The sequence below is a fragment of the Pseudomonas ceruminis genome (genome assembly GCF_021602025.1).
Classification (GTDB): Bacteria; Pseudomonadota; Gammaproteobacteria; order Pseudomonadales; family Pseudomonadaceae; genus Aquipseudomonas; species Aquipseudomonas ceruminis.
The window spans coordinates 1-48150 of record NZ_BQHW01000033.1 but is presented as its reverse complement, the minus strand read 5'-3'; the positions used below and the strand labels follow the sequence as shown (position 1 = coordinate 48150).

46 protein-coding genes and 1 pseudogene are annotated in these 48150 nt (G+C 62.0%); 26 read left to right on the top strand and 21 right to left on the bottom strand.

Annotation, left to right across the window (positions count from 1 at the left end; translation table 11 throughout):
* Positions 1-364: 364 nt before the first annotated feature.
* The 3 genes from L6D80_RS26550 (at position 365) to L6D80_RS26540 (ending at position 1966) form a co-directional block, all read left to right on the top strand.
* Positions 365-610 (top strand): hypothetical protein, encoded by a 246-nt coding sequence (locus L6D80_RS26550; protein WP_182387239.1) that lies wholly within the window; start codon positions 365-367, stop codon positions 608-610.
* Positions 607-1494, top strand: a complete 888-nt coding sequence (gene rhtA, locus L6D80_RS26545; RefSeq protein ID WP_176515329.1) for a threonine/homoserine exporter RhtA — start codon at positions 607-609, stop codon at positions 1492-1494. Before L6D80_RS26550 ends, rhtA begins: the two co-directional genes overlap by 4 nt.
* 190 nt (positions 1495-1684) lie before the next feature.
* A complete protein-coding gene (locus L6D80_RS26540) occupies positions 1685-1966 on the top strand; it encodes a hypothetical protein (protein WP_176515331.1) in 282 nt (93 codons plus the stop codon).
* A 54-nt stretch (positions 1967-2020) separates the two neighbouring features.
* On the opposite strand, the gene L6D80_RS26535 is transcribed toward L6D80_RS26540, so the two are convergent.
* Positions 2021-3829 (bottom strand): aminopeptidase P family protein, encoded by a 1809-nt coding sequence (locus L6D80_RS26535; protein ID WP_176515332.1) that lies wholly within the window; start codon positions 3827-3829, stop codon positions 2021-2023.
* Positions 3830-3996: 167 nt separating this feature from the next.
* Between L6D80_RS26535 and L6D80_RS26530 the strand changes: the two genes are divergently transcribed.
* Both L6D80_RS26530 and L6D80_RS26525 read left to right on the top strand, forming a co-directional pair.
* Positions 3997-5115, top strand: a complete 1119-nt coding sequence (locus tag L6D80_RS26530; protein ID WP_176515363.1) for a DUF3182 family protein — start codon at positions 3997-3999, stop codon at positions 5113-5115.
* Complete coding sequence (locus L6D80_RS26525) at positions 5099-5869, top strand: alpha/beta hydrolase family protein (protein ID WP_176515334.1); 771 nt, start codon at positions 5099-5101, stop codon at positions 5867-5869. The genes L6D80_RS26530 and L6D80_RS26525 overlap by 17 nt, the downstream gene beginning before the upstream one ends.
* On the opposite strand, the gene L6D80_RS26520 is transcribed toward L6D80_RS26525, so the two are convergent.
* On the bottom strand, positions 5848-6228 hold the full coding sequence (locus L6D80_RS26520; protein ID WP_054899856.1) for an antibiotic biosynthesis monooxygenase: 381 nt from the start codon (positions 6226-6228) through the stop codon (positions 5848-5850). The genes L6D80_RS26525 and L6D80_RS26520 overlap by 22 nt on opposite strands.
* Before the next feature lie 85 nt (positions 6229-6313).
* Here L6D80_RS26520 and soxR point away from each other — a divergent pair, with 85 nt between their 5' ends.
* Positions 6314-6766 carry a redox-sensitive transcriptional activator SoxR gene (gene soxR, locus L6D80_RS26515; protein WP_176515336.1) on the top strand — a complete coding sequence of 151 codons (453 nt, stop codon included), beginning with the start codon at positions 6314-6316 and terminating at the stop codon, positions 6764-6766.
* A gap of 8 nt (positions 6767-6774) precedes the next feature.
* Here soxR and L6D80_RS26510 read toward each other — a convergent pair whose 3' ends face one another.
* On the bottom strand, positions 6775-7758 hold the full coding sequence (locus L6D80_RS26510; protein WP_176515338.1) for a GlxA family transcriptional regulator: 984 nt from the start codon (positions 7756-7758) through the stop codon (positions 6775-6777).
* Between the two features lie 82 nt (positions 7759-7840).
* On the opposite strand from L6D80_RS26510, the gene L6D80_RS26505 reads away from it, so the two are divergent.
* The gene (locus L6D80_RS26505; RefSeq protein WP_054899859.1) at positions 7841-8389 is read left to right on the top strand and encodes a cysteine hydrolase family protein; all 549 of its coding nucleotides are present in this window, start codon (positions 7841-7843) and stop codon (positions 8387-8389) included.
* Positions 8390-8393: 4 nt separating this feature from the next.
* On the opposite strand, the gene L6D80_RS26500 is transcribed toward L6D80_RS26505, so the two are convergent.
* On the bottom strand, positions 8394-8957 hold the full coding sequence (locus L6D80_RS26500; protein WP_054899860.1) for a helix-turn-helix domain-containing protein: 564 nt from the start codon (positions 8955-8957) through the stop codon (positions 8394-8396).
* Between the two features lie 83 nt (positions 8958-9040).
* Between L6D80_RS26500 and L6D80_RS26495 the strand changes: the two genes are divergently transcribed.
* The 7 genes from L6D80_RS26495 (at position 9041) to L6D80_RS26465 (ending at position 16198) form a co-directional block, all read left to right on the top strand.
* Complete coding sequence (locus L6D80_RS26495; RefSeq protein ID WP_176515340.1) at positions 9041-9991, top strand: DMT family transporter; 951 nt, start codon at positions 9041-9043, stop codon at positions 9989-9991.
* A gap of 149 nt (positions 9992-10140) precedes the next feature.
* Positions 10141-13056, top strand: coding sequence for a monovalent cation/H+ antiporter subunit A (locus L6D80_RS26490; RefSeq protein ID WP_054899862.1), 2916 nt, complete (start codon positions 10141-10143; stop codon positions 13054-13056).
* Positions 13056-13400, top strand: coding sequence for a Na+/H+ antiporter subunit C (locus tag L6D80_RS26485; RefSeq protein ID WP_012315281.1), 345 nt, complete (start codon positions 13056-13058; stop codon positions 13398-13400). Before L6D80_RS26490 ends, L6D80_RS26485 begins: the two co-directional genes overlap by 1 nt.
* Complete coding sequence (locus L6D80_RS26480) at positions 13397-15076, top strand: monovalent cation/H+ antiporter subunit D (RefSeq protein WP_176515342.1); 1680 nt, start codon at positions 13397-13399, stop codon at positions 15074-15076. Before L6D80_RS26485 ends, L6D80_RS26480 begins: the two co-directional genes overlap by 4 nt.
* Positions 15073-15561: a Na+/H+ antiporter subunit E gene (locus L6D80_RS26475; RefSeq protein WP_054899864.1), complete on the top strand. Its 489-nt coding sequence runs from the start codon at positions 15073-15075 to the stop codon at positions 15559-15561. Before L6D80_RS26480 ends, L6D80_RS26475 begins: the two co-directional genes overlap by 4 nt.
* The gene (locus L6D80_RS26470) at positions 15558-15836 is read left to right on the top strand and encodes a K+/H+ antiporter subunit F (protein ID WP_054899865.1); all 279 of its coding nucleotides are present in this window, start codon (positions 15558-15560) and stop codon (positions 15834-15836) included. Before L6D80_RS26475 ends, L6D80_RS26470 begins: the two co-directional genes overlap by 4 nt.
* Positions 15833-16198: a Na+/H+ antiporter subunit G gene (locus L6D80_RS26465; protein WP_054899866.1), complete on the top strand. Its 366-nt coding sequence runs from the start codon at positions 15833-15835 to the stop codon at positions 16196-16198. Before L6D80_RS26470 ends, L6D80_RS26465 begins: the two co-directional genes overlap by 4 nt.
* A gap of 11 nt (positions 16199-16209) precedes the next feature.
* Here L6D80_RS26465 and L6D80_RS26460 read toward each other — a convergent pair whose 3' ends face one another.
* Together L6D80_RS26460 and L6D80_RS26455 are read right to left on the bottom strand one after the other, a co-directional pair.
* Positions 16210-16422 (bottom strand): hypothetical protein, encoded by a 213-nt coding sequence (locus L6D80_RS26460; protein ID WP_054899867.1) that lies wholly within the window; start codon positions 16420-16422, stop codon positions 16210-16212.
* Entirely contained in the window at positions 16419-16889 is a 471-nt protein-coding gene (locus L6D80_RS26455) for a hypothetical protein (protein ID WP_039602828.1), read from the bottom strand. The genes L6D80_RS26460 and L6D80_RS26455 overlap by 4 nt, the downstream gene beginning before the upstream one ends.
* A gap of 339 nt (positions 16890-17228) precedes the next feature.
* Between L6D80_RS26455 and L6D80_RS26450 the strand changes: the two genes are divergently transcribed.
* On the top strand, positions 17229-17381 hold the full coding sequence (locus L6D80_RS26450; protein ID WP_156358061.1) for a hypothetical protein: 153 nt from the start codon (positions 17229-17231) through the stop codon (positions 17379-17381).
* 7 nt (positions 17382-17388) lie between these two features.
* Here the strand turns inward: L6D80_RS26450 and L6D80_RS26445 are convergent, their stop codons facing one another.
* The 10 genes from L6D80_RS26445 to L6D80_RS26400 form a co-directional block, all read right to left on the bottom strand.
* Positions 17389-17583: a hypothetical protein gene (locus tag L6D80_RS26445; protein ID WP_054899868.1), complete on the bottom strand. Its 195-nt coding sequence runs from the start codon at positions 17581-17583 to the stop codon at positions 17389-17391.
* Between the two features lie 183 nt (positions 17584-17766).
* Positions 17767-18171, bottom strand: coding sequence for a TraR/DksA family transcriptional regulator (locus L6D80_RS26440; RefSeq protein WP_012315289.1), 405 nt, complete (start codon positions 18169-18171; stop codon positions 17767-17769).
* 308 nt (positions 18172-18479) lie between these two features.
* Positions 18480-19253, bottom strand: coding sequence for an enoyl-CoA hydratase (locus tag L6D80_RS26435; RefSeq protein WP_176515345.1), 774 nt, complete (start codon positions 19251-19253; stop codon positions 18480-18482).
* 13 nt (positions 19254-19266) lie between these two features.
* Positions 19267-20394: an acyl-CoA dehydrogenase gene (locus L6D80_RS26430; protein WP_054899870.1), complete on the bottom strand. Its 1128-nt coding sequence runs from the start codon at positions 20392-20394 to the stop codon at positions 19267-19269.
* 8 nt (positions 20395-20402) lie between these two features.
* Positions 20403-21596 (bottom strand): acetyl-CoA C-acyltransferase, encoded by a 1194-nt coding sequence (locus tag L6D80_RS26425; protein WP_176515347.1) that lies wholly within the window; start codon positions 21594-21596, stop codon positions 20403-20405.
* A gap of 12 nt (positions 21597-21608) precedes the next feature.
* On the bottom strand, positions 21609-22376 hold the full coding sequence (locus L6D80_RS26420; RefSeq protein ID WP_054899872.1) for a 3-hydroxyacyl-CoA dehydrogenase: 768 nt from the start codon (positions 22374-22376) through the stop codon (positions 21609-21611).
* Positions 22377-22389: 13 nt separating this feature from the next.
* Entirely contained in the window at positions 22390-24036 is a 1647-nt protein-coding gene (locus L6D80_RS26415) for an AMP-binding protein (protein ID WP_176515349.1), read from the bottom strand.
* Between the two features lie 121 nt (positions 24037-24157).
* Positions 24158-28672, bottom strand: a complete 4515-nt coding sequence (locus tag L6D80_RS26410) for an NEL-type E3 ubiquitin ligase domain-containing protein (RefSeq protein WP_176515351.1) — start codon at positions 28670-28672, stop codon at positions 24158-24160.
* Between the two features lie 93 nt (positions 28673-28765).
* Positions 28766-29788 (bottom strand): AraC family transcriptional regulator, encoded by a 1023-nt coding sequence (locus L6D80_RS26405; protein ID WP_054899875.1) that lies wholly within the window; start codon positions 29786-29788, stop codon positions 28766-28768.
* Between the two features lie 67 nt (positions 29789-29855).
* Positions 29856-30716: a LysR substrate-binding domain-containing protein gene (locus L6D80_RS26400; RefSeq protein ID WP_054899876.1), complete on the bottom strand. Its 861-nt coding sequence runs from the start codon at positions 30714-30716 to the stop codon at positions 29856-29858.
* Positions 30717-30850: 134 nt separating this feature from the next.
* On the opposite strand from L6D80_RS26400, the gene L6D80_RS26395 reads away from it, so the two are divergent.
* Positions 30851-31957: a 2-aminoethylphosphonate--pyruvate transaminase gene (locus L6D80_RS26395; protein WP_054899877.1), complete on the top strand. Its 1107-nt coding sequence runs from the start codon at positions 30851-30853 to the stop codon at positions 31955-31957.
* A gap of 34 nt (positions 31958-31991) precedes the next feature.
* Positions 31992-32819 (top strand): phosphonoacetaldehyde hydrolase, encoded by an 828-nt coding sequence (phnX, locus tag L6D80_RS26390; RefSeq protein WP_054899878.1) that lies wholly within the window; start codon positions 31992-31994, stop codon positions 32817-32819.
* Between the two features lie 47 nt (positions 32820-32866).
* Here the strand turns inward: phnX and L6D80_RS26385 are convergent, their stop codons facing one another.
* Entirely contained in the window at positions 32867-33427 is a 561-nt protein-coding gene (locus tag L6D80_RS26385; protein WP_054899879.1) for an NADPH-dependent FMN reductase, read from the bottom strand.
* Positions 33428-33584: 157 nt separating this feature from the next.
* Between L6D80_RS26385 and L6D80_RS26380 the strand changes: the two genes are divergently transcribed.
* Entirely contained in the window at positions 33585-33803 is a 219-nt protein-coding gene (locus L6D80_RS26380) for a hypothetical protein (protein WP_054899880.1), read from the top strand.
* Here L6D80_RS26380 and L6D80_RS26375 read toward each other — a convergent pair.
* The 4 genes from L6D80_RS26375 to L6D80_RS26360 all read right to left on the bottom strand — a co-directional run bounded on the left by L6D80_RS26375 (position 33787) and on the right by L6D80_RS26360 (position 38172).
* The gene (locus L6D80_RS26375) at positions 33787-36036 is read right to left on the bottom strand and encodes an Orn/Lys/Arg family decarboxylase (protein ID WP_176515353.1); all 2250 of its coding nucleotides are present in this window, start codon (positions 36034-36036) and stop codon (positions 33787-33789) included. The genes L6D80_RS26380 and L6D80_RS26375 overlap by 17 nt on opposite strands.
* Positions 36037-36109: 73 nt before the next feature.
* Entirely contained in the window at positions 36110-36868 is a 759-nt protein-coding gene (gene dnaQ, locus L6D80_RS26370; RefSeq protein ID WP_176515355.1) for a DNA polymerase III subunit epsilon, read from the bottom strand.
* A gap of 71 nt (positions 36869-36939) precedes the next feature.
* On the bottom strand, positions 36940-37386 hold the full coding sequence (gene rnhA / locus L6D80_RS26365) for a ribonuclease HI (RefSeq protein WP_054899883.1): 447 nt from the start codon (positions 37384-37386) through the stop codon (positions 36940-36942).
* Between the two features lie 12 nt (positions 37387-37398).
* Positions 37399-38172: a class I SAM-dependent methyltransferase gene (locus tag L6D80_RS26360; RefSeq protein WP_176515357.1), complete on the bottom strand. Its 774-nt coding sequence runs from the start codon at positions 38170-38172 to the stop codon at positions 37399-37401.
* A gap of 85 nt (positions 38173-38257) precedes the next feature.
* Here L6D80_RS26360 and gloB point away from each other — a divergent pair, with 85 nt between their 5' ends.
* From gloB to L6D80_RS30180, 8 genes and pseudogenes are all read left to right on the top strand, one after another.
* Positions 38258-39037 carry a hydroxyacylglutathione hydrolase gene (gloB, locus tag L6D80_RS26355; RefSeq protein WP_054899885.1) on the top strand — a complete coding sequence of 260 codons (780 nt, stop codon included), beginning with the start codon at positions 38258-38260 and terminating at the stop codon, positions 39035-39037.
* Positions 39038-39137: 100 nt separating this feature from the next.
* Positions 39138-40568 (top strand): lytic transglycosylase domain-containing protein, encoded by a 1431-nt coding sequence (locus L6D80_RS26350; protein ID WP_054899886.1) that lies wholly within the window; start codon positions 39138-39140, stop codon positions 40566-40568.
* Positions 40569-40688: 120 nt separating this feature from the next.
* Positions 40689-42518: an extracellular solute-binding protein gene (locus L6D80_RS26345; protein WP_218187067.1), complete on the top strand. Its 1830-nt coding sequence runs from the start codon at positions 40689-40691 to the stop codon at positions 42516-42518.
* Positions 42515-44350: an extracellular solute-binding protein gene (locus tag L6D80_RS26340; RefSeq protein WP_176515359.1), complete on the top strand. Its 1836-nt coding sequence runs from the start codon at positions 42515-42517 to the stop codon at positions 44348-44350. Before L6D80_RS26345 ends, L6D80_RS26340 begins: the two co-directional genes overlap by 4 nt.
* 1 nt (position 44351) lies before the next feature.
* Entirely contained in the window at positions 44352-45425 is a 1074-nt protein-coding gene (locus L6D80_RS26335; protein WP_054899889.1) for a microcin C ABC transporter permease YejB, read from the top strand.
* 1 nt (position 45426) lies between these two features.
* The gene (locus L6D80_RS26330; RefSeq protein WP_054899890.1) at positions 45427-46446 is read left to right on the top strand and encodes an ABC transporter permease; all 1020 of its coding nucleotides are present in this window, start codon (positions 45427-45429) and stop codon (positions 46444-46446) included.
* 1 nt (position 46447) lies between these two features.
* Entirely contained in the window at positions 46448-48058 is a 1611-nt protein-coding gene (locus L6D80_RS26325) for an ABC transporter ATP-binding protein (RefSeq protein WP_054899891.1), read from the top strand.
* A gap of 23 nt (positions 48059-48081) precedes the next feature.
* Positions 48082-48150: pseudogene (locus tag L6D80_RS30180) on the top strand (DUF6708 domain-containing protein); the annotation flags it as partial.

The following is a 48150-nucleotide window of genomic DNA, read 5'->3' as shown; positions in this document are numbered from 1 at the left end:
GCAATCTCAAATGACTATGTGATTTCTCGCATGGCCACTTGTGATGCTGATAATCTTTGTGACTATCAGTCCGTACTCACAAGCACCCACACGAATTGCTTGATTCAATTTGTTAAAGAGCGTTTGGTTAAGAGCGCTTCGTCTCAACCGAGGCGCGCATTCTACGCTTTCCTCATTCGCTGTCAAGCGTTTATTTTGAAGTTTTTACCGAGAAACTCGTTTAGCTTCAAACACTTGACTCGCTGCGATCTCTCGTAGCGGGAGGCGAATCATACAGCGTTTAGTAGCGCTGTCAACCACCGTTTCAACCGCTATCGATCAGACGACCGAAGCACTTCCAGTACTACCTGGATCGATTAACTCATTGAATCTCAAGGAGTTTCTCGTTCCGACTACGCTGGAAGTGGGGCGCATTATAAGGGGATTCGAAACCCCGTCAACCTTTAATTTCATGAATCTGGAATATCACGCCTCTGCAACGCAGCAGGCCGACGCCACTCGTGCCCAGAATAAAGAAGGTGTGATCAGAGCCTTGCGCCTGCGCACAGCAATTGCGCACTATATTGCCCAACCGCCTTTCTCTATTCCAAGGATTGCCGCCCACCCATGAACACCCAGCCCCGCAGCCTGGCCGCTACTCTCTTCCCGATCGGCCTGCTGCTTATCGCCATGGCATCGATACAGTCCGGCGCCTCCTTGGCTAAAAGCATGTTCCCCATCATTGGCGCACAAGGCACCACAACGCTGCGCCTGATATTCGCCAGCATCATCATGCTGCTTATTCTTCGCCCATGGCGTGTCCGCATGACTGTCAGCACCCTGCGCAACGTAGTGATCTACGGCATGGCGCTGGGCGGCATGAACTTCCTCTTCTATATGGCCCTGCAAACGACTCCGCTGGGTATTGCCGTCGCCCTTGAATTTACCGGTCCCTTGGCCGTGGCACTTTTTGCCTCACGCCGAGCGCTTGATTTTCTGTGGGTTGCGGTGGCGGTAGTCGGCTTGCTGTTGCTGATTCCGGTCGGCGACGGCGGCCAGGCTCTCGATCCGATAGGGGTGGCCTACGCACTCGGCGCAGGTGTCTGCTGGGCGTTGTATATTCTCTTTGGCCAGCGTGCTGGCGCAGAGCACGGCATCCAGAGCGCCGCGCTGGGTGTTGTGGTAGCCGCCTTGTTCGTTGCCCCCATTGGTATCGTCCATGCGGGCAGTGCCTTGCTCACGCCAGCCGTCATCCCGCTGGCCCTCGGCGTTGCGGTACTTTCGACCGCCCTGCCGTATAGCCTGGAAATGGTGGCCCTGACCCGTATGCCTGCACGCACATTCGGGACGTTGATGAGTATCGAACCAGCCATCGGCGCGCTTTCCGGTTTGCTGTTTCTCGGCGAGGTACTGAGTACGAGCCAATGGTTAGCCATCCTGGCAATCATTACTGCATCGGTAGGCGCCACACTGTCCATGCGCCGGGAAGCGGCACCCGTGGTCGCCGCCGACTGATTTGAGAAATATTTTCATTTGAGACAGGATTAACCATTGTGGCACCCCGCTCTGCTGATTAAGCTGTCACAAAATCATAATCTTTTAGCTATCTACTTGAATGAATACGGGCGCTGGGGAAAACTCAGGAAGAACCGAAGCGATAACGACAGGGTCAGACAGCTGATCAGCCCTGCATTTAAGGACAGGAATGAAACGTATTTTGCTCATCCTGGCCGTCCTGGCCATGGCTGGATGTGCCGCAACGGCCAAGACCGAGGTCAAAAAAGGAAAAAAGGGCCTGCATATCAATTGCTCCGGCCTCTCTTCGTCCTGGGACAAGTGCTACAGCAAGGCCGCCATCTCGTGCAGCACACGCGGTTACAAAGTCATCGCGCGCTCTGGCGATACCGACGAGGAACCAGGTGATTATGTGTTCGGCATCAATCCGGCCGGGTACACCAGCCGCAGCATGATCGTCATCTGTAAATAACGAAAGGGCAGCCTTTGAGCTGCCCTCCGTCCATCTACCCATCTGCAGCGCCGCTCATAACGGCGCTGTACGCGCTTCAAGCCAAGCCAACGCCTCTCCCGCCAACAGTGGCGTCAAGCGCTCACGCACTGTCGAGTGATAGGCGTTCAACCATCCGAGCTCTTCCTTGGTCAGCAATTGCACAAGCAGGCAACGGGTATCGATTGGGCATAGCGTCAGCGTTTCGAAAGCAAGGAAGTCACCAAAGGCGCTCTTGCCCGAATCCCGATTCACCACCAGGTTCTCGATACGCACCCCCCACGCGCCGGGTCGGTAGGTGCCTGGCTCGATCGAGCTGATCATGCCCGCCTGCATGGCCGTCTGCGGCGTCGCGGCGGCCTGGTAGGCAATTACTTGGGGCCCTTCGTGTACATTCAGGAAATAGCCCACGCCGTGCCCGGTGCCATGGCCATAGTCAACCTGGTCCGCCCAGATGGGCGCGCGCGCGATGGCATCGAGCAGCGGCGACGGAATGCCGCGCGGAAAAGTAGCCCGCGACAGTGCAATCATGCCCTTGAGCACCCGCGTGCAATCCTGCTTCTGCTCAAGGCTCGGCGCGCCTACCGGAACCATGCGAGTAATATCGGTGGTCCCCCCCAGGTACTGGCCACCCGAATCGATCAACAGCAAGCCATCCCCCTCGATGACCGCATGGGACTGTTCGGTCGCACGGTAATGCGGCATCGCGCCATTGCCATTGAATGCGGCGATGGTGGAGAAGCTCAGCGAAACGAAACCAGGACGCCGAGCGCGCGCCGCGCTCAGTTGTGCATCGATGTCCAGCTCGGTGATTGCCTGCTTGCCGTGTTGCGCTTCAAACCAGGCGAAGAATTCGCACAACGCCGCGCCATCCTGCTCCATCACCCGCCGGATGTGCACCAGCTCCTCTTCACCCTTGCATGATTTGCTCAGGGTGGTCGGGTTCAATCCTTCGATCAGTTGCACCTGTTCGTCCAGGTGCTTGAGCAGGCCACAGGTGACCCGTGCCGGGTCGACCAACAACGTGCTGCCTGGCGGCAACGCTGCAAGCCCCTGGTGCACCTGCGTGTAATCGCGCACCTCGATGCCATCAACTGAAAGCACATGACACAGGTGTTCATCGACCTTCCCTGCGCCCACGAACAACAGCGCCTGCGCCTGGCCAATCAGCGCAAAGGAGACGAACACCGGGTTGTAGGACACATCGCTACCACGCAGGTTGAACAACCAGGCGATATCATCCAAGGTCGCAATGAAGTGCCACTCTGCGCCTTTCTGTGCCATCGCACGACGCAGCAAGGCAAGCTTTTCTGCTCGACTGACCGTGGCATGGGGCGGCAAGTGCTGGTAAACCGGATTGTCAGGCAGTGCCGGGCGGCCCTCCCACACCTCAGCCAGAAAATCTCGATCGGTAATCAGGCGCACCGCTTTAACCCGTAGCCGCTCCTCGAGCTGACGCGCCGACGCCAGGGCCATTACTGCGCCATCAACCGCCACGACACCCTCTGCCGCAACGTTGTCACCCAGCCACTCCAGTGCACCGGGCTTACCGGGTAGCAGCTTCATCAGTTCGATACCGCTGCCCGCCAGCTCTTTCTCGGCCTGTTCCCAGTAACGGCTATCGACCCACACACCGGCAAAACTCGCAGTGACTACCAGGGTACCCACCGAGCCATCGAACCCAGACAGCCAGCGGCGTCCTTGCCAATAACCCGGCAAGTACTCGGAAAGGTGAGGGTCGGCGGAAGGCACCAGCAAGGCATCGACACCCGCCCTGGCCAAAACTTCGCGCACGCGCGCCAGGCGCTCCGGCACTCGATGCTCAATGGTGGTCTGAACGTTCATGCGCACTCCTGCGGCGACATCTTGGTTGATCCAGAGACGATAATGGAGCAGCCACCACGGCCCTGCAATCATGGCGATCGCGTCACAGCACCAACCATCGATCGCCTTGTGCTGAACTTCCCACACGCAAGGGCTTCACACACAATACATTCATAGCAGACAGGCCGATCCTCATGTCCAGTGCCTGCGAACCGAAGACCGCTGTGGTACTCCTTGATACCCGCGAGCACACGCCAGAACACGAGCACGCGGTGCATCTCAAGCTTGCCGATGGCCTCGCCCATCTGCTGGGCTGCACCCGCGCACAGCCTGATCAGCCGCACACCGCCGCGGACAACGTCTACTACCTGCCCACCGAAACCCTGATCGACCCGCAACGCTACGTGGCAATGGGTATCTGCTCTGAGCAGGACCTGTTCGGCGGCCTGGTCAGCCATCCCTACATGGCTACCAAGGCAATCTCCCACCCACTGCCGGCCAACGCCAGCTTCCCGCCAGGCTGGACCGACGCCTTCGCGTGCCAGGCGAGCGATGCACTGCTGTGCGGCTATACCGTGTTCAGCAAAGCCGATGCCCGACGCGCCGCGCAACTGCTGCTACAAGACGGGCCTCTACGGATCAAACCCGTGCTGGCGTGTGCCGGACGTGGCCAGGAGGTTATCACTCAGTTGCATGAGCTGGAGCCGTTACTGGCCAATATGGAAGATCAGGACCTTGCGCTGTGGGGACTGGTGCTGGAGGAAGACCTGAGCAATGTGCAGACCTTCAGCGTCGGCCAGGTGCGTGTTGCCGGGCTGACCTGCAGCTACTACGGCACCCAGCAACTGACCCGTGACCACCAGGGGGTTGAGGTCTACGGCGGCTCCGACCTGGTGCTGGTGCGCGGGGACTATAACGCCCTGCTGCAATTGCCCCTGGAAGACCCTCTGCGCCTGGCGATCAACCAGGCAATGTTGTACGAGCACGCCGCCGAGCAGCACTTCCCCGGTTTCATCGCCTCGCGGCGTAACTATGACATAGCCCGCGGCAACAACGCCCACGGCCATTTACGCAGTGGTGTGCTGGAGCAATCGTGGCGCCTGGGCGGGGCCAGCAGCGCAGAGCTGCTGGCATTGCAGGCGTTTGCCGACGACCCCGCGCTGCAGCGGGTGCGCGCCTCCACCCATGAAGTGTTCGGTGCGCTTGATCTCCCCGCTGACGCCACCCTCTTCTATCAAGGAAACGACAGTGAACTCGGACAATTCAGCAAATTCGCGCGGATTCGCGACCATGACCATTCAGAGTGAAACCGTTGAGCTGCACGTCGAGAATGACAGCATCGTCGGCACCCTGGTCAGCCCAGGGAGCAAGATGCCCGGCATTCTCTTTGTCCACGGCTGGGGCGGCAGCCAGCAGCGTGACCTGGCACGCGCCCGGCACATCACCGGCCTGGGCTGCGTGTGCATGACGTTCGACCTGCGCGGTCACGAAAAGACCGAAAGCCAGCGCCTTACGGTAACCCGCGAACAAAACCTCAAGGATTTGCTGGCCGCCTACGACCGCCTCCTCAGTCACCCCGCAGTAGACAGCAGTGCCATTGCCGTCATCGGCAGCAGTTATGGTGGCTACCTAGCCACTTTGCTGACCCTGCAGCGGCCAGTGAAGTGGCTGGCCCTACGCGTCCCGGCCATGTACTGGGACGACGACTGGGATGCGCCCAAGCAAACCCTCGACCGCCAGCGCCTCAACGCCTACCGCCAGCGAGCGCTCGGTCCGGCCGATAACCGCGCGCTTAGCGCCTGTGCAGAATTTGGCGGCGATGTCCTGTTGGTCGAGTCGGAACAGGACGACTACGTACCGCATGCAACGCTGATGAGCTACCGCTCGGCGTTCGTCAGCGCCCATTCGCTCACCCACCGCATGGTCGACGGGGCCGATCATGCGCTCTCCAGCGAGGAGAGCCAGAAAGCCTACAGCTCGATACTGGCGGCGTGGGTCAGCGAGATGGTCATCGGCGCCCGCCTGGACCGTTACCCCCATTACGCGCCTTGGTATGCCTGAGCCCCGCCGAGCGCGCAATGCAGGCCACCACCGGCCCCGCGCATCACACTGTGCAGCGCCTGATAGGCGGCAAAGTTGACACCACGTGCCTGATACCGGCACAGCAGGTCGAGAAACGGCTCCTCGACAAAGCACTGCGCTGACGCTGCCCAGGCCTGGCGCGACTCCCATTGCAGGTACTGCAATACCCGGCTGCCGTCGTCGCTGGCGTGGACGCTAACGCCTTGCAGGCCGTAACACCGTGCAGTCAGCGCCTCGCTGCGCGCGATGAGCGCATGGGCCAGTGCTGCCTGCCGGACGACAGGCACTTCATACTCGATCATCTGGGTAAACCACAGGGGATGCGGCTTGGCCGTCATGGACAGTCTCCTTGCTCCGGACGCTTGCAGCGCAATGGCCAGCAGGGTAAAACCTCCAGTCAACTCAAGGTCAAGAGTTTTTTGCATGCGAGAACATACGCCGGTGGCCCAGGACAAGCTGCTCAGCGTCGGTCAGTTGGCCGCACGCAGTGGCGTGGCCGTCACGGCCCTGCACTTCTATGAAACCAAAGGGTTGATCCAGAGCACCCGCAACTCAGGCAACCAGCGTCGCTATCCACGGGCGATGCTACGGCGTGTGGCGGTAATCAAGATGGCCCAGCGCCTGGGCATCCCCTTGGCCGATATCGCAAGGGCTCTAGCCGCCTTGCCGAACGACCACGTTCCCACGGCCGAAGACTGGCAACGGTTGTCGCAAGGCTGGCGCGAAGACCTCAATCGCCGTATCGACGAGATGCTCCTGCTGCGCGATCAACTGGACGGCTGCATTGGCTGCGGCTGCATGTCATTAAAGGAGTGCCCGTTGCGCAACCGGCAGGATCACCTGGCAGACGCAGGCCCCGGACCGCATTTGCCCTGAGCGGCGCGTCATGCTTGCAGTGCAAGGCGCCGCCGATAATCACTGGGGGTCAGGCCGGTTATTCGCTGGAACACCTTGCGAAACGCACCCGGATCCTGGTACCCAACGCCCCAGGCGATCTGTTCGACATTGCGCCGAGTGAACTCCAGCATCCGACACGCCCGCCCCACCCTCACTTGCTGGCAATACTCCGTTGGCTTCAAGCCCGTAGCGGCTCGGAAACGGCGTAGAAACGTTCGTTCTTCCAGCCCGGCGCAAGCGGCCATGCCCGCCAGGTCAGCGTCCCGCGCGCCAATGGCCTGCAACCAGTGCTGCACCTTGAGCACCGCCCCATCGCCGTGGTCCAGCCGTGGGCTGAACAGCGCCCCGGGCAAAGGTGCCATGACGGGCTCGACGGAAAGGTAACGTGCCGTTTCCCAAGCTACCGTGGCGCCGAGAAAACGATCCAGCAGGCGCAGACCGAGCTCGGTCCATGCCATCAATCCGGCAGAGGTCATGATGTCTCCGTCATCCAGCAACGGCTGGTTGGCCTCAACCCGGACCTTGGGGTAACGCTGTGAGAGTGTTTGGGCGTAGTTCCAGTGTGTACTCGCCGAACGGCCATCCAGCAAGCCGCTGGCAGCGATGAAGAACACGCCAATGCAGACAGAGGCCAGCACTGTACCCTGACCGTGCCATACGCACAGCGCTCCCCGGTGGCGCTCGAGCAGCGCTGATGACGGTGTCGACGCCAGGCTCGGCGGGATGATCAATACGCGCACGTTCTGGATTGCACAGCGCCGGCTAGCTTCGGTGAGCCGCAATTGCCCTGCCTCATCCGCTTGCCAATGGCTGACGCGAATCTGTGGCAGTTCGTTTGCGCCGAGTTCGGCGGCCACCTGGTTGGCTACGCTGAACAGATCGGCAAGGCCAAGCACAGCCGCACGCTGCGCGCCCGGGTAAAGCAGCAGGCCGATCTCCAGGTTGTCGGTGCTGTCAGTTTTTGCCGTCATTGTGTCGATCGCGCCAATCCTCAACTCGGTGCGCACAGCCTATAACTATTGGCATCTAACCACTACTGCCACAGGAGGCAGCATGAGCAAGCAGGCGCTGATCATCATCGACATCCAGAACGATTATTTCCCCAGTGGCAAATGGCCCCTGGACGGCGCTGAACGGGCTGCCGACAACGCCGCCAGGCTGCTGGACGCGGCGCGACAGCGCGGCGACCTGGTGGTGCATGTACGCCATGAATTCAACAGCGCCGACGCGCCGTTCTTCGCACCAGGCTCGCGCGGTGCGGCGATCCACCCAAAAGTCCTGCCTGTGGACGACGAACCGGTAGTACTCAAGCACAAGGTCAATGCGTTTCTCGACACCAACCTCAAGCACCTGCTGGATCAGCAAGGCGTCAAGGCCCTGACCATTGTCGGCAGCATGAGCCACATGTGTGTCGATGCCGCTACTCGAGCCGCTGCCGACTTCGGCTATGACGTAACGGTGGCACACGACGCCTGCGCTACCCTGCCCCTGGACTTCAACGGCAAGCAGGTGCCGGCCGCACAGGTGCATGACGCGACGATGGCGGCATTAGCGTTCGCGTATGCCAGCGTAGTGAAGACCGACGAGCTGCTGAACGGCTGACCCGTCAAATCACCACGTTGCGCACGAAGCGGGTAGGCACATCACCATCGTTGCGGTAGGCATACCTGCAGTTGCTGGCAAACACATGAAACTGCCCGACCTGCAAGCAATGCTCCACACCTTCGATAATCAGCGTAAGTTGCCCTTCGGCCACATAGATCTGCTCGCTCCAGCCCTCGGCATCCGCTTCGCTGGCGTAGCGCTCACCCGGTGCCAGGGTCCACGCCCAGATCTCCACTTCCCGGCAGGCGGTGCTACTGGCCAGCAGCACCGCCTTGCTTTGCGGGTGCTCACCGGCCCAGGCCAGCTCATCGATGCGGCTGGGATCGCGCCGGTCGGGCGCCTGGATCAGCGTGCTGAAGGCAACGCCGAGCGCTTCGGCAATCCGATCGAGGGTTGTCAGGCTGACGTTTTTTTCCCCGGCCTCGATCGCTACCAGCATACGCCGGCTGACACCTGACCGTTCGGCCAGGGCGCTCTGGCTCATACCCGCCGCATTGCGCAAGCTACGGACATTCAGGCTGACATGCTGCAGCACCGACGCTCGGTGGGGGAAATCTTTGTGCACTCTATCGCTCACTTGTACGGACTGCGCAGTATACTGCCCACTTTGCGCAGATTGTGCGCCCCCCCCTTCGAGTGTGCAAGAGCATGACCCTACCGAGCAGTAACCCAAGAACCGCCCTGTCCTTTCGTCTGAGCAAGGCCGAGATCGTGCTGGTGTTCATCACTATGCTGTGGGGCGGCACCTTCCTGCTCGTTCACAACGTGATGACCGTCAGCGGCCCGATGTTCTTCGTCGGCTTGCGCTTCGCAGCGGCAGCCCTGTTCGTCGGCCTGTTTTCTGCGCGTGCGCTATCCGGCCTGACCTTCACCGAACTGAAGGCCGGCGCGCTGATCGGTGTTTCCATCATGCTCGGTTACGGCTTGCAGACCATGGGCCTGCAAACCATCAGCAGCAGCCAGTCGGCGTTCATCACCGCGCTATATGTACCCTTCGTGCCGCTATTGCAGTGGTTGGTACTGGGCCGGCGGCCAGGGCTGATGCCAAGCATCGGCATCTGCCTGGCCTTTGCAGGCCTGATGCTGCTTGCTGGGCCTGAGGGCGGTGCGCTGCATTTCAGCGAAGGCGAAGTGGTGACGCTGGTGAGCGCCGTGGCCATCGCGGGCGAGATCATCCTGATCAGCCGCTATGCCGGGCAGGTGGACGTGCGGCGGGTAACGGTGGTGCAGCTGGCAACCGCATCGCTGCTGTCGTTCCTGATGATCGTCCCTACCCAAGAGCGAATTCCTGACTTTTCCTGGTTGCTGCTGCTCAGCGCCCTGGGCTTGGGCGCCATGAGCGCGGTGATTCAGGTGGCGATGAACTGGGCGCAGAAGTCCGTATCACCGACCCGCGCCACACTGATCTACGCTGGCGAACCGGTGTGGGCGGGGATCGTGGGGCGCATAGCCGGCGAGCGCTTGCCCGGCGTGGCGCTGCTTGGCGGGTTACTGATCGTGGTCGCGGTGGTGGTCAGCGAGCTTAAGGTTCGGCGTACCGCCTTGGTCCCCGAAGAACGCGATGAGCATCACGAATGCGAGCGAGAAACCGGCCGTTGAAGTGGGTAACTGCAGCTATGCTTTGTAAAAAACTGTTATAAAAAAATAGCGTGTCACACCCTGTTTGTATGATTCTGCGACAGCTTGCGTGTTGGTGATCACTTGCTCGGCACGTATGATCCTTGCAAACCTTTCCAGAATAGAACGCTATGTCATTGATAGTGCTACTGCTTCTGCCCTTCGTGGGCAGTTGCCTGGCAGCTGTGCTGCCGCACAACGCACGTAACGCCGAGTCCATTCTCGCCGGGCTCGTGGCCTTGGTCGGCACCGTCCAGGTAGCACTGCTGTACCCACAGGTCGCCCACGGCGGTGTCATTCGCGAGGAATTCCTCTGGCTACCCAGCCTGGGGTTGAACTTCGTGTTGCGCATGGACGGCTTCGCGTGGCTGTTTTCTCTGCTGGTGCTGGGCATCGGCACCCTGGTCTCACTGTATGCGCGCTACTACATGTCGCCACAGGACCCGGTACCGCGCTTCTTTGCCTTCTTCCTGGCATTCATGGGAGCCATGCTTGGCCTGGTCATCTCAGGCAACCTGATCCAGCTGGTGTTCTTCTGGGAACTAACCAGCCTGTTCTCGTTCCTGTTGATCGGCTATTGGCATCATCGCGCCGACGCTCGACGCGGCGCCTACATGGCGTTGATGGTGACCGGTGCCGGCGGCCTGTGCCTGCTGGTCGGTGCCGTGCTGCTGGGGCATGTGGTCGGCAGCTACGACCTGGACAAGGTACTGGCCGCCGGCGATACCATTCGCCAACACGCGCTTTACCCTGTGCTGCTGCCGCTGATCCTGATCGGCGCCTTGAGCAAAAGCGCGCAGTTTCCCTTCCAATTCTGGCTGCCCCATGCCATGGCGGCACCCACACCGGTATCGGCCTACCTGCATTCGGCAACCATGGTCAAGGCCGGGGTATTCCTGCTGGCGCGGCTGTGGCCGGTACTGTCGGGCAGCGAGGAATGGTTCTGGATCGTCGGTGGCGCGGGGGCCATTACGTTGTTGCTTGGCGCCTTCGCGGCCATGTTCCAGAACGACCTCAAGGGCCTGCTGGCCTACTCGACCATCAGTCACCTCGGGCTGATCACCCTGCTGCTGGGCCTGAACAGCCCACTGGCAGCCGTCGCTGCAGTGTTCCACATCCTCAACCATGCCACCTTCAAGGCCTCGCTGTTCATGGCCGCCGGCATCATCGACCATGAAAGCGGCACCCGCGACATCCGTCGCCTCAGCGGCCTGATTCGTCTGGTGCCCTACACCGCGACCCTGGCCATGGTAGCCAGCGCCTCCATGGCCGGCGTGCCCCTGATGAATGGTTTCCTGTCCAAGGAAATGTTCTTTGCCGAAACCGTCTTCATCAGTTCTACCGCCTGGGTCGAAGCCACACTGCCGGTAATCGCCACCCTAGCCGGCACCTTTAGCGTCGCCTATGCCCTGCGTTTTACTGTCGACGTATTCTTCGGCCCGACCGCCCAAGACCTGCCACACACGCCTCACGAACCGCCACGCTGGATGCGCGCCCCGGTCGAACTGCTGGTGCTGACCTGCCTCGTGGTGGGGATTTTCCCCGCCCAGTCGGTCGGCCCGTTGCTGGCGGCGGCCGCCTTGCCTGTAGTGGGGGGCACGCTACCGGAGTACAGCCTGGCCATCTGGCACGGCTGGAATGCGCCCCTGATCATGAGCCTGGTGGCCATGAGCGGTGGCATCGTGCTCTACCTGCTGCTGCGCAACCAGCTGCGCCGTGGGCGCTTCCCTTATCCGCCGCTGATCGAGCGTTTCAACGGCAAGCGCCTGTTCGAGCAGGGTCTGGTACACCTGATGCTGCTAGCCCGACGTATCGAAGCGCTACTGACAACGCGCCGTTTGCAGTCACAGCTGTTCATGCTCGTGCTGGCCGCCTTCCTCGCCGGCATCACACCTATGCTGTACAGCGGCCTGACCTGGGGCGACCGGCCCAAAATCCCCGGCTCCGGCGTGTTCGTCGCCCTCTGGCTGATCGCCATCGCCTGTGCCATCGGCGCTGCCTACCAGGCGAAGTATCACCGTCTTGCCGCGTTGATCATGGTCGGTGTCTGCGGCCTGATGACCTGCATCACCTTCGTCTGGTTCTCCGCACCGGACCTTGCCTTGACCCAACTGGTGGTCGAGGTGGTGACCACGGTGCTCATCCTGCTCGGCCTGCGCTGGCTCCCTCGGCGTATCGAAGGCGTCTCGCCGCTGCCCGGCAGCCTCGACCGTGCCCGCATGCGGCGCTTGCGCGACCTATTGCTGGCGGTGCTGGTCGGTGGTGGCATGGCCGTGCTGTCCTACGCCATGCTGACCCGCCCGACGCCAAATGACATCTCTTCGTTCTACCTGAGCCGGGCACTGCCCCAGGGCGGCGGCACCAATGTGGTGAACGTGATGCTGGTAGACTTCCGCGGTTTCGATACCCTCGGCGAGATCACCGTACTGGTGGCGGTGGCACTCACTGTGTTCGCCCTGCTGCGCCGCTTCCGTCCGCCCAAGGAAAGCATGCAGTTACCGTCCCAGCAGCGGCAACTGGCGCCTGATGTGGTTACCGACCTGATCAACCCGCGCCACGCCACCGACACCGCACTGGGCTTCATGATGGTGCCCGCGGTGCTGGTACGCCTGCTGTTGCCGATCGCCCTATTGGTGTCGATGTACCTGTTCATGCGGGGTCACAATCAACCAGGCGGCGGCTTCGTGGCGGGCCTGGTGATGTCGGTGGCATTCATTCTTCAGTACATGGTGGCCGGCACCCAGTGGGTCGAGGCACAGATGAGCCTGCGGCCGCTGCGCTGGATGGGCACCGGGCTGCTGTGTGCGACCCTGACAGGGGTTGGCGCCATGCTGCTGGGTTATCCGTTCCTGACCACCCATACCGCCCACCTGCACCTGCCATTGCTCGGCGAGGTGCATGTGGCCAGCGCGCTGTTCTTCGACATCGGCGTGTACACCGTGGTGGTCGGCTCGACCCTGCTGATACTCACTGCCCTGGCGCACCAGTCGGTGCGTGCCTACCGCCCGGGCAACCCGTCGAAATCCAGCCAAGCAGGAGCCGCCTGATGGAAGAAGTCATTGCAGTCGCCATCGGTGTACTGGCCGCCTCGGGGGTGTGGCTGATCCTGCGCCCCCGTACCTACCAGGTGATCATGGGCCTGTGCCTGCTGTCATACGGTGTCAACCTGTTCATTTTCAGCATGGGCAGCCTGTTCATCGGCAAGGAGCCGATCATCAAAGAGGGAGTGACCCAGGACCTGTTGCACTACACGGACCCGCTGCCGCAAGCCTTGGTACTCACCGCGATCGTCATCAGTTTCGCCATGACCGCGCTGTTCCTGGTGGTGCTGCTGGCGTCCCGCGGGCTGACTGGTACCGACCACGTAGATGGCCGGGAGCGTGACGAATGAGTGTGATGAGCCAACTAATCGTCGCGCCCATCCTGCTACCGCTGCTGACCGCCGCAGTCATGTTGCTCCTGGGCGAAAAACATCGTCGGCTCAAGGGGCTTCTCAACCTGCTCTCGACGTTCAGCGGCCTGGCGATCGCCGTCTGCCTGTTGCTCTGGGTGCGCGCCCAGGGCCAGGCGGAATCCATCGGTGTCTACCTGCCGGGTAACTGGCCCGCGCCTTTCGGTATCGTGCTGGTGCTCGATCACCTGTCGGCACTGTTGCTGACCCTCACCGGCGTCATCGGCATCAGCGCCCTGCTGTTCGCCCGCGCCCGTTGGGACGGTGCCGGCGCCAGCTTCCATGCGTTGTTCCAGATACAGTTGATGGGCCTGTACGGCGCCTTCCTCACCGCTGACCTGTTCAACCTGTTCGTGTTCTTCGAAGTGCTGCTGGCAGCTTCCTATGGGCTCCTGCTGCATGGCTCCGGGCGTGCGCGGGTTCGCGCCGGCCTGCATTACATCGCCATCAACCTGTTCGCCTCGTCACTGTTCCTGATCGGCGCAGCCATGCTCTACGGCGTCACCGGCACCCTCAACATGGCAGACCTTGCGCTGAAGATCCCGCTGGTACCGGAAGCCGACCGCGGCTTGCTGCATGCCGGCGCGGCCATCCTGGCCACGGCCTTCCTGGTCAAGGCCGGTATCTGGCCGCTGAATTTCTGGCTGGTGCCGGCATATGCTTCGGCCAGCGCACCGGTTGCCGCGCTGTTCGCCATCATGACCAAAGTTGGCCTGTATGCGGTACTGCGCCTGTGGACGCTGCTGTTCTCGGGGCAAGCCGGGGCATCGGCGCATTTCGGTGGCCAGTGGCTGGTCTATGGTGGCCTGGTCACGTTGGCCGTTGCCGCAGTGTCGATTCTGGCCGCCCAACGCCTGGAACGCATGGCCGCGCTCAGCATCCTGGTGTCCGCAGGCACCCTGCTTGGCGCTGTCGGCTTTGCCCAGACGGCACTGACCGGGGCTGCCCTGTTCTACCTGGTGAACTCGACGCTGGCACTGTGTGCCCTGTTCCTTCTGGCCGAGCTCGTCGAACGCTCACGTTCGGCCAACGAAGCCCCCCTGGAGGATGAAGAGGGGGCCATGCCTCCTCCGCTCGAATCGTTGCATCCACCCAAAGGCATCAACCTCGACGATGAGCAAAAGGCAGTCATCGGCCAGATCATCCCCTGGACCATGGCGTTCCTCGGCCTGAGCTTCATCGCCTGCGCGTTGCTGATCATCGGTATGCCACCGCTGTCGGGTTTCGTCGGCAAGCTCAACCTGATCAGCGCGCTGTTCAACCCGCTGGGGCTCGGCGTTCCGTCTCAACAGCCTCTGAGCGTGGCAGGCTGGGCACTGGTTGCCCTGCTGATACTGTCGGGGATGGCCTCGCTGATCGCCTTCGGCCGCGTAGGTATCCAGCGGTTCTGGAAACCCGAGGAGCGCCCATCGCCTTTATTGCGTCGCTACGAATGTCTGCCGATCGTGATTCTACTGAGCCTTTGCATGGTGCTCAGTTTCCGCGCCGAACCGTTGCTGCGCTACACCCAGGACACTGCCGCCAGCCTGCAAGCGCCTGACGCCTACATCAAGGCCGTGATGGCCGCGCAGCCTGTCCCGGGCCCAACCACACCAGACGCACAGGTGCAGCCATGAGCCGACTGTTCCCCGCTCCGCTGCTCTCCGTCGCACTGTTCGTGCTATGGCTGTTGCTTAACCTGTCGGTCAGCCCGGGTAACCTGCTGCTCGCGGCCGTACTCGGCATCTTCGCACCGTTGCTGATGGCACCGCTGCGGCCACAGCACGCCCATGTGCGGCGCCCACTGACGGTGGCAAAACTGATTGGCCGGGTCGGCCTGGATGTCATCCGCTCCAACCTGCAGGTGGCACGCGGCGTGCTGGGTGCCGGGCAACGGCCGCCACGCTCGGCCTTCGTGCACATCCCCCTGGACCTACACGACGCCCACGGCCTGGCCGCGCTATCGATGATCACCACCGTGGTGCCCGGCACGGTCTGGTCAGAGTTGGCCCTGGACCGCAGCGTACTGTTGCTGCACGTGTTCGACCTGGAGGATGAAAGCGCCTTCATCGAGCATTTCAAACAGACCTACGAACGCCCGCTGATGGAGATATTCGAATGACAGGCCTGCTCGCCAATGCAGTCCTCGCCAGCCTGTTCATCTTCGCCCTGGCCATGGGCCTGGCGCTGATCAGGCTGTTTCGCGGCCCCTCCGCCCAGGACCGGGTGCTGGCGCTGGACTACCTGTACATCCTGGCCATGCTGATGATGCTGGTGCTGGGGATTCGCTATGCCAGCGACACCTACTTCGAAGGCGCCTTGCTGATAGCGCTGTTCGGTTTTGTCGGCTCGTTCGCCCTGGCCAAGTTCCTGCTGCGCGGTGAGGTGATCGAATGAACGAAGCCCTTGAACTGCCGTTCTGGCTGGAGCTGGTGACTGCCGCTTTGCTGCTGCTTGGCAGCCTGTTTGCGCTGATCGGAGCCATTGGCCTGCTGCGCCTGAAGGACTATTTCCAGCGTATGCACCCACCCGCCCTGGCCTCGACCATCGGCGCCTGGTGCGTTTCACTGGCTTCGATCATCTACTTCTCGTGGCTCAAGGAAAGCCCGGTACTTCACGCCTGGCTGATCCCCATCCTGCTGTCGATCACGGTGCCTGTCACCACGTTGCTGCTGGCCAGGGCAGCACTGTTTCGCAAGCGCATGGCCGGGGATCCGGTGCCCGAGGAAGTCAGCAGCGGTCGGGATCGCGGTAACTGATCGCGGCAACCTCACCCCTGGGTGAGGCGTTGCAACTCACGGCGAACCATGGCCACATAGGGTGGCGGGCCAAGCTGGTAGAGCTGGGCTGCCACCCAGTTCACCCAGGCGCTCTGCATCTCGTCGCGTCGAGCCAGCAAGTATTCGGCCTGCGCCAGCGCTTGGGCCTGATGCTGGCGATGGAACGCGGCACGGCTGCCCTGCGGCTCACCAACGTCGCTCATTCACTTGCCTTGAACGTGGTCAGCTCGCCCTTGCGCCATTTTGCGACCTTGCCCGTCACTGCCTTGAGCAACTTGCCCAAGCCTTCCTGCACTTGTTGCTGGGCAGCGAACACCAGCATCACGCCCTGGCCTTCGCGGAACACGATACCTTCACCTTCTGGTACCGAGACAAAGGCATAGTCCCCTACACCGTAGACATTGAGCTTGATCTCGCGAAAGCGCATCTCTAGCTTGCCGCCTTCACGGCTAGGCAATACGGCGGCGCGAAAGTGGTCGCCGACTTTGAGCTCCAGGCGCTGTTTGTCATCGACCACCAATGCACTCTCGGTATCGATCTCGGCCATGTACAGGCCTTCGGGGTTCTGCTCGGTGACGTATACGAAACGGCCTTGAAACAGCTTGGCCAACTTGCCACGCAAATCGCCAAGGGCAAACAACGCGTGGGTATCCAGAGTACTGACTGCCAATGAAGTAATCCTCAAACCGGTGACATCCGCCCCCACACGGAGTCGGTGAGGCACGGCCTTGCTATTCGATGGACGAAAAGAGTAATGAAGCGATGAACGAAACGTCTGTGCCTACTGGCGATACAACATGCAGGAAACTTTACTCTGGCTTGCCAGACGTAGCCTCGACAGAGGCTTTAGGGACATTCCACAACCGGGATGCGTAAAGTCTTACAACTACTCCGCCAGAAAAGATGCGATAGATAACAGCCAGCCCCTCGGCAGAACGGGCTCTGCACACCATCAGCGCACTACTGGGTAAGAAATATGCACGAAAACACTGAAATCCGTCGAGAGGCAATGAGCATTTCTTACCGCTCAAGGCCCCGTTACGTTGTGATACCCGCTGGTATCGAGTTCTTCCATATCACTGAAAGCGCCACTGGCCGCGTCAAGGGCTTTCGCCGCCGTCACCATGACGCCTGTGAGCTGGCCCGAAGCCTGGAGCGCTGAAGTGCGCTCAGGCGGCTTGGCCCTTTTGCACCTGTTGCAACCAGGCCGCCTGACACTCCAACGCCTCTTCTCGGGTGGCAAACGCGGTGCCTCGGCGCTCGCCGTTGACCAATACCACCCAACATACCCGTTTGCCGAGGGCCTGCAAGGTGGCGGGCACGCCCGACCCAATCATCACGGCTACATCGACGCGGCTATTCATCATTCCCTCCGGAATTTAATTAGCAACCTAACGATGTAGCCATGATACGCGCGCCATTGCGCCGGTAAAAGCCAACGTTGGTATAGCAGTGTTGCGTCATCAGCACCAATCGACGCGCCGCCACGTCAAGAAACGCAAAAAGCCCCAGGGACTGCTCCATGGGGCTTGGCACGTAACGCTCAGTCAGATCTGGCGCTGATGACGGTCGAGCTGCTCGTGACGCTCCTGGGCTTCGATGCAGTACTTGGTGGTCGGGCTGATCAGCAAGCGCTGCAAGCCGATCGGCTCACCACTGTCGTCGCACCAGCCGAAGCTTTCATCAGCAATACGGCCCAGCGCCATCTCCAGCTGCGGCAACAGGCGCTGGTCGCGTTCGATCGCGTTCACCAGCCAATGGCGCTCTTCTTCAACCGAGGCCACATCGGCAGGGTCCGAGGGCGTATCCAGGCTTTCGATGGTGGCACGGCTCAGCTCGATGCGTTCATGGGTTTCGACTTTCATCGCTTGCAGCAGCCCAGTGAAGAAGGCCAGCTGGTCAGCGTTCATGTAGTCATCGGCCGACATGGCCAGCAACTGTTCCTTGGTCATCGATTTCTCTATGAAAAAATGTGCATTTGGGCGATTCGGGTGTCGCCGACGCCAGGGCGTGGGCAACGGAATTCTTCAAGCGCCAACCGGCACTCTTTTACAGGGGGCGGCAGTCTAAGGCTCCACGTCGCATGGAGCAACTGCAATAAAGGGGGAATTTGCCGGAAATGACATCGATTCCGCCAGCCGGTGGGCTCTGGCCCTCAGCGTACGCGGCTTTGCAGGCCCGACCCCACATACGATCACTGGCATCCAAGCCGGTGCTCCACGTGCGAGCCTGAGCGCTGCAAGCAGCGCCCAGGGGGCCATCAGCGGTCCTTGAACTGCGCTTCACGCTTGGCGACGAAGGCCGCCATGCCTTCTTTCTGGTCTTCAGTGGCGAAGGCGGCGTGGAACACGCGGCGCTCAAAGCGCACCCCTTCGCTCAAGGTCACTTCAAAGGCGCGGTTGACGCTCTCCTTGACCATCATGCTTACCGGGATCGATTTGCTCGCGATGGTCGCTGCCACCTTCAGCGCTTCATCGACCAACTCGGCCTGGGGCACTACACGCGCAACCAGGCCAGCACGCTCGGCTTCCTCGGCGCCCATCAGACGCCCCGTCAGGCACAGCTCCATGGCCTTGGCCTTGCCCACGGCGCGGGTCAAGCGCTGAGTGCCGCCCATGCCTGGAAGTACCCCAAGGTTGATTTCCGGTTGGCCGAACTTGGCGTTGTCGGCAGCAAGGATGAAATCGCACATCATCGCCAGCTCACACCCTCCGCCCAAGGCAAAGCCGGAGACCGCGGCGATGATCGGCTTGCGCCGGTTGGCAATACGGTCGGCGTCGCTGAAAAGGTCGTCGACGTAGATCTGCGGGTACTTGAGGTCAGCCATTTCCTTGATATCGGCGCCAGCGGCAAAGGCCTTGGCCGAGCCGGTCAGCACCACGCAGCCGATGTTTGGGTCACGCTCGAGCTGGTCCAGGGCCTGGTTGATTTCGCCGACGATCTGCGCATTCAGGGCGTTCAGCGCCTGCGGGCGGTTCAGTGTGATCAGGCCGACCTTGCCGTGGATGTCCAACAGGATGGTTTCGAATGCCATGCAGGCTGCTCCTTCAAAGATTGCGCGCAATAACCATGCGCTGAATATCGCTGGTGCCTTCGTAGATCTGGCAGACCCGAACGTCGCGGTAGATCCGCTCCAGCGGGAAGTCACTCAGATAGCCATATCCCCCCAGGGTCTGCAAGGCATCCGAACAGACCTTTTCGGCCATTTCCGAGGCAAACAGCTTGGCCATCGACGCTTCTACCAGCGCGGGGCGCTCGGCGTCACGCAGCGCGGCGGCATGCAGCACCATCTGCCGGGCCACGGCAATGCGTGTGGCCATGTCGGCCAGGCGAAAGGCCACCGCCTGGTGTTCGATCAAAGGCTTGCCGAAGCTCTGCCGCTCGTTGGCATAATCACGGGCCACCTCAAATGCCGCACGGGCCATGCCGACTGCCTGCGAGGCAATGCCGATACGCCCACCTTCAAGGTTGGCCAAGGCGATCTTGTAGCCCTGCCCTTCTTCGCCCAGGCGGTTGGCGACAGGCACGCGCACGTTGTCGAAGACGATCTGGCAGGTGTCCGAAGCATGCTGGCCGAGCTTGTCTTCCACCCTGGCCACCTGATAACCCGGCGTGTCCGTGGGCACGAGGAATGCCGTGATGCCTCGCTTGCCGGCATCCGGGTCGGTCACGGCGAATACGATCACCACACCCGCGTTCTGCCCGGAGGTGATGAACTGCTTGCTACCGTTGAGCACGTAATGGTCGCCTTCCAGGCGCGCGCGGGTCTTCAGGCTGCTGGCATCAGAACCGGCCTGCGGTTCGGTCAGGGCGAACGCCCCCAACATCGACCCGCTGGCGAGCGGAACAAGAAACTCCTGCTTCTGCTGCTCAGTGCCAAATTTCAGGATCGGTACACAGCCCACCGAGTTGTGCACGCTCATGATGGTCGAGCAGGCCCCGTCGCCCGCGGCGATTTCTTCCAGGGCCATGGCGTAGGCGACATAGCCTGTGTCGCTGCCGCCGTACTGCTCCGGCACCAGCATGCCGAACAGGCCCAGGCCGGCCATTTCGTCGACGGCTTCGCGGGGGAAGCGATGCGCCTTGTCCCACTGTTCGGCAAAGGGCCTGAGGCGCTCCTGGGCAAACTCACGGACGGCGTCGGCAATTTGTTGTTGCTCGTCAGTTACCAGCATGGTTCACCTCAATACAGGCATTCGACGGCCATGGCCGTGGCCTCGCCACCGCCGATGCAGATGGCTGCCACGCCACGGCGCAAGTTGTTCTGACGCAATGCCGACAGCAGGGTCACCAGGATACGGGCGCCCGAAGCGCCGATCGGATGTCCCAGGGCGCAGGCACCCCCGTGGATATTGACCTTGTCGTGGGGCAGATCGAGGTGCTTCATGGCCGCCAGGGTGACCACGGCAAAGGCTTCGTTGATCTCGAACAGGTCGACCTCGCCCAGGTTCCACCCAGTGCGATTCATCAGTTTGTCGATGGCACCAATCGGCGCCGTGGGGAACAGTGCCGGGGCATCGGCGAAGGCAGCGTGCCCATGGATCACTGCAAGCGGCTTGAGGCCACGTTTATCGGCTTCGCAACGGCGCATGAGCACCAGCGCCGCAGCGCCGTCAGAAATCGAACTGGAGTTGGCTGCCGTAACGGTACCGCCCTCACGGAACGCCGGTTTGAGCTGTGGGATCTTGTCCGGCCGCGCCTTGGGTGGCTGTTCATCGTCCTTGACCAGGCGTTTTTCCTTGCCCTCGGTGACTTCCACGGGAACGATCTCGGCGCTGAAACGGCCGCTTCTGATCGCGTCCTGGGCGCGAGTCAGCGAGGCGATGGCAAACTGGTCCTGGGCTTCACGGCTGAACGCCCCCGCCTGGGCGCAGTCCTCGGCGAAGGTGCCCATCAGGCGCCCCTTGTCGTAGGCGTCCTCAAGGCCATCCATGAACATATGGTCGATGATCCTGCCATGGCCCATGCGGTAGCCGCCGCGGGCCTTTTCCAGCAGGTAGGGGGCGTTGGTCATGCTCTCCATGCCACCGGCCACCACCACATCGGCAGTACCTGCCAACAGCAGGTCATGGGCCATGATCGCCGCCTGCATGCCCGAACCACACATCTTGTTCAGGGTCGTGCAGGTGGTGTGCTTGTCCAGGCCGGCACCCAACGCCGCCTGGCGCGCAGGGGCTTGGCCCTGGCCTGCTGGCAGCACGCAGCCGAACAGCACCTGCTCGACACTGGCGGCCTGGATGCCTGCACGTTCGACGGCGGCGCGGATCGCCGCGGCCCCCAGCTGCGCAGCGGTGAGGCTCTTAAGGTCGCCCTGCAAGCCGCCCATGGGCGTGCGCACGGCGCTGACGATGACAATCGGGTCGTTGGCGAGGCTCATGTGCGTATCTCCTTACTTGGCAGCCATGCGCAGTGCGCCGTCGAGGCGGATCACCTCGCCGTTGAGCATGCTGTTCTCGATGATGTGGCGGGCCAGTGCCGCGTACTCGTCAGGACGGCCCAGACGCGGTGGGAACGGTACCCCCGCTGCCAGTGAATCGCGCACCTCCTGGGTCATGCCCGCCATCATCGGCGTCTCGAAAATACCCGGGGCGATGGTCATGACACGGATCCCGAAGCGAGCCAACTCGCGCGCGACGGGCAGTGTCAGGCTGGCAATGGCGCCCTTGGAGGCTGCATAGGCGGCCTGGCCAATCTGCCCGTCATAGGCGGCAATGGAAGCAGTGTTGATGATCACACCGCGCTCGCCCCCCTCGTCCGCCTGCCCCTCGGCCATTGCCACCGCCGCCAGGCGGAGCAGGTTGAAGCTGCCGATCAGGTTGACGTTGATGACCTTGGCGAAGCTGGCCAGGCCATGGGGGCCCTGTTTGCCCAGTACCTTCTCGGCGCCGACGATACCGGCGCAGTTGACCAGGCCGTGAAGGCTGCCAAACGCACTGACTGCAGCGTCAATCGCAGACTGTGCGGCGTGCTCGTCGCTGATGTCGGCGATGGCGAACCGGGCGTTGTCACCCAGCGCCCGAGCCTTGGCCTCGACGGCAGGGGCATTGAGGTCGACCAGCATTACCTTGGCGCCAGCGTCTATCAGCATTTGTGCAGTGGCCGCGCCGAGCCCGGAGGCTGCGCCGCTAACGATGAAGTGCTTGTTGATGATCTGCATGGTGTCTTTCCTTTCAGGCGCTGGCGCGGGTGGCCTGTTGCGCTTGTTGTAGGGCAATTTCCTGGTTGCGCAGGATGAAACGTTGCAGCTTGCCGCTCGGGGTCTTGGGCAATTCGCTGACGAATTCGATTTCACGGGGATAAGCATGGGCGTACAGGCGTTGGCGCACATGCTGACGCAGGGTTTCTTCCAGGTCGGCGCCACCGTGGTATCCGCCGGCCAATACCACAAAGGCCTTGATCAGCTCAGTACGCTCGGGGTCGGGCTTACCGATCACCGCCGCTTCGACCACCGCAGGGTGCTCGATCAATGCGCTTTCCACGTCGAAGGGGCCAACCCGATAACCGGAGGTGGTGATCACATCATCGCTGCGCCCGACAAAACTGATACTGCCATCGGCATTGAGCTCCACGGTGTCGCCACTGAGGTAGTACTTGCCCACGAAAGACTTGGTGGGCACGCCGTGATAACCACCGAACCAGCACAACGGTGACTGTTCCCGGTCTACCGCCAGGATCCCAGGCTGCCCCGCTGGCAACTCCTCACCCTGTTCATCCAGCACGACGATGCGGTGGCCAGGAATGGCAAACCCGGCCGAGCCCAAATGGACCGGGTGGGCAAGGCCGTGGTGGTTGCACAGCACCATGCCCAGCTCGGTCTGGCCATAATGGTCGTGAATGGTCACTCCCAGCTGCTCGGCGAACCAGCGGATCACCTCTGGGTTGAGCGGCTCACCGGCGCTGCTGACTACCCGCAGCTGGCCCTTGATCGGCGTGGAGAACGCGTTGCCTGCGGCAATCAGTAACCGGTAAGCCGTGGGCGAGCCTGCCAGGTTGGTGATGGCCAGCTTGTTGATGACCTGGGCACAGCTCTGGACGCTGAAGGGGCCATCGTAGAAGGTAGTGGCGCACCCGAGCGACAATGGGCCGGTGACAGCGTAGTAAAGGCCGTAGGCCCAGCCCGGGTCGGCCAGGTTCCAGAAGTTGTCCTCTGGACGCAGGTCAATGGCATCGCGCATGTAACCTTGGAAGGCGACGATGGCGCGCAACGGCACTTCCAGAGGTTTGGCCGGGCCGGTAGTGCCAGAGGTGAACATCAGCAGAAACGGGTCGTTGCCGCTAAGCATGACCGGTTCGCATGCCTCGGCAGCCGCCGCCAGGCACTGATGAAAATCCAGCTCACCCGCGCGCGCCTGCACGCCGATGATGGTTGGGCAATCGGTTACCTCGTCCAGCTTGGCGCGGTTGAGGCTATCGGTGACCACTACCCGTGCATGTGACTGCTCGAGGCGGTGCTCGATGGCCTTGGGGCCAAAGGCAGTGAACAGCGGCTGATACACTGCGCCCAGCCGCCAGGTGGCAAGGATGGTCACCAGCAATTCGGGGGTACGTGGAAGCAACCCTGCGACCCGATCGCCAGCGCCTACCCCTTGGGCTTTAAGGACATTGGCAAAGCGTGCAGACGAGGCGCGCAGTTCATCGAACGTGAAATGCTGGCTATTGCCGTCACGGTCTTCGTACCGCAACGCGAGCTTGTCGCTGCCACAATGGCGGTCGCAGCATTCGACACAGGCATTGAGCTCAGCAAGAGTGCCCTGCAGCGCTGCGGCAGCTGCCTGGGCATGGTCGAACGCACCTGCGGCCTGGGCGTAATCGCGCATCGTCAGACTCCTGGTTTCTTATTGTTGGAGTACAGCCTTGTTCTGAACGATGTTGTCCCCCTGCACGCTGCTCGGCAATGGCCAAACCGCTCAATCGAGATGAGCGGTTTGGCCGTACGTGTCAGCCCCGGCGTGCGGCATCGGACCTCAGCTCGTACCGGGTAAGCGCAACCCGATGCTGATTCACTGCCCTGTGGTGCTCGACCTCGTACTCATCCAATACCTGAGCGCGCATTTGCGGGGTAGCGTCAGGGTTTTCGGCATGGAACCTTGCGATACGTTCACGATAGGCATGCTCCATCGCCTGAAAAACGCTGGCGTAGCGGTTGCCCAGGTAACGCTGCCAGAAACTGCGCTGGCTCAGGTCCTCGGCAAAGTCTTCAATACCGCCTACCTGCTCGATGCGTTGCCTGACATCACCTATCAACGCATCATCCACCCCCAGCGCTTCAATACCTCGCAGGGTGCGGGGCTGGCCTGGCAGGCTCAGCGCCTCGCGCAGCCGTACGCGGTACAACAGGTCGATATCCCGAACGTCAACTTCAGCGACCTCTGCCTCGTCCCCAGCAGCCCGACGCGCAACCTCTCGCTCCTCATTCAGTTGCACAGCCGTCTGACGCGCAAGCAATGCCACATAATCGAGGCGGTACAAAGCAAACCCCAACCGGATATGCGCAGACACCTGATCAAGCTGGGTGGCATTGCGCTCAGCCTGCGCCTGCAGCAGGCGCAGTTGCATGCGGCTGAATACATCCACGACCCGGTTCTGGGCCTGGGGCTGTTCAGCGGCCCACTCGAACATTTCGCTGCATAGCGATGGATAGATCTGCATGTCGTGGAGCAATGCCCACACCTGCTCGGCCAGGTGATCACGCGCGTTCTCATAGTCAGCGACATGCTCAAGCTGCCCCAGCAGCTGGATAAAAGCGTCGCTGTCGTTTTGCGCCGCCACGGCATCCCACGTCAGGCCGCGCTCAAAGCGTACCTCTGCGGCACAAGCACCCAGCCACACCTGACGTATGTGCTGCGGCTCGACCGCCAGTTCTGCTACCTCGGGAATACCCTCAAGCGCGTGAAGCGCCATGACCTGCACAGCGCTCAACCGGTTATGATCCACCAGGAACGCCTGACGGAATGATCGTGGCATCTGCAAGGTCTCGGGTGCGATTTGGCTGAGCACGTTGTCACGCAGGTCAGCCACCTGCAGACGCGGGCATAATTCGATGTACTGCGGCCATGTGTTCAGCCGGCAATGGCGCAGGCTCAGATGCTCCAGTTGCTGGAGCCGATGGAATCTCAAGAACACCGCGCCAATGGGGTTGTAGCTCAAATCCAGGCGAGACAGCCGAGGAAGCGCGCTAAGCACTTCGATGGTCAACGGATTCAAGCGGATGAGATTGCGCGCCAGGCGCACCGTACGCAGCTCCTGCATATAGGCGAGCCCGATCGGGATACTCAACAGGCGGTTGCCGTTGAGGTTCAGGGTACGCACGTTGACGAAGCAGTGCAAAAAGTCAGTGGGCACATGGGTGATCGCGGTGTCGTTTATGACCAACGTTCTCACATACCTGAACGTCACGTGCCCAGGCAGCTCAGGCAAGCTGGCCAGCTGCGCGAAACCCAGTGTCATTCGCAGGCCAGCAGGCTGGCCGTCGGCCGCCGGAATAAACTCGCCCTGCCCACGCCAGGCGCGCAGCAGGCTATCTGCCAGACGCTGGCGATTGACACGCCGCGCATCACCCAGCTCTGCCAATACCCAACGGTTCAACGCACGGTTCAATTGTTCGTGGTCATCCTGCAACCTTGCCAGCGCAGCAAAGGGCGTTTCATCGCCGCCCATCAACCCCTCGAGCTCTTCGTTCAGCTGATTGTCACCCAAACCAGGAAAGAGCGCGCGCAAGCCATCGAGCAGGGTCTGCCGAGAAGTGGGCAGGCCTTCCCCGCGCCCACTGAGCGCGTACCCTACCCGGCCATTGGCCATCCGCTGGCCGGGGTTGAACCAAGGCGCCTGCACGGGCCAACCGAGCAGCACTACCTTGCCCTGGTTACCGGCGGGTAGCCGCTCTGCAAGCATCCGGCGCAATTGCCCGGCCGCATCGCCCTGCTCGATACCCAAGGTGTGCAGTTGGGCAGGAGACAGGGCCGCCACCACCGCTTCGAAAACATTCAACGGTGCGGGACCTGCTACCGACAATGCGCGGCCTTGCCCATCGTACAGATGGAAGTGCCTGTCGATGCGCACCAACTGCAAGCGCCCCGCCTGCGGCTCTTCTGGGCCCAACACCGCCACCACACGTCCATCCGAGGCTGCTTCGCGCACCTCCAGCGCAAGCTCTGCGGGCCACCCCGGCAGGTTGGGCAACAGGGCAAACGCCAGTTCGTCGGTTTCGCTGCAGCTCACACCGTCCAGGTAGAAACCTTCGACAGCCCGCGTAAGCCGCGCGGCCCGCAGCAGCGACCGGGCCTTGTTCGCCAGCGCCAGCGGCACGCGTTGCTGCGCCCGGGCAATGTTCAGCGCCGTTGGGCTCAGGCCATCGAGCACTTGCGCAATATAGCTTTTGGGTAACCCGGGGAAATCACGTGCAATCACTGCTGCCACAGGACCGCTGGCGCGCGGTCCGTAAGCAAAATGCTCCAGCGCCCGCCAACGTATCGACGGCATCTGCCCGATCAGCCGCTGGCGCAAGCCCGCCGACGGCCCGGCCACTTCAGGCTGCGCGCTGCACCAGGCAAGCAGATCGCCCTCAGTGTGGGCAAGCGTTCCTTCGCTCAGGTGGCCGATGAATGCCTCAATGCGTGCGTGTGCCTCAAAGCGGCGCAAGGTGTCGGCCAGCGTGATGGGTGCAGGACGGTTTTCCACCAGAATGCCGCGCAATTCATCCTGATCGATGCCGGCAATGCTGAGTATCTGCTGCGCTTGCAGGGCATCGACAGGAGGATGCTGCGGCCACAGGCAATCAAGCATCCGGGCGCTGTCCTGCCACTCCAGAGGCCGCTCCCCCATCAAGCGCCATCCGCGTTCGCCGTTATGCAGCACCCTCGGCCCGTATGCGCCGGCCCGTGAAGGGTGGCGTAGGCGCCAACCGTCTTCAGGCGTGGGGCGATGCACTTCGTAGTAGCGGCTCTGGATGCGCAACCAGCGCCGCGGCCCTGCGCCATACAGGCCATCCGCTTGCAGGCGGGCATCGCCAGGACTTGTTTCGTAAGGCTTCAAGTCGTTGGCCCACAGCCGCTTGCGCTGAGTATCCAGCGCGATCGGCTCAAGCGCATTGATGAACGCACTGCGCACGATCGCCACCGCCGCCACGGTGGCAGTGGCCACCGCGAGGGTTTCGGCCACGCTGAGCAGATGCTCCAGCGCCTCGTGCTGATGCCCCTCCTGCCAGTCCATGGCGCCCTCATAGACTTCAGAGACCATCTGCACCACCAACTGCCCGAGCAGCAGCGCGCCTACCACAGGCAAAAAGAGCCCAGCGAGGTTGATCAGCCCCATTGCCGATGCCTCCCACAACAGCAGCCGCTGCCTGGCCGCGGCCTCATCGATCTCGGCAGTGGGTACCAATAGCAAGCGCGCATCGTCCTTCACCTGCTGCACCTGAAGCCTGGCAACGGCGAAAAAACAATCTTCGACAATGGCGCCTCGCTCTATCTGCAGGTCTGGCTGCGGATCCTTCAGGCGGTTGTCGAGGGTCCTCAGGAAGGCCGGCCGATGCATCAGGCCCACTTGCCGGGCCACGCACTGGCGAAAACCAGGCGTTTTCAATTGCGTGACAAGGGCGTCATGCAGCTCGGCCAACGAGTTGAAACGCTGCAGAGCCTGTGCTGGGTCGCTGGGCACATAAAGCAGTACGCTCTCGACAGCGCCGTTGGGGGCTCGCAGCTCGATCAGCAGTGCATCACACAACTGCTGCCCCAGTATTTGCAGCGTACTGACGCTGTGGGGCATAGGCTGCCCGATGGTATTGGGGATGAAAGTGGCCACCTCGCGCAGCGCCACTTGCTGCAAACCGCTGATCTGTCCCTTGAGCACGGCGATTTCCAGGGCGAGTAGAAAACCGGCTCGCTTATCGTGGGCGACAAGCGCCAGGTTCTGCTCGTGGTAAACCTGCTCAAGTTGTTCCTGGTATAGCGTGCCGGCGTCCAGTTGGCGGCAACGCTCTATGAGCCTCGCATCACCGGCGACCAGCACGTCGTGGCTACCCGCACGCCCAAGGCCGCTTCCCTGGAAAAAGCGGGTACCCGCCTCAAACCCCTGCATCAGCCGCATCAGCCCAGGCGCGTAGCTGTAGGAGGGTGCATAGCGAAAGGGCTGCGAACCTTCCAACGAAGGAATTTCAGGCGTGACGGTCATCCAGCGCAGGTCAGCGATATCCGTCTGTGCAGGTAGATCGTCCTGCAGCAAGTGCTGAAACTGCTGCTGGGCGAACCGTTGCAAAGGCAGCAAGTCGCTGGTTGCGCTTCGCAGCCGGGCCTGGCTGTGTTGATGGGCTTTGAACGTATCGCGCAGTTTCCTGATCTGGCCCCGGGAAGCGCGCTTGAGCCAGTCAGGCAGCTGGGCCTTGACGAATTCGTCCGTGGCGCTCGATAGCCTGTCGTCCACGGAGCGTGTTTGGGAGGTGGGGGTGGCCAGGTTCATGGCGGCTCCAGCAAGGGTTGAAGGAGCTACATGCTTCTACCTCGCAGGCATCGCAAGCAGTTGGAAAGGCTTCAGTTGTCAGGGCAGCCCAGCTCACTCACCGGTATTGCCTGCCTGAATCAAGGCGCGGTAGTGGCCAGGGTTGCAACCGAACCATTTGCGAAAAGCCTTGTAGAACGAACTGCTGTCAGCAAACCCCAAACGCTCGGCGAGCTCGCCCAACGCTGGCTCCGCCTGGGCCAACCAGGCAATTGCCAGTTCACGGCGCGCGCTGTCTTTCAGGCGCTGGTATGTCTGCCCCTCGTCCGCCAGGCGCCGACGCAGGGTAGCGCCGGACAGGCACAAGCCGCGCGCCAGGCTGTCGGCATCTGGCCAATCGACCGGGTCCAGTGCAAGCAGCTCACTACGGATGCGCCTGGCCAGGCTGGCGGGGTCGCGGTATTTGACCAGGATGTTGCCGGGGGCTTCGGCAAGAAACCGCTGCAGCTCCTGAGCAGTCCGCTTGAGCGGCAGCTCCAGGCAGTCGGCGGCGATGATCATGCGCGTACGCGGCCGGCCAAATTGCAGGTTTTCTGAGAACATGACCCGGTAATCGTCGCAGAACGGTGGCTCGTCGCAGCGCAAGTCGATGGCCAGAATCGGAATGCGCCGCCCGGCCAGCCAGCAGGCCACACCGTGGACGATCATCCAGAAGGTGAAATAGGTGAACGCGCGGCGCGGTTGCTCACGGGGCTCGTTGACCACAATCTCGGCCAGGCTCTGTTGGCGCACCAGGCTGGGCTGCAGGTCATCGAGCATCAACGAAAGGAAACCCAGCGCGATCTCCAGCCCCGCACCGAGGGTCGGCTGGGCCATGGCGGCCCGGGTCAGAAACGCCAGGCTCCCCATGGGCAACCCGCGGCGGTCCATGGCGAAGAATTCATCGTTGCAGCGCCGGGCCAGCAGCCGCCAGAGCCGAGCGTATGCATCGGCTGAAACCCGCGCCTGCGCCAGGGTGAGTTGCGCGGGGTCGATCCCTGCGCGCAATAGCACGCCGACGTCGGGTTGCCCCGCCGGGCAGGTTTGCAACAGGGCCTCGCGCACCAGTTGCATGGAAATCGTGTCTTTCTCGCTCATCGGCCATCCAGCAGGTTGCGCGGTCCCGGCCCTCGATGGCCGACACCTGAAGTATGCCAGGGGGCGCTCATGCCTGCGTCAAGCCCATGAATGCCTGAATCAGGCGCAGTTCCCGACGCCGCTCCAGGCAGCCGATCATGTGCCGGTTCACCAGCCCGACACCGGCGATGGGCCGCGCCACCACACGTGGATCGTGGGACACCTCCATCGACGAGACGATGCCGATACCCAACTCGGCGGCCACCGCTTCGGTCACAGCTTCGCGACTGTCCAGTTCCAGCAGTACCCGGGGCTGGACGTTGGCCTGCGTACAGGCCTGGTCGAAGGTTCGGCGGGTGATCGAGCTGGGTTCGCGCAGCACCATGATCTGTTTGTGCAGGTCGACCAGCGCCAACTCTCCGCTGGCAAGCGCCCAAGGGTGGCCCAGCGGCAACAAGGCACACATCCGCGAGTCGCCCAGGCTTTGCAAGTACAAGCCCTTGCGCGGCTCCACTTCGGTCAATACCGCCACATCGGCATGCTCCGAAAGCAATGCCGCCAAGGTTTCCTGAGCGTTGCCCAAGCGCAGGTTGACCGTAATGCCCGGGAAGCGCGCACGCAGTTGCGCCAACATGGGCATGACCCGGTGCGGCCCGTCGGCCGCCACCTCCAGCCGCCCGGTGAGCAATTGCCGATTGGCCTCGAGCATGGCCTGGGCTTCTTCGGCCAGGCCGAACATGGCGCGGGTAATGGCTGCCAGCCGAATTCCTTCCTCGGTCAGCTCGACCCGCCGGGCTGTACGGCGCAACAGCGTGATCTGGTAGCGCTCCTCCAGCGCCTTGACGTGCCCGGTCACCGCCGGCTGGCTGATGAACAGCCGCGCGGCGGCTCGAGTGAAACTGCCTTCACGGGCGACGGCATCGAAGGCACGTAGCTGGAATAGGTTCATTTCTATCGGCCTGACTTATACCTGGCATAACAACAAGCAATTTGATTGATGAGCAGGTCAATTGCAACCTAGCACCCGTAGTTTCAGCGCCAGATTTTTTGGCTGACCACCCGCAGCTTGTGAGGAACCACGGAATGAGCAACGCCCCGATCCTGCTTACCCCCGGCCCCCTGACCACGTCACTCCGCACCCGCCAAGCCATGCTGGTGGACTGGGGTTCGTGGGACCGCGACTTCAACCAATTGACCGCCAGCGTCTGCGAGCAATTACTGGCGATCATCGACGGTAGCGCCAGCCACCATTGCGTGCCCCTGCAAGGCAGCGGCACCTTCGCCGTCGAGGCTGCCATCGGCACCCTGGTACCGCGCGACGGCAAGGTGCTGGTACTGATCAACGGCGCGTATGGCCAACGCCTGGCCAAAATCTGCAAGGTACTGGGGCGCAACTACAGCACCTTCGAAACCGCCGAAGACCAGCCCACCACCGCCGCCGACGTTGATCGCCTGCTGGCCGGCGACCCTGCGGTGACCCACGTGGCGCTGATCCACTGCGAAACGAGCACCGGCATCCTCAACCCGTTGCCCGATATCGCCCAGGTGATCAAACGCCACGGCAAGCGCCTGATCATCGATGCCATGAGCTCGTTTGGCGCACTGCCGATCGACGCTCGCCAGATTCCCTTCGACGCATTGATCGCCGCGTCCGGCAAGTGCCTTGAAGGCGTGCCCGGCATGGGCTTCGTCTTTGCCGAAAAAACCGCCTTGGCGGGTGCCGAGGGCAATGCCCACTCACTGGCCATGGACCTGCATGACCAGCATGCCTACATGGCCAAGACCGGCCAGTGGCGGTTCACGCCGCCCACCCACGTGGTCGCAGCCCTGCACGAAGCGTTGCAGCAGTACAACGAGGAAGGCGGCCTGCCGGCACGGCATCAGCGCTATGCCGACAACTGCAAGACCCTGCTCGATGGCATGGCCGCCATCGGCCTGCGCAGTTTCCTGCCGGCCGAAATCCAGGCCCCTATCATCGTCACCTTCCACGCCCCAAATGACGCCCGCTACCAGTTCAAGGACTTCTATGAACGGGTCAAGGCCAAGGGCTTCATCCTTTACCCAGGCAAGTTGACCCAGGTCGAGACCTTCCGCGTCGGCTGCATCGGCGTAGTCGGGCCAGACGGCATGCAGGCCGCCGTCGATGCCGTGGCCCACGTGCTGCGGGAGATGGAAGTGCTGGATATCTGACCTTTTGCCCACCCCAATTTAGGAAATAGCGCACATGAACTACAGCAATCCAACCCAGCTGCAAGCCGCCATCCTTGACTGGGCCGGCACCGTGGTCGACTTCGGCTCCTTTGCCCCCACGCAGATCTTCGTCGAGGCCTTTGCCGAGTTCGACGTCCAGGTGTCCATCGAAGAAGCCCGTGGCCCAATGGGCATGGGCAAATGGGACCACATCCGCACGCTGTGCAACGTGCCGGAAATTGCCGAGCGGTACCGCAACGTATTCGGCCGCACGCCGACTGATGATGACGTCACCGCCATCTACAACCGCTTCATGCCGCTGCAGATCGAAAAGATCGCCGTGCACTCGGCACTGATTCCCGGCGCCCTGGATACCCTCACCGGGCTGCGGCAGGACGGCCTGAAGATCGGCTCGTGCTCGGGTTACCCCAAAGTAGTGATGGACAAAGTGGTAGAACTGGCCGCGCAGAACGGTTATGTCGCCGATCATGTGGTGGCCACCGACGAAACCCCCAACGGGCGCCCCTGGCCGGCACAGGCCCTCGCTAACGTAATTGCCCTGGGTATTGACGATGTGGCGGCCTGCGTCAAAGTCGACGACACGGTGCCGGGCATTCTGGAAGGCCGGCGCGCCGGCATGTGGACTGTCGCGCTGGTGTGTTCGGGTAACGCCCTGGGTCTAACCTGGGAAGGCTACCGAGCGCTGAGCGCGGAAAAGCTGGAGAGCGAGCGCAAGCGCATTCATGCGCTGTTTTCGGGGTCGCGCCCGCACTACCTGATCGACACCATCAATGAGCTGCCCGAGGTAATCGCAGACATCAACCGGCGCTTGGCCAAGGGGGAGATGCCGCAGGCGTTCTGACATACCTGTGGTGTAGCTATCGCCGGCAAGCCGGCGATAGCACCGGCTCAGAGCGCTCGGTTCAATTTCACCCAGGACGCAAACTTGTCGATGAACCCCTGCAAGAACGGCCGCGTCTTGTCATTGAGCTTGCCACTGTCTTCGAACAGGCTCGCCGCCCCGCCGATGTAAGCCTCAGGCATCTGCATGCAGGGCATGTCGAGGAACACCAGCGACTGACGCACCGCATGGTTGGCGCCAAACCCGCCAATGGCCCCCGGCGACACACTCACCACCGCCGCCGGCTTGCCGCTCCAGGCGCTTTGCCCGTAAGGCCGCGAGCCAACGTCGATGGCGTTCTTCAGGCCGCCCGGCACTGAACGGTTATATTCCGGAGTGACGAACAACACCGCGTCGCTGCGGCGGATCTCATCGCGAAACCGCTTCCAAGGCTCAGGCACGCCAGCGGCTTCGACGTCCTCGTTATAAAGCGGCAAATCGCCGATTTCGACAATCTTCAGGGCAAGACTGGACGGTGCCAGCTCTGAAAGTGCCCGGGCCACCTTGCGGTTGTAGGAATCCTTGCGCAAGCTGCCGACGACGACCGCTACCGAATACACCTGGCTCATGGCGATTTCCAACCTTTGCTGGGTTAAGAGACGTTGTAGTTATAGATGACTGTTTCTCACTGCTTAGGTTTTTTTTCCCTGTACAGAAAACTTCCAGGTATCTTCCAAGGTCTATGCCTGCAGACATTTCCTACGTAATTCAGAGGTTTTCACCTAAATGGCAGCAGTAATGGTCGGCCAATTCCACGCCCGTGACGCCGAAGGCCGTATCTACCCCGTTCACGAGTTCCAGGAGTCTACCCTGCAGGCCGACGGCAGCGCCTTGGGCGCACCGATCACCACGTACCGCCTGGCCATCGGCGACCGGGTCAACCACCTGGGTGAGGACCGCTTCGAACTGGCGCAGACAGGCGTCGAGATCATCCGGATTCCTTGATGCAGTCCACCGTGTAGGTGCCGCCCTCGTTCTGCAGCCCATGCACATCGGCAACGAAGCCAGGGAAGCCGCTGTTGAAGGCACGGGCAAACGCCAGGTAGTCGAGGATTGCGCGGGTCGCTTCGGTAAAACGCTCACCGGGCATGATCAGCGCAATACCCGGTGGATACGGCACCAGCATCACAGCCGCAACCCGGCCCAGCAGCGCCTCGATCGGTACGGCCTCGACCTCACCGCGGACCATCTGGTCATAGGCCCGTGCCGGGCTCAGCGCCGCCTCCGGCAGGCAGCTGAACAGGCGCTTCAACTGCTTGGCCGTGGCGTTGGCCCGATAACAGTCATGCAGCTGGTCGCACAAGTCGCACAAACCGATACCTTGATAACGTGACGCATCGACCGCGACGATGCTGGGCAAGCAGACGTTCAATGCCGTATTGCCGTCATAGTGCCGTTTGAACTCGAGCAATTCGGTCAACAAGGTGCTCCATTTGCCCTTGGTGATACCCATCGAAAACAGCACCAGGAAGCTGTACAGGCCGGTTTTCTCCACCACCAACCCGCGCTCCCAGAGAAACTTGCTGACAACTGCTGCCGGAATCCCCCGTTCACCCAATACGCCACCCGCGCTCAGGCCCGGCATCACCAGTGTCACCTTGAGCGGGTCGAGCAGCACATAATCCGCCGTCACCTCGCCAAAGCCGTGCCACTCCGCCCCCGGCTGCAACAGCCAGTCCTGCGCGGCAAGCCGATGGATACCCTCCGCCGCCGGCGGTTGCCAGATGCTGAACCACCAATCATCCACCGCGATGTGTTCGCGCAGGTTGGCCAACGCCCGCCGAAAGCTCAGCGCCTCATCGAACATCTCCTGCAGCAGCGACCGCCCTGCAGGGCCCTCCATCATGGTCGAGGCTACATCCAGCGAGGCGAGGATGCTGTATTGCGGCGAGGTGGAAATGTGCATCATGAAGGCTTCATTGAAGCGGTCACGGTCCAGTTGCCGCTGGGCGCCGTCTTGCACGTGGATCATCGACGCCTGGCTGAAGGCAGCGAGCAGCTTGTGCGTCGAGTGAGTACTGAACACCAGCGGGCTGTCCTCGGCACAGGCCGTGCCCATGGCAAAGCGCCCGGTGAAGAAGTCATGGAACGCCGCATAGGCGAACCAGGCTTCGTCGAAATGCAGCACCTCGACGCTGCTACCAAGGGCCTGCTTGATCAGCCCGGCGTGATAGCACAGGCCGTCGTAGGTGGAGTTGGTGACCACCGCCAGCTTGATACGCGGCTCACGCCCATTGGCCAGTGGGTTGGCCTGGACCTTGGCACGGATTGATTCGGGGCTGAACTCGCGGAGCGGAATCGGCCCGATGATGCCCAGCTCGTTGCGTTCCGGACACAGGTAAATGGGGATGGCACCGGTCATGATGATCGCGTGGACCACCGACTTGTGGCAGTTGCGATCTACCAGCACCAGGTCATCACGCCCAACCATGGCGTGCCAGACGATCTTGTTGGCGGTGGAGGTGCCATTGATGACGAAAAAGGTATGGTCAGCGCCAAAATTGCGTGCGGCACGGGCCTCGGCCTCGGCCAAGGGACCGGTGTGATCCAGCAGCGAGCCCAGTTCCGGCACTGAAACGGAAAGGTCCGAGCGAAGCGTATTTTCCCCAAAGAACTGGTGAAACGCCTGGCCAACGGGGCTTTTGCGGTAGGCAACGCCACCGCCATGGCCGGGCGTATGCCAGGAGTAATTCGATTGCGCGGTGTGCTGCACCAGCGCCTTGAAAAACGGCGGTAGCAGGCCATCCAGGTAATTGTGCGCGGCTCTTGCAACCTGACGGGCGAGGAACGGCACGGTGTCCTCGAACAGGTACAGAATGCCGCGCAGCTGATTGAGTTCGCTCATGGCCTCGGCCGGGGCATTTTCCAAGGTCACTTGCTCGCCCAGGGCGAAGATCGGCAGGTTCGGCGCACGCTGCCGCGCCAGGCGGATCAGCTCAGCCATGTTTTGTAGCAGGTGGGTGTTTTCGCCGACGCCTTCGGCGGCTATCAGCATGCACGCCAGGCCGTGGTGCGTGGCGGCCACCAGCCGCGCCTCGGCATTGTCTGCCGCCGCGAGGATGGCAAACCCGTCCTGGCGCAGCTCCTCGGCGATGCCGCGCACGCGCTCGCCGGCAACGCTGTCAGCCTTGATGGAGCGGTGGACAATGAGGATGGGGAACTTGAGGTCCTTGTACATCAGGTGGCTACCTCCGAAGGACGGGTCGTCCATTTCAGGGTAGTAGAGCTTGATGGCCGCTACTGGCTACGAATCAGCCGGCCGATGTTTCGGTCAACACCTGCCACATCGAAGGCCCACCCGCGGACTTGGCAATTGCCGCCAGACGCTCGGCGTGCGCCTCCAGTTCCTCGGCATTGGCCAGAATCACCCGCCCAGGTGCACGCCCGGTAATCCGACGGATCTCGCTGCCGCCAGTGCCCTGCCCTTCGTTGTCGCCGTCAGCCCCATGCCCAGCCAGCGAAAGGCTGGTTTGGCCACCGGTCATTGCCAGGTAGACGTCGGCCAGCAGTTCCGAGTCGAGCAACGCGCCGTGCAGGTCACGGCCAGAGTTGTCGATGTCGTAACGTTTGCACAGCGCATCGAGGCTGTTGCGCTGGCCTGGGTGGCGCGCTCGCGCCAGCAGCAGGGTATCGAGGATGGTGCAGTGCTGGGCGAGATCAGCGCGGTCGTGCTGCCCCAGCAGAGCAAATTCGTTGTTGATGAAGCCGACGTCGAACGCCGCGTTGTGGATGACCAGGGTGGCGCCCTGGATGAACTCGAAGAATTCCTCGGCCACATCACCGAAGCGCGGCTTGCCGACCAGGAAGGCGTCGGTGATGCCGTGGACGTTGATGGCGCCCTCGTCACTTTCCCGATCCGGCTGCAGGTAGACATGGAAGTGCCGCCCGGTCAGTCGCCGACCAATGACTTCGACACAACCGATCTCGATGATCCGGTGGCCTTCGCTGACCGGCATGCCGGTGGTTTCGGTATCGAGAATGACCAGCCGTTTATCTTGTTGCTGCTCCACGCGGGGCGCTCCAACTTGCATCAGTTACAAAGCCGGGGAGTATACCTCAAGCGGTAACGTGCAAGCTGCTTTCAACGCTTGGCACGCACCTCGTCGACACCACGGTTGGCCAACTGGTCGGCACGCTCGTTGCCGGGGTGGCCGATGTGGCCCCGCACCCACTTCCAGGTGACCTTGTGTCGGTTGACCTGCTCATCGAGCTGCTGCCACAGGTCGGCATTCTTCACCGGCTCTTTCGAGGCCGTCTTCCAACCGCGCTTCTTCCAGTTGACCATCCACTCATTGATGCCCTTCATCACGTATTGCGAGTCGGTGGTCAGTTCCACCTCGCATTCGCGCTTGAGTGCCATCAGCCCCTGGATCGCAGCCATCAGCTCCATGCGGTTGTTGGTGGTTTCGCGCTCGCCGCCCCACAGTTCCTTCTCGACGCCCTTGTAGATCATCAGGACGCCCCAGCCACCGGGGCCGGGATTGCCCTTGCAGGCACCATCGGTATACATCTGGACGCTATCGCTCATGTACCACTCATGTCAGTGCTTTTCAGTATCCGGGTTGGCCGCGGTGCGGTTGACCTTGGCCAGCGGCAACGGCAACAGCTTGCCCATCGGCTCGCGGCGCTCCTGGCGCAGCGGCCGCAGACCGACCACCATCTTGCGCGCCACCAGCAGGTACACGCCGCCGCCGGACGTCTGCCAGCCGCCGGCCACCCGCTCCCAGCCAGCCAGGCGCTGTTGCCAGGCCGGTGAGGCAAGCGGCGGACGATAGCACCCGAAGCGGCGTTTCTCCAGCGCGAAGCCCAGCAGGTTGAGCCAGTCGCCCACCCGCGACGGCGAGATGCAGCGGGCCTTGCGCAGCGCCCCATGGCTGAAAAAGTGACGCACGCCCCAACTGCTCCAGGGGTTGATGCCGACAATCAGCAAATGACCGCCCGGGCGCACGGCGCTGGCTGCCTCGCGCAGCAGCCCATGGGGCGACAGGCTGAAATCCAGCCCATGCTGCAGGACCACTACGTCGGCGGCATGTTCGCTCAAGGGCCAGGCCTGCTCTTCGCAGGCGATCTCCACCCCTGGCAGTGGCGCGCCAAGGCGAACGTTACGCTGTACCTGAGGGGCGCTGGGGGGTGCCTCGGCGCAAGGACCGTAGTGCACCAGATAACCACCGAAGAAGCGCCCGAGCTCCTCTTCCAGCAGTTTTTCCTCTTCCTTGAGCATCAGTTGGCCCAACGGGCCGTTGAACCACTCACGGGCCAGGCTGATCAGTTCGACCCAGTCAGGGTCGGCCTGGGCAAAGGCTTGGTCGTTCATTGCGCTCTCCCTCGAAGGTTCTCGCACCGCGCCATCGCGGCTAAGATGCCTTCATGTGCCACGCTTGGCGATACGGATCCGCACCATGATACAGATCGATGCTCTTCCCGCTTTCTCCGACAATTACATCTGGTTGTTACAGGATACTGCCAAACGCCGTTGCGCGGTGGTCGATCCCGGTGACGCCGCCCCGGTGGAGGCCTGGCTGGCCGAAAACCCCGGCTGGGTGCTCGAGGACATCCTGGTGACCCACCACCACAATGACCACGTAGGCGGTGTCGAACGCCTCAAGGCACTCACCGGCGCAAGGGTTTGCGGCCCCGCCAACGAGCGCATACCCGCCCGTGACCTTGGCCTGAATGAAGGCGACCAGGTGACAGTGCTGGGCGTTGCCTTCAACGTCATGGCGGTGCCCGGCCACACGCTGGGCCATATCGCCTTTTTCAGCGACCAGCCCACCACTCCGTTACTGTTCAGCGGTGACACGCTGTTCGCTGCCGGTTGCGGGCGCATGTTCGAGGGCACGCCAGAACAGATGCAACCCGCCCTCGCCCGCTTGGCGGCATTGCCCGAACAGACTGAGGTTTACTGCGCCCATGAATACACCCTGAGCAATCTGCGCTTTGCCAAGGCCGTGGAACCGCAGAATCCGCACGTTCAGCAACGTTTCGATGACGTTACCCGGTTGCGTGCGGAAAATCGCATCACATTGCCATCAACCATTGCCCTGGAGAGATTGACCAACCCTTTTCTGCGTACTTCTGAAACATTAGTTAAACAAAAAGCAGACGAATGGAAGGGACAATCAAACACCACGCATGTCGCTGTTTTTGCTGCTTTGAGGTCTTGGAAAGACACCTTCTGATAACCTCAAGATATATCGCAACATCAGTTGGACGGTTGACCCGGCCGGGTACGGTTTCTAGAATCGCCGAAATTTTTTGCCCGGAAACCTGTCCCCGCCGATGTCTTCCCGTAGCCGCAGAACCGCTCATTCAGTCGCCCTGACGCGCCTGGCCCAAATCAGTGCGCTGGCGCTGGCCGCCACCCTGGTGGGCTGCCAGAGCACCCGTCAGCTCGACGAATCCGACAGCGTTCGCGCGCACAGCTACCAGGCGCGGATCAAGCACAAGCCGGCGCCGCTGGCGATCAAGCCGGTCGACCAGCCTCCGCAGGATGTATGGGAGCGGATGCGCCAGGGCTTTGCCCTGCAGGACAGCATCGACGTCAACCCGCGCATCGAGCAGCAGCGCCTATGGTTCGCCAGCAACCCGTCGTTCCTGGAAAACGCCGGCGAGCGCGGCAGCCTCTACCTGCACTACATTGTCGAACGCCTCGAAGAGCGCGATATGCCACTTGAGCTGGCGCTGCTGCCAGCCATCGAGAGCGCCTACAACCCGATGGCCTACTCGCGCGCCCATGCCGCGGGCATGTGGCAGTTCATCCCGTCGACCGGGCGCCACTTCAACCTGCGCCAGACCCACTTCTACGACGGCCGCCGTGACATCACCGCGTCGACCAACGCCGCCCTGGACTACCTCGGCCGCCTCCACGACATGTTCAACGGCGACTGGCTACTGGCGCTGGCCGCTTACAATGCTGGCGAAGGCACCGTCAGCCGGGCCATCGAACGTAACGAAAAGCTAGGCTTGCCGACCGATTACTGGAACCTGCCCCTGCCGCAGGAAACCCGCGACTATGTACCCAAGCTACTGGCCCTGTCGCAGGTGGTCTCAACCCCTGAGGCCTATGGCGTGAACCTCAACCCGATCGCCAATGAACCCTACTTCGAAGCCGTCGCCATCAATGACCGCCTCGACCTGTCGCGGGTCGCCGCCTTCGCCAACATCGACGAAGACGAACTCATCCAGCTTAATCCGGCATTCAAGAAGCGCATGACCGTGGACGGCCCCAAGCAACTGCTGGTGCCGACCGCCAAGGCACAACTGCTGTCGGCCAGCCTCTCCAACCTCAAGCCTGAGCAACTGGTCAGCCTGCAGCCAAACAAGGCAGTCTTTGCTGCCGCAGTGGCCGAGGCCAAGGCACCTGCAACCGCGCGCAGCTACCGGGTCAAGCGCGGCGACAACCTGAGCAGCATCGCCAAGGCCAACCGGGTATCGGTCAAGGATATCCAGCGCTGGAACAAACTGCCGGGTAACCGCGTCAAGGCCGGGCAGGTGCTGGCACTGCGTGGCGGCAATGCACCCAGTGCAGCAGCCAACCGAGTGGCTGCGGCCGGGCAGCGCTCCACCCAGTACAAGGTACGCAAGGGTGACTCGTTGTATTTGGTTGCCAAACGTTTCAATGTTGAAATGCAGCACCTCAAGCGCTGGAATCCGCGCAGCGGGCATGCCCTGAAACCAGGGCAGACGCTGACCGTATATCTGTCGCACTGATGTGATCTGCGGGGCTGCCTTGCAGCCCCACCTCGATCCCTCTGACATCCTCTTTTTCCAACCCCGCCAAGCTGTTACTGTACCCGATCAAAGCCCAACGCCTCTGGATCGGATGCCGACTTGATACGTCCCCTCCTGCTGTCACTCAGCCTGGCCTTGAGCTTTCCCGCAGTCGCGATGGTGAGCGAAAGCCACGGTTACGCGCAGTTCGGCACGCTCAAGTACCCAGCCACGTTCACCCACTTCGACTGGGTCAACCCGCAAGCGCCCAAGGGCGGCACCTTGCGGGCCATGGCGTTTGGCACATTCGACACGCTCAACCCCTACACCTTCAAGGGCACCAGCCCGGTGACCACGCCGAACTTCCTGCAGTACGGCGTCAGCGAGCTCAACGAAACGCTGATGGTCGGTACTGGCCAGTACGACCCCTCCGGCGACGAACCAACCTCCAGCTATGGCCTGATCGCCCGGTCGGTGGAATACAGCGAAGATCGCAGCTGGGTAGTGTTCAACCTGCGCCCCGAGGCGCGCTGGCACGATGGCAAGCCAATCACCTCGGCGGATGTGGCCTTTTCCTACCGCACCCTGCTCAAGGAAGGCCACCCGATCTACCGGACCAACCTGCAGGAGGTGCAGCGGGTCGACGTGCTCGGTCCGCTGCGCATCCGCTTCGTCTTCAAGCGCGCTGGCAACCCGCTGTTGATCCTGCGCCTGGGCGAAATGCCAGTGCTGCCCAAGCACTACTGGCAAGGCCGCGACTTCCAGGCGACTACGTTCGAGCCACCGCTGAGCAGCGGCCCTTACCGCATTACCCAGGTACAGCCTGGCCGGCGCCTAGTGTTCGAACGGGTGAAACACTACTGGGGCAAGGACCTGGCCGTGAACCGCGGCAAGTACAACTTCAACCGTGTCGAGTACGAGTTCTACCGGGACGCCACCGTGGCGTTCGAAGCCTTCAAGGCTGGCGAGTTCGACATCTATATCGAGCACCAGGCGAAAAACTGGGCCAATGGCTACAACTTCCCGGCGGTGCGCCGTGGCGATGTGATCAAGGCACAGATCCCGCACCGCATTCCGACCCAGACCCAAGGCTTGTTCATCAATAGCCGGCGCGCCACGTTCAGCGACCCCAGCGTGCGCCAGGCGCTGGGCTTGATGCTCGACTTCGAGTGGACCAACCGCGCCCTGTTCAGCAGCGCCTACCGCCGCTCAACGAGCTATTACCCCAACAGCGAATTTGCCGCCTCTGGCCTGCCCACGGGCAAGGAGTGGCTGCTGCTTGCTCCGTTCCGCGACCAGTTGCCGGAAAAGCTGTTTACCCAGCCTTACCAGGTCAGCCACACCGACGGCCGCGGCATCAGCCGCCAAACCTTGCGCCAGGCCCTTGCCCTGCTTGGGCAAGCCGGCTGGAAGCTTGATGGCCAGCGGCTGGTGGACAAGAAAGGCCAGCAACTGACCATTGAGCTGCTGTTGGTCAACCCCAACCTCGAACGCATTTTGCAACCGTATGTCGAAAACCTGGCGAGCATCGGCATCGATGCGCGCTTGCGCACGGTGGACCGCGCCCAGTACAAACAACGCCTGGACCAGTTCGACTTCGACATGATCCTGATGACCCTTAACCAGACGTTGAGCCCGGGCCTCGAGCAGTGGCTGTACTTCCATTCCAGCCAGGCCGCGACCAAGGGCAGCAAGAACTATGCGGGTGTCAAGGACCCGGTGGTCGACCACCTGCTCGACACCCTGCTGGCAGCCCGCACCCGCGACGATCAGGTCGCTGCTGCCCGCGCCCTGGACCGCGTGCTTTCCTGGCACTACTACATGATCCCGAACTGGTATCTCGACAATCACCGCCTGGCCTATCGCAACCGGTTCGCCTTCGTCACCACGCCGCCCTACACCCTCGGGCTGAACACCTGGTGGATAAAGACTTCGGAGAAAGCCCAATGATGCCTACGCACCGCCTGCGCCAGCTGGCAGGCAGCCTCCTGTTCGCTTGCCTGAGCCTGTCGGCCATGGCCGCGCCACAACACGCGCTCACCCTGTATGACGAGGCGCCGAAATACCCCGCCGACTTCAAGCACTTCGACTACGTGAACCCCGATGCACCCAAGGGTGGCACCTTCCGCCAGTCCAGCTTCGGGGGCTTCGACAGCCTCAACCCCTTCATCAACAAGGGCGTTCCTGCCGATAACGTCAGCGCCATCTACGACACCTTGATGCGTCAGAGCCTGGACGAACCGTTCACCGAGTACGGCCTGGTGGCCGGCAAGATCGAGAAAGCCCCGGACAATAGCTGGGTACGCTTCTACCTGCGCCCCGAGGCGCGCTTCCATGACGGCCACCCGATGCGCGCCGACGACGTGGTGTTCACCTTCAATGCCCTGATAAAGGACGGCGCACCGCTGTACCGCCAGTACTACGCCGACGTCGCCGAAGTGGTCGCCGAAGACCCGCTGCGGGTGCTGTTCAAGTTCAAGCACAAGAACAACCGGGAACTGCCGCTGATCCTGGGCCAGTTGCCTGTGCTGCCCAAGCACTGGTACGAAGGCCGCGACTTCAACCGTGGCAACCTGGAAATCCCCTTGGGCAGCGGCCCTTACAAGATCACCCAGGTCAAGGCCGGCCGCTCGATCCGCTATGAGCGAGTCAAGGACTACTGGGCCAAGGACCTGCCGATCAACCGCGGCCAGTTCAATTTCGATGCCATGACATTCGACGCCTACCGCGACACCGCCGTCGCCTTGGAAGCATTGAAGGCCGGGGCATTCGACTATGCCCTGGAGATAAGCGCAAAAAACTGGGCCACCGCCTACAACGTACCTGCGGTACGTGATGGTCGTCTGATCAAGGAAGAACTGCCCAACGGTAACCCCACCGGTATGCAAGGCTTCATCTTCAACATCCGCCGCCCGGTGTTCCAGGACGTGCGTGTGCGCGAGGCCCTGAGCCTGCTGCTGGACTACGAGTGGACCAACAAGCAACTGTTCAACGGCGCCTATACCCGCACCAGCAGTTACTTCGAGAACTCGGAAATGGCCGCCCGAGGCCTACCCGGCGCCGAGGAGCTGAAAATCCTCGAGCCGCTGCGCGGCCAGATTCCCGAAAAAGCCTTGACCGAGGCGTTTCACAACCCCGTCAGCGACGGCAGCGGCATGATCCGCGAACAGCAGCGCAAGGCCTACAGGTTGCTGCAGGAAGCAGGCTGGAAGATCGTCGACGACAAGATGGTCGATGCCCAGGGCAAACCAGTGGCCATCGAATTTCTGCTCGCACAGTCCGAGTTCGAACGCATCCTGCTGCCATTCAAGCGCAACCTCGCCGACCTGGGTATCGACCTGACCATCCGCCGGGTCGATGTGTCACAGTTCATCACCCGCCTGCGCTCACGGGATTTCGACATGATTGTCGGCAACTTCCCGCAGTCCAACTCCCCGGGCAATGAGCAGCGCGAATTCTGGTCAAGCGTCTCTGCCGACAACCCCGGCAGCCGCAACTACATCGGCCTGCGCGACCCGGCGATCGACCAGTTGGTGGAGCAACTGATCAACGCCGACTCCCGCCAAAGCCTGATCGACCACGCCCGTGCCCTGGACCGGGTGTTGCTGTGGGGCTACTACGTGATCCCCAACTGGCACATCAAGACCTGGCGCGTGGCCTACTGGAACCACATTGGTCACCCCAAGGTGTCGCCTAAATACGATGTCGGCATCGACACTTGGTGGATCAAGCCAGACGTGACGCCTGCCGTGACTGAAGCCGCAGCGGACGAGGCCAATTGAGATGCTGGCCTATATCCTGCGCCGCCTGCTACTGATCATCCCGACCCTGTTCGGCATCCTGATCATCAACTTCATTATTGTCCAGGCAGCCCCCGGCGGCCCGGTCGAGCAGATGATTGCCAAGCTCGAAGGCTTCGAGGGCGCCACCAGCCGTATCGCCGGTGGCGGCGCCGAAGTCTCCGTAGCCGGTTCCAACTACCGCGGCGCCCAGGGCCTGGACCCGGCCCTGATCGCCGAGATCGAGCGCATGTATGGCTTCGACAAATCGGCGCCGGAACGCTTGTGGATCATGGTCAAGAACTACGCCCAGCTGGACTTCGGCGACAGCTTCTTCCGCGACGCCAAGGTTATCGACCTGATCGCCGAGAAGATGCCGGTTTCAATCTCGCTGGGGCTGTGGAGCACGCTGATCATGTACCTGGTGTCGATCCCGCTTGGCATCGCCAAGGCGGTACGCCACGGCAGCCATTTTGACGTCTGGACCAGCTCGGCGATCATCGTTGGCTACGCCATCCCCGCCTTCCTGTTCGCCATTTTGCTGATTGTGCTGTTCGCCGGCGGCAGTTACTTCGATTGGTTCCCGCTACGCGGGCTTACCTCCAACAACTTCGACGAGCTGTCCACCACCGGCAAGGTGCTCGACTACTTCTGGCACCTGGTATTGCCGATTACCGCGCTGGTGATCGGCAACTTCGCCACCATGACCCTGCTGACCAAGAACAGCTTTCTCGACGAGATCAACAAACAGTACGTGGTCACCGCCAAGGCCAAAGGGCTGAGCCGCTCGCGCGTGCTGTACGGGCACGTGTTCCGTAACGCCATGCTGCTGGTCATCGCCGGCTTCCCCTCGGCGTTCATTGGCATCTTCTTCACCGGCTCCCTGCTGATCGAGGTGATCTTCTCCCTCGATGGCTTGGGGCTGATGAGTTTCGAAGCGGCAATCAACCGCGACTACCCGGTGGTGTTCGGCACGTTGTTCATCTTCACCCTGCTGGGGCTGGTGGTGAAACTGATCGGCGACCTCACCTACACCCTGGTCGATCCGCGCATCGACTTCGCCAGCCGGGAGCACTGACATGGCCTTGTCCCCTCTCAACCGCCGACGCTTCGAGCGCTTCAAGGCCAACCGACGCGGCTGGTGGTCACTGTGGCTGTTCCTCATCCTGTTTGGCCTGAGCCTGGGCGCCGAGCTGATCGCCAACGACAAACCGATCGCCGTGCGCTACGAAGGCCAATGGTATTTCCCAGCCTTCAAGCGCTACCCGGAAACCACCTTTGGCGGTGAATTCCCCCTCGAAGCCAACTACAAGAGCCCGTACATCCGCGAGCTACTGGCCAGCAAGGACAGCTTTGTACTGTGGGCACCGATCCCCTTCAGCTACCAGAGCATCAACTATGACCTGCGCGTCCCCGCCCCAGCCCCCCCCTCGGCGGATAACCTGCTAGGCACCGACGACCAGGGCCGGGACGTGTTGGCTCGGGTGATCTACGGTTTCCGTGTGTCGGTGCTGTTTGCCCTGACGCTGACCATCCTCAGTTCCATCGTCGGCGTCATCGCCGGCGCGCTGCAGGGCTTCTACGGCGGCTGGGTCGACCTTGCCGGCCAGCGTTTCCTGGAGGTCTGGTCCGGCCTGCCGGTGCTGTACCTGCTGATCATTCTTGCCAGCTTCGTGCAACCCAACTTCTGGTGGCTGCTGGGCATCATGCTGCTGTTCTCGTGGATGAGCCTGGTGGACGTGGTGCGCGCCGAGTTCCTGCGTGGGCGCAACCTCGAATACGTGCGCGCTGCCCGCGCCCTGGGGATGCGCAACGGTGCGATCATGTACCGGCACATTCTGCCCAACGCGATGATTTCGACCATGACCTTCATGCCCTTCATCCTCACCGGTGCCATCGGTACCCTCACCGCGCTGGACTTCCTCGGCTTCGGCCTGCCCGCCGGTTCGCCATCGCTGGGCGAGCTGGTCGCCCAAGGGAAGTCCAACCTGCAGGCGCCTTGGCTGGGTATCAGTGCCTTTGCCGTCTTGGCGATCATGCTAAGCCTGCTGGTGTTCATCGGTGAATCCGCCCGCGATGCCTTCGACCCGAGGAAGTGACATGACAGAACAGAACGTGATCGAAGTGCGTGACCTGGCGGTGGAGTTCGTTACCGGTAACCAGGTCAACCGCGTGGTCGATGGCATCAGCTTCGATATCCGCAAAGGTGAGACCCTGGCGCTGGTCGGCGAAAGTGGCTCGGGCAAGTCGGTCACTGCCCACTCGATTCTGCGCCTGCTGCCCTACCCACTCGCGCGTCACCCCAGCGGCAGCATCCGCTATGAAGGCAAGGACCTGCTGCAGCACGGCGAAAAAGCCATGCAGCGGATACGCGGCAACCGTATTGCGATGATTTTCCAGGAGCCGATGACGTCGCTGAACCCGCTGCACTGCATTGAGAAACAGATCAACGAGATCTTGTTGCTCCACAAGGGGCTGACGGGCAAGGCGGCCACGGCACGCACGCTGGAGCTGCTGGAGCTGGTAGGCATTCCCGAGCCGCGCAAGCGCTTGAAGGCCCTGCCCCATGAGCTGTCGGGTGGGCAGCGGCAGCGGGTGATGATTGCCATGGCGCTGGCCAACGAGCCAGAGCTGCTGATTGCCGATGAGCCGACCACGGCGCTCGATGTGACCGTGCAGTTGAAGATCCTCGACCTGCTCAAGGAGCTGCAGGCACGGTTGGGGATGGCGCTGTTGCTGATCAGCCATGACCTGAACCTGGTGCGGCGCATTGCGCACCGTGTGTGTGTCATGCAGCGCGGCAAGATCGTCGAGCAGGCGCAGTGCGCCACCCTGTTCAGCGCACCCCAGCATCATTACACGCAGATGTTGATCAATGCCGAGCCCAGCGGTGAGCCTGCCCATAACCCGGTTGGCGCGCCGTTGCTTGAAGTAGATGACCTCAAGGTCTGGTTCCCGATCAAGAAAGGCTTCTTGCGCCGCACGGTTGACCATGTAAAGGCGGTGGACGGGATCAATTTCAGCCTGCCGCAAGGGCAGACGCTGGGGATCGTCGGTGAGTCCGGGTCGGGGAAGTCCACACTTGGGCTGGCGATCCTGCGTTTGATTTCAAGTCAGGGCGGTATCCGCTTTCATGGGCAGGCCCTGGAGGGGTTGAACCAGAAAGAAGTGCGCCCACTGCGACGGCAAATGCAGGTGGTGTTCCAGGACCCGTTTGGCAGCCTCAGCCCACGGATGTGCGTGGCGGATATCGTTGGCGAGGGCCTGCGTATTCACAAGATAGGTACACCGGCGGAGCAGGAAGCCGCCATTGTTGCGGCGCTGGAGGAAGTCGGGTTGGACCCTGCCACTCGGCACCGCTATCCGCACGAGTTCTCCGGTGGGCAGCGGCAACGTATTGCCATTGCCCGGGCGCTGGTGTTGAAGCCTGCCTTGATTTTGCTGGATGAACCAACTTCGGCGCTGGACCGCACGGTGCAGCGGCAGGTCGTGGAGTTGCTGCGCAATCTGCAGCAGAAATACAACCTGACCTACTTGTTCATCAGCCATGACCTGGCGGTGGTCAAAGCGTTGAGCCATCAGTTGATGGTGATCAAGCATGGGCATGTTGTGGAACAAGGTGACGCCCGCGAGATCTTCCATGCGCCACAGCATGCTTATACGCAGCAGTTGCTGGAGGCGGCGTTCCTGGGTCACGACAACGGCCGGTGATTGATCGTTTCCACCTCAGCACAATGGACGCCGACGAACATACCTGGGCCTACATTTGCACCTACATGCAAGAAGGCCCGTCTGCCCTACCC

What these genes read in the sequence shown, in the direction of transcription:
- L6D80_RS26505 (WP_054899859.1), top strand. Translation starts at nt 7,841, where the DNA reads ATGAGCAAGCAGGCGCTGATCATCATCGACATCCAGAACGATTATTTC.
- L6D80_RS26465 (WP_054899866.1), top strand. Translation starts at nt 15,833, where the DNA reads ATGAACGAAGCCCTTGAACTGCCGTTCTGGCTGGAGCTGGTGACTGCC.
- L6D80_RS26540 (WP_176515331.1), top strand. Translation starts at nt 1,685, where the DNA reads ATGAAACGTATTTTGCTCATCCTGGCCGTCCTGGCCATGGCTGGATGT.
- L6D80_RS26525 (WP_176515334.1), top strand. Translation starts at nt 5,099, where the DNA reads ATGACCATTCAGAGTGAAACCGTTGAGCTGCACGTCGAGAATGACAGC.
- L6D80_RS26510 (WP_176515338.1), bottom strand. Translation starts at nt 7,758, where the DNA reads ATGACGGCAAAAACTGACAGCACCGACAACCTGGAGATCGGCCTGCTG.
- rnhA (WP_054899883.1), bottom strand. Translation starts at nt 37,386, where the DNA reads ATGAGCGATAGCGTCCAGATGTATACCGATGGTGCCTGCAAGGGCAAT.
- L6D80_RS26480 (WP_176515342.1), top strand. Translation starts at nt 13,397, where the DNA reads ATGAGTGTGATGAGCCAACTAATCGTCGCGCCCATCCTGCTACCGCTG.
- L6D80_RS26395 (WP_054899877.1), top strand. Translation starts at nt 30,851, where the DNA reads ATGAGCAACGCCCCGATCCTGCTTACCCCCGGCCCCCTGACCACGTCA.
- L6D80_RS26475 (WP_054899864.1), top strand. Translation starts at nt 15,073, where the DNA reads ATGAGCCGACTGTTCCCCGCTCCGCTGCTCTCCGTCGCACTGTTCGTG.
- rhtA (WP_176515329.1), top strand. Translation starts at nt 607, where the DNA reads ATGAACACCCAGCCCCGCAGCCTGGCCGCTACTCTCTTCCCGATCGGC.
- L6D80_RS26440 (WP_012315289.1), bottom strand. Translation starts at nt 18,171, where the DNA reads ATGACCAAGGAACAGTTGCTGGCCATGTCGGCCGATGACTACATGAAC.
- L6D80_RS26445 (WP_054899868.1), bottom strand. Translation starts at nt 17,583, where the DNA reads ATGAATAGCCGCGTCGATGTAGCCGTGATGATTGGGTCGGGCGTGCCC.
- L6D80_RS26335 (WP_054899889.1), top strand. Translation starts at nt 44,352, where the DNA reads ATGCTGGCCTATATCCTGCGCCGCCTGCTACTGATCATCCCGACCCTG.
- L6D80_RS26450 (WP_156358061.1), top strand. Translation starts at nt 17,229, where the DNA reads ATGAGCATTTCTTACCGCTCAAGGCCCCGTTACGTTGTGATACCCGCT.
- L6D80_RS26340 (WP_176515359.1), top strand. Translation starts at nt 42,515, where the DNA reads ATGATGCCTACGCACCGCCTGCGCCAGCTGGCAGGCAGCCTCCTGTTC.
- L6D80_RS26410 (WP_176515351.1), bottom strand. Translation starts at nt 28,672, where the DNA reads ATGAACCTGGCCACCCCCACCTCCCAAACACGCTCCGTGGACGACAGG.
- L6D80_RS26380 (WP_054899880.1), top strand. Translation starts at nt 33,585, where the DNA reads ATGGCAGCAGTAATGGTCGGCCAATTCCACGCCCGTGACGCCGAAGGC.
- L6D80_RS26420 (WP_054899872.1), bottom strand. Translation starts at nt 22,376, where the DNA reads ATGCAGATCATCAACAAGCACTTCATCGTTAGCGGCGCAGCCTCCGGG.
- L6D80_RS26490 (WP_054899862.1), top strand. Translation starts at nt 10,141, where the DNA reads ATGTCATTGATAGTGCTACTGCTTCTGCCCTTCGTGGGCAGTTGCCTG.
- L6D80_RS26400 (WP_054899876.1), bottom strand. Translation starts at nt 30,716, where the DNA reads ATGAACCTATTCCAGCTACGTGCCTTCGATGCCGTCGCCCGTGAAGGC.
- L6D80_RS26460 (WP_054899867.1), bottom strand. Translation starts at nt 16,422, where the DNA reads ATGAGCGACGTTGGTGAGCCGCAGGGCAGCCGTGCCGCGTTCCATCGC.
- L6D80_RS26350 (WP_054899886.1), top strand. Translation starts at nt 39,138, where the DNA reads ATGTCTTCCCGTAGCCGCAGAACCGCTCATTCAGTCGCCCTGACGCGC.
- L6D80_RS26385 (WP_054899879.1), bottom strand. Translation starts at nt 33,427, where the DNA reads ATGAGCCAGGTGTATTCGGTAGCGGTCGTCGTCGGCAGCTTGCGCAAG.
- L6D80_RS26360 (WP_176515357.1), bottom strand. Translation starts at nt 38,172, where the DNA reads ATGAACGACCAAGCCTTTGCCCAGGCCGACCCTGACTGGGTCGAACTG.
- L6D80_RS26485 (WP_012315281.1), top strand. Translation starts at nt 13,056, where the DNA reads ATGGAAGAAGTCATTGCAGTCGCCATCGGTGTACTGGCCGCCTCGGGG.
- L6D80_RS26405 (WP_054899875.1), bottom strand. Translation starts at nt 29,788, where the DNA reads ATGAGCGAGAAAGACACGATTTCCATGCAACTGGTGCGCGAGGCCCTG.
- phnX (WP_054899878.1), top strand. Translation starts at nt 31,992, where the DNA reads ATGAACTACAGCAATCCAACCCAGCTGCAAGCCGCCATCCTTGACTGG.
- L6D80_RS26415 (WP_176515349.1), bottom strand. Translation starts at nt 24,036, where the DNA reads ATGCGCGATTACGCCCAGGCCGCAGGTGCGTTCGACCATGCCCAGGCA.
- L6D80_RS26325 (WP_054899891.1), top strand. Translation starts at nt 46,448, where the DNA reads ATGACAGAACAGAACGTGATCGAAGTGCGTGACCTGGCGGTGGAGTTC.
- L6D80_RS26535 (WP_176515332.1), bottom strand. Translation starts at nt 3,829, where the DNA reads ATGAACGTTCAGACCACCATTGAGCATCGAGTGCCGGAGCGCCTGGCG.
- soxR (WP_176515336.1), top strand. Translation starts at nt 6,314, where the DNA reads ATGCGAGAACATACGCCGGTGGCCCAGGACAAGCTGCTCAGCGTCGGT.
- L6D80_RS26435 (WP_176515345.1), bottom strand. Translation starts at nt 19,253, where the DNA reads ATGGCATTCGAAACCATCCTGTTGGACATCCACGGCAAGGTCGGCCTG.
- L6D80_RS26425 (WP_176515347.1), bottom strand. Translation starts at nt 21,596, where the DNA reads ATGAGCCTCGCCAACGACCCGATTGTCATCGTCAGCGCCGTGCGCACG.
- L6D80_RS26330 (WP_054899890.1), top strand. Translation starts at nt 45,427, where the DNA reads ATGGCCTTGTCCCCTCTCAACCGCCGACGCTTCGAGCGCTTCAAGGCC.
- L6D80_RS26375 (WP_176515353.1), bottom strand. Translation starts at nt 36,036, where the DNA reads ATGTACAAGGACCTCAAGTTCCCCATCCTCATTGTCCACCGCTCCATC.
- L6D80_RS26470 (WP_054899865.1), top strand. Translation starts at nt 15,558, where the DNA reads ATGACAGGCCTGCTCGCCAATGCAGTCCTCGCCAGCCTGTTCATCTTC.
- L6D80_RS26495 (WP_176515340.1), top strand. Translation starts at nt 9,041, where the DNA reads ATGACCCTACCGAGCAGTAACCCAAGAACCGCCCTGTCCTTTCGTCTG.
- gloB (WP_054899885.1), top strand. Translation starts at nt 38,258, where the DNA reads ATGATACAGATCGATGCTCTTCCCGCTTTCTCCGACAATTACATCTGG.
- L6D80_RS26520 (WP_054899856.1), bottom strand. Translation starts at nt 6,228, where the DNA reads ATGACGGCCAAGCCGCATCCCCTGTGGTTTACCCAGATGATCGAGTAT.
- L6D80_RS26430 (WP_054899870.1), bottom strand. Translation starts at nt 20,394, where the DNA reads ATGCTGGTAACTGACGAGCAACAACAAATTGCCGACGCCGTCCGTGAG.